Annotated in this window: 46 protein-coding genes and 2 tRNA genes (2 of these 48 running past the window's edge); 17 read left to right on the plus strand and 31 right to left on the minus strand. The window is 46.7% G+C overall.

Translation table 11 applies throughout. The features are described 5' to 3' along the window. Positions 1-71 carry the 3' end of a GTPase/DUF3482 domain-containing protein gene (locus DRW07_RS03175; RefSeq protein ID WP_165870382.1) on the plus strand. Its footprint begins 1,291 nt before the window's first position, so the window shows 71 of its 1,362 coding nt (coding positions 1,292-1,362); the start codon falls outside the window, past its left edge; it ends in the stop codon at positions 69-71. 4 nt (positions 72-75) lie between these two features. Here DRW07_RS03175 and nth read toward each other — a convergent pair whose 3' ends face one another. The 9 genes from nth to DRW07_RS03220 all read right to left on the minus strand — a co-directional run bounded on the left by nth (position 76) and on the right by DRW07_RS03220 (position 6,714). Next, positions 76-780 carry an endonuclease III gene (nth, locus tag DRW07_RS03180; RefSeq protein ID WP_124026426.1) on the minus strand — a complete coding sequence of 235 codons (705 nt, stop codon included), beginning with the start codon at positions 778-780 and terminating at the stop codon, positions 76-78. A gap of 21 nt (positions 781-801) precedes the next feature. Next, entirely contained in the window at positions 802-1,509 is a 708-nt protein-coding gene (locus DRW07_RS03185; RefSeq protein ID WP_124026427.1) for an electron transport complex subunit E, read from the minus strand. Further along, positions 1,510-2,139: an electron transport complex subunit RsxG gene (gene rsxG, locus DRW07_RS03190; protein ID WP_124026428.1), complete on the minus strand. Its 630-nt coding sequence runs from the start codon at positions 2,137-2,139 to the stop codon at positions 1,510-1,512. Next, a complete protein-coding gene (rsxD, locus tag DRW07_RS03195; RefSeq protein WP_124026837.1) occupies positions 2,139-3,227 on the minus strand; it encodes an electron transport complex subunit RsxD in 1,089 nt (362 codons plus the stop codon). Before rsxD ends, rsxG begins: the two co-directional genes overlap by 1 nt. Continuing rightward, complete coding sequence (rsxC, locus tag DRW07_RS03200) at positions 3,227-5,239, minus strand: electron transport complex subunit RsxC (protein ID WP_124026429.1); 2,013 nt, start codon at positions 5,237-5,239, stop codon at positions 3,227-3,229. The genes rsxD and rsxC overlap by 1 nt, the downstream gene beginning before the upstream one ends. 7 nt (positions 5,240-5,246) lie before the next feature. After that, on the minus strand, positions 5,247-5,816 hold the full coding sequence (rsxB, locus tag DRW07_RS03205) for an electron transport complex subunit RsxB (RefSeq protein WP_124026430.1): 570 nt from the start codon (positions 5,814-5,816) through the stop codon (positions 5,247-5,249). Further along, on the minus strand, positions 5,816-6,397 hold the full coding sequence (gene rsxA / locus DRW07_RS03210) for an electron transport complex subunit RsxA (RefSeq protein WP_124026431.1): 582 nt from the start codon (positions 6,395-6,397) through the stop codon (positions 5,816-5,818). Before rsxA ends, rsxB begins: the two co-directional genes overlap by 1 nt. 138 nt (positions 6,398-6,535) lie before the next feature. Continuing rightward, a tRNA-Asn gene (locus DRW07_RS03215) sits at positions 6,536-6,612 on the minus strand. Positions 6,613-6,637: 25 nt separating this feature from the next. After that, a tRNA-Asn gene (locus tag DRW07_RS03220) sits at positions 6,638-6,714 on the minus strand. A gap of 779 nt (positions 6,715-7,493) precedes the next feature. Here DRW07_RS03220 and DRW07_RS03225 point away from each other — a divergent pair. The 3 genes from DRW07_RS03225 (at position 7,494) to DRW07_RS03235 (ending at position 11,848) form a co-directional block, all read left to right on the plus strand. Beyond that, on the plus strand, positions 7,494-8,801 hold the full coding sequence (locus DRW07_RS03225; RefSeq protein ID WP_240630508.1) for an MATE family efflux transporter: 1,308 nt from the start codon (positions 7,494-7,496) through the stop codon (positions 8,799-8,801). Between the two features lie 2 nt (positions 8,802-8,803). Continuing rightward, on the plus strand, positions 8,804-10,819 hold the full coding sequence (gene uvrB, locus DRW07_RS03230; protein ID WP_124026432.1) for an excinuclease ABC subunit UvrB: 2,016 nt from the start codon (positions 8,804-8,806) through the stop codon (positions 10,817-10,819). 99 nt (positions 10,820-10,918) lie between these two features. Next, positions 10,919-11,848: a LysR family transcriptional regulator gene (locus tag DRW07_RS03235; RefSeq protein ID WP_124026433.1), complete on the plus strand. Its 930-nt coding sequence runs from the start codon at positions 10,919-10,921 to the stop codon at positions 11,846-11,848. Between the two features lie 12 nt (positions 11,849-11,860). On the opposite strand, the gene queC is transcribed toward DRW07_RS03235, so the two are convergent. Beyond that, positions 11,861-12,517 (minus strand): 7-cyano-7-deazaguanine synthase QueC, encoded by a 657-nt coding sequence (gene queC, locus DRW07_RS03240; RefSeq protein ID WP_124026434.1) that lies wholly within the window; start codon positions 12,515-12,517, stop codon positions 11,861-11,863. A 92-nt stretch (positions 12,518-12,609) separates the two neighbouring features. Here queC and queE point away from each other — a divergent pair, with 92 nt between their 5' ends. From queE to DRW07_RS03255, 3 genes are read left to right on the plus strand one after another with little or no spacing between them, the layout of a single operon-like run. Next, on the plus strand, positions 12,610-13,275 hold the full coding sequence (queE, locus tag DRW07_RS03245) for a 7-carboxy-7-deazaguanine synthase QueE (RefSeq protein ID WP_124026435.1): 666 nt from the start codon (positions 12,610-12,612) through the stop codon (positions 13,273-13,275). Between the two features lie 2 nt (positions 13,276-13,277). After that, positions 13,278-13,691 (plus strand): hypothetical protein, encoded by a 414-nt coding sequence (locus tag DRW07_RS03250; protein ID WP_124026436.1) that lies wholly within the window; start codon positions 13,278-13,280, stop codon positions 13,689-13,691. A gap of 13 nt (positions 13,692-13,704) precedes the next feature. After that, on the plus strand, positions 13,705-14,571 hold the full coding sequence (locus tag DRW07_RS03255; RefSeq protein ID WP_124026437.1) for a transporter substrate-binding domain-containing protein: 867 nt from the start codon (positions 13,705-13,707) through the stop codon (positions 14,569-14,571). 55 nt (positions 14,572-14,626) lie between these two features. Here the strand turns inward: DRW07_RS03255 and asnB are convergent, their stop codons facing one another. Together asnB and DRW07_RS03265 are read right to left on the minus strand one after the other, a co-directional pair. Beyond that, positions 14,627-16,297, minus strand: coding sequence for an asparagine synthase B (gene asnB / locus DRW07_RS03260; protein ID WP_124026438.1), 1,671 nt, complete (start codon positions 16,295-16,297; stop codon positions 14,627-14,629). A 214-nt stretch (positions 16,298-16,511) separates the two neighbouring features. Continuing rightward, the gene (locus tag DRW07_RS03265; RefSeq protein WP_124026439.1) at positions 16,512-18,170 is read right to left on the minus strand and encodes a M28 family metallopeptidase; all 1,659 of its coding nucleotides are present in this window, start codon (positions 18,168-18,170) and stop codon (positions 16,512-16,514) included. Between the two features lie 60 nt (positions 18,171-18,230). Between DRW07_RS03265 and DRW07_RS03270 the strand changes: the two genes are divergently transcribed. Next, positions 18,231-19,070: a DUF3025 domain-containing protein gene (locus tag DRW07_RS03270; RefSeq protein WP_124026440.1), complete on the plus strand. Its 840-nt coding sequence runs from the start codon at positions 18,231-18,233 to the stop codon at positions 19,068-19,070. Between the two features lie 19 nt (positions 19,071-19,089). Here DRW07_RS03270 and DRW07_RS03275 read toward each other — a convergent pair whose 3' ends face one another. Next, the gene (locus DRW07_RS03275) at positions 19,090-19,794 is read right to left on the minus strand and encodes a YIP1 family protein (protein ID WP_165870383.1); all 705 of its coding nucleotides are present in this window, start codon (positions 19,792-19,794) and stop codon (positions 19,090-19,092) included. Between the two features lie 185 nt (positions 19,795-19,979). Between DRW07_RS03275 and DRW07_RS03280 the strand changes: the two genes are divergently transcribed. Together DRW07_RS03280 and DRW07_RS03285 are read left to right on the plus strand one after the other, a co-directional pair. Next, complete coding sequence (locus DRW07_RS03280) at positions 19,980-20,759, plus strand: ATP-binding cassette domain-containing protein (RefSeq protein ID WP_124026442.1); 780 nt, start codon at positions 19,980-19,982, stop codon at positions 20,757-20,759. A gap of 2 nt (positions 20,760-20,761) precedes the next feature. After that, a complete protein-coding gene (locus DRW07_RS03285) occupies positions 20,762-21,955 on the plus strand; it encodes an ABC transporter permease (RefSeq protein WP_124026443.1) in 1,194 nt (397 codons plus the stop codon). A gap of 49 nt (positions 21,956-22,004) precedes the next feature. On the opposite strand, the gene DRW07_RS03290 is transcribed toward DRW07_RS03285, so the two are convergent. Genes DRW07_RS03290 through cysD form a run of 5 tightly spaced genes read right to left on the minus strand, consistent with a single transcriptional unit; the run spans position 22,005 to position 27,454 of the window. Beyond that, a complete protein-coding gene (locus DRW07_RS03290) occupies positions 22,005-23,729 on the minus strand; it encodes an SLC13 family permease (protein WP_124026444.1) in 1,725 nt (574 codons plus the stop codon). A gap of 12 nt (positions 23,730-23,741) precedes the next feature. Then, positions 23,742-25,157 (minus strand): sulfate adenylyltransferase subunit CysN, encoded by a 1,416-nt coding sequence (gene cysN / locus DRW07_RS03295; RefSeq protein ID WP_124026445.1) that lies wholly within the window; start codon positions 25,155-25,157, stop codon positions 23,742-23,744. Beyond that, positions 25,157-25,930: a 3'(2'),5'-bisphosphate nucleotidase CysQ gene (cysQ, locus tag DRW07_RS03300; protein WP_124026446.1), complete on the minus strand. Its 774-nt coding sequence runs from the start codon at positions 25,928-25,930 to the stop codon at positions 25,157-25,159. Before cysQ ends, cysN begins: the two co-directional genes overlap by 1 nt. 10 nt (positions 25,931-25,940) lie before the next feature. Beyond that, a complete protein-coding gene (gene cysC / locus DRW07_RS03305; RefSeq protein WP_124026447.1) occupies positions 25,941-26,540 on the minus strand; it encodes an adenylyl-sulfate kinase in 600 nt (199 codons plus the stop codon). Next, on the minus strand, positions 26,540-27,454 hold the full coding sequence (cysD, locus tag DRW07_RS03310) for a sulfate adenylyltransferase subunit CysD (RefSeq protein ID WP_124026448.1): 915 nt from the start codon (positions 27,452-27,454) through the stop codon (positions 26,540-26,542). The genes cysC and cysD overlap by 1 nt, the downstream gene beginning before the upstream one ends. Positions 27,455-27,689: 235 nt before the next feature. On the opposite strand from cysD, the gene DRW07_RS03315 reads away from it, so the two are divergent. Then, the gene (locus DRW07_RS03315) at positions 27,690-29,927 is read left to right on the plus strand and encodes an ATP-binding protein (RefSeq protein ID WP_124026449.1); all 2,238 of its coding nucleotides are present in this window, start codon (positions 27,690-27,692) and stop codon (positions 29,925-29,927) included. A gap of 84 nt (positions 29,928-30,011) precedes the next feature. On the opposite strand, the gene DRW07_RS03320 is transcribed toward DRW07_RS03315, so the two are convergent. The 8 genes from DRW07_RS03320 to DRW07_RS03355 all read right to left on the minus strand — a co-directional run bounded on the left by DRW07_RS03320 (position 30,012) and on the right by DRW07_RS03355 (position 38,265). Beyond that, on the minus strand, positions 30,012-30,707 hold the full coding sequence (locus tag DRW07_RS03320) for a DUF3379 family protein (protein WP_124026450.1): 696 nt from the start codon (positions 30,705-30,707) through the stop codon (positions 30,012-30,014). Beyond that, the gene (locus DRW07_RS03325; protein ID WP_124026451.1) at positions 30,700-31,254 is read right to left on the minus strand and encodes a sigma-70 family RNA polymerase sigma factor; all 555 of its coding nucleotides are present in this window, start codon (positions 31,252-31,254) and stop codon (positions 30,700-30,702) included. The genes DRW07_RS03320 and DRW07_RS03325 overlap by 8 nt, the downstream gene beginning before the upstream one ends. 62 nt (positions 31,255-31,316) lie before the next feature. Continuing rightward, positions 31,317-33,014 (minus strand): BatD family protein, encoded by a 1,698-nt coding sequence (locus tag DRW07_RS03330; protein WP_124026452.1) that lies wholly within the window; start codon positions 33,012-33,014, stop codon positions 31,317-31,319. Beyond that, positions 33,008-34,864 carry a vWA domain-containing protein gene (locus DRW07_RS03335; protein ID WP_124026453.1) on the minus strand — a complete coding sequence of 619 codons (1,857 nt, stop codon included), beginning with the start codon at positions 34,862-34,864 and terminating at the stop codon, positions 33,008-33,010. The genes DRW07_RS03330 and DRW07_RS03335 overlap by 7 nt, the downstream gene beginning before the upstream one ends. Position 34,865: 1 nt before the next feature. Next, complete coding sequence (locus tag DRW07_RS03340) at positions 34,866-35,852, minus strand: vWA domain-containing protein (RefSeq protein WP_124026454.1); 987 nt, start codon at positions 35,850-35,852, stop codon at positions 34,866-34,868. Further along, on the minus strand, positions 35,845-36,339 hold the full coding sequence (locus DRW07_RS03345; protein ID WP_124026455.1) for a DUF4381 domain-containing protein: 495 nt from the start codon (positions 36,337-36,339) through the stop codon (positions 35,845-35,847). The genes DRW07_RS03340 and DRW07_RS03345 overlap by 8 nt, the downstream gene beginning before the upstream one ends. After that, positions 36,336-37,301: a DUF58 domain-containing protein gene (locus DRW07_RS03350; protein WP_124026456.1), complete on the minus strand. Its 966-nt coding sequence runs from the start codon at positions 37,299-37,301 to the stop codon at positions 36,336-36,338. The genes DRW07_RS03345 and DRW07_RS03350 overlap by 4 nt, the downstream gene beginning before the upstream one ends. A 7-nt stretch (positions 37,302-37,308) precedes the next feature. Beyond that, positions 37,309-38,265, minus strand: coding sequence for an AAA family ATPase (locus DRW07_RS03355; protein WP_124026457.1), 957 nt, complete (start codon positions 38,263-38,265; stop codon positions 37,309-37,311). 192 nt (positions 38,266-38,457) lie between these two features. Between DRW07_RS03355 and fadI the strand changes: the two genes are divergently transcribed. Both fadI and fadJ read left to right on the plus strand, forming a co-directional pair. After that, positions 38,458-39,768, plus strand: coding sequence for an acetyl-CoA C-acyltransferase FadI (gene fadI / locus DRW07_RS03360; protein ID WP_124026458.1), 1,311 nt, complete (start codon positions 38,458-38,460; stop codon positions 39,766-39,768). Further along, positions 39,768-41,885 (plus strand): fatty acid oxidation complex subunit alpha FadJ, encoded by a 2,118-nt coding sequence (gene fadJ, locus DRW07_RS03365; RefSeq protein ID WP_124026459.1) that lies wholly within the window; start codon positions 39,768-39,770, stop codon positions 41,883-41,885. Before fadI ends, fadJ begins: the two co-directional genes overlap by 1 nt. Positions 41,886-42,321: 436 nt before the next feature. On the opposite strand, the gene DRW07_RS03375 is transcribed toward fadJ, so the two are convergent. The 3 genes from DRW07_RS03375 to DRW07_RS03385 form a co-directional block, all read right to left on the minus strand. Beyond that, the gene (locus tag DRW07_RS03375; RefSeq protein WP_124026461.1) at positions 42,322-42,534 is read right to left on the minus strand and encodes a hypothetical protein; all 213 of its coding nucleotides are present in this window, start codon (positions 42,532-42,534) and stop codon (positions 42,322-42,324) included. A gap of 94 nt (positions 42,535-42,628) precedes the next feature. Further along, a complete protein-coding gene (locus tag DRW07_RS03380; protein ID WP_124026462.1) occupies positions 42,629-47,098 on the minus strand; it encodes an EAL domain-containing protein in 4,470 nt (1,489 codons plus the stop codon). Between the two features lie 106 nt (positions 47,099-47,204). After that, on the minus strand, positions 47,205-49,928 hold the full coding sequence (locus DRW07_RS03385) for an insulinase family protein (RefSeq protein ID WP_124026463.1): 2,724 nt from the start codon (positions 49,926-49,928) through the stop codon (positions 47,205-47,207). 150 nt (positions 49,929-50,078) lie between these two features. Here DRW07_RS03385 and sixA point away from each other — a divergent pair, with 150 nt between their 5' ends. Then, positions 50,079-50,582 carry a phosphohistidine phosphatase SixA gene (gene sixA, locus DRW07_RS03390; protein ID WP_124026464.1) on the plus strand — a complete coding sequence of 168 codons (504 nt, stop codon included), beginning with the start codon at positions 50,079-50,081 and terminating at the stop codon, positions 50,580-50,582. A gap of 114 nt (positions 50,583-50,696) precedes the next feature. Continuing rightward, a complete protein-coding gene (locus tag DRW07_RS03395) occupies positions 50,697-50,894 on the plus strand; it encodes a hypothetical protein (protein WP_124026465.1) in 198 nt (65 codons plus the stop codon). On the opposite strand, the gene DRW07_RS03400 is transcribed toward DRW07_RS03395, so the two are convergent. Together DRW07_RS03400 and DRW07_RS03405 are read right to left on the minus strand one after the other, a co-directional pair. Next, a complete protein-coding gene (locus tag DRW07_RS03400) occupies positions 50,891-52,186 on the minus strand; it encodes an HlyC/CorC family transporter (RefSeq protein WP_124026466.1) in 1,296 nt (431 codons plus the stop codon). The genes DRW07_RS03395 and DRW07_RS03400 overlap by 4 nt on opposite strands. 81 nt (positions 52,187-52,267) lie before the next feature. Next, on the minus strand, positions 52,268-53,062 hold the full coding sequence (locus tag DRW07_RS03405; protein WP_124026467.1) for a cytochrome C assembly family protein: 795 nt from the start codon (positions 53,060-53,062) through the stop codon (positions 52,268-52,270). A gap of 170 nt (positions 53,063-53,232) precedes the next feature. On the opposite strand from DRW07_RS03405, the gene ffh reads away from it, so the two are divergent. Next, a complete protein-coding gene (gene ffh / locus DRW07_RS03410; protein ID WP_124026468.1) occupies positions 53,233-54,621 on the plus strand; it encodes a signal recognition particle protein in 1,389 nt (462 codons plus the stop codon). Between the two features lie 123 nt (positions 54,622-54,744). Then, positions 54,745-57,671, plus strand: the 5' portion of a protein-coding gene (locus DRW07_RS03415; RefSeq protein ID WP_124026469.1) for a S41 family peptidase. Its footprint extends 343 nt past the window's final position; only the first 2,927 of its 3,270 coding nucleotides appear in the window; the start codon lies at positions 54,745-54,747; its stop codon lies beyond the right edge, outside the window.

A 57,671-nucleotide genomic window follows, 5' to 3' on the forward strand; every position in this document is an offset into this window, starting at 1 on the left:
ACAAACTAATTAAACAAAAGCGCATCGACGAGTTGGATGAGGTGCTCAGTGCTTTGTTGACTGTAGATTAGCCTCTCACTTGCGTTTGGCTGACGTTTTTAGTTTTTTTTCTTGTTCTTTTAGTACTTGGTTGATAAAGCTTTTCCGGCCGTACTGTCGAGTAATGATGCACCTGTCTAACGAAAAACCTCTTGCAGGACAGTATTCACGTCCGTAAAAAATGATTTGTAAATGCAGATCGTTCCATTTTTCTTTCGGAAACAAGCGTTTTGCGTCACGTTCGGTTTGTTCCACGCTTTTTCCATTGGACAAGCCCCATCGGTACATGAGTCTATGAATATGTGTATCAACGGGAAAAGCCGGCACACCAAACGCTTGTGCCATCACTACCGATGCTGTTTTATGACCCACGCCAGGCATGGCTTCGAGTGCAGCAAAATCTTTAGGAACAAGGCCACCATGCTGCTTAATGATCATGTCAGAAAGGTGCCAGATACCCTTTGATTTCATTGGTGAGAGGCCACAGGGTTTAATGATCTCTTTAATTTCTTCAATGCTCATAAGCACCATATCAAACGGATTATCTGCTCGGGCAAATAATTTTGGGGTGATTTGATTGACGCGCTCATCCGTGCATTGTGCAGACAACAATACGGCAATTAAAAGTGTGTAAGGGTCTTTGTGATCTAACGGAACAGGCACCTCTGGATAGAGATCTTCAAGGATACGTATGATGGCTTGCACTTTTTCCTGTTTGGAAAGGGATTTCATATCTGTCATGGCAAGGAATATTCTTTATTGTTAGCTTTCAGCGGTGACTCTGGCCCGCTCAACTTTGGTGATACTTTCGGATTCAACGCGGGATTTGTAAACACTATCAATGTAATTTTTTAACGCAATGATCAGTCCCATACCAATAAATGCGCCTGGTGGTAAAATAGCCAGCAAAAACGGGTTGTCTGTCTGAAACACAACAATGGTCCAGTCACTGGCAATATCACCAAACAGTCTGTCAGCTCCGGCAAATAAAGTGCCTGCACCGAATATTTCGCGCATTCCTCCAAGTAACATAAGCACCAATGCAAAACCAAGCCCCATGACAAACCCGTCATAGGCAGCGAGATGTGGGGGCTGTTTTGATGCGTAGGCCTCAGCACGTCCGATAATGGCGCAGTTCGTTACTATCAGCGGAATAAAAATACCCAGTGCAAGGTATAGGTTGTAGGTAAATGCATTCATTAGCAACTCTATAACAGTAACATAAGCTGCGATAATCATGACAAAAACCGGTATGCGGATATCATTAGGAACCCATTGCCTTACGACAGACACAGTCACATTAGCACCGACAAGCACAAACAAGGTCGCCAGACCCAGGCCAAGACCATTGATAAAGGTAGCGGTGACGGCCAAAAGTGGGCACAACCCCAATAACTGAACCAAGGCGGGGTTGTTTTTCCACAGACCTTCGATGGATAGGGTCTGCAAGGTATCTTTCAGATTTGACATTTAGCTTGCTCCCTCACAATTACTGGCAGTCGTAGCAAGCTGATCCCAGTTTTTTTGCGCGTACTCAAGTGTATCGGCAACCGTATTAACCACTGCTCTTGGCGTAATGGTTGCGCCGGTAAACTGGTCAAACTGTCCTCCGTCTTTTTTTACTCGCCACAGCGCACGGTTAGACGGCGTGTAAGTTTGTTCGTTAAAGGACAGGATCCAATCAGACACGGAGAGTTCCACTTTGTCACCTAGTCCAGGTGTCTCTTTGTGCTGGAGCACGCGAACGCCTTTTACCTGCATAGCGGAATCCACACCGACAATCATATCTATATCACCGCTATAGCCATTTTTTGCTGTGGCTTCAATTGCCATCCCGTTAACTTCGCCGTTTAATCTGGAGCGATACACGCTCTGTTGGCCACCTAATTGTTCACTTTGTACCACAATGCAGTCAGTATACAGGGCGTTGTCGTGCATAGTAGTTGGAATAACCTCATTAAGGATTGCCAGCCGTTTGGCTAAGACCTGTTCAGCTATCCTATCTTTGGTTCCCTGAAAGGTCAGCGCGATGAGGCCTGTTGTCACAATAGCAAATGCTGCGAGAATACCGCCGTGCTTAAACAAAGGGCCTGTGTTCATTATTTCTGCTCCACGCTCTGTCTCTTAGCCCTGTGACCGTAGGTTCTGGGCTGAGTGTAGTAATCAATTAGGGGGACAGCCATATTGAGGATAAGGACGGAGAAGGCTAAGGCATCAGGATAGCCACCGAACACCCGTATAATGACAACCCAAAAGCCAATAGCCGCTCCAAAAATTATGCGGCCTTTTGGTGTTGTGGATGCAGAAACAGGGTCGGTTGCAATAAAAAACGCCCCTATCATGACTGCGCCATTTAACAAATGAAAAAGCGGCGAGCCGAATATATCACCGTTTGTCATGTGCAATATGAGGCTGGTAACAAATACGCCACCGAGTAGGCTCATGGGGATATGCCAGCTGATCACTCGTTGTTGTAGCAGGACTAATCCACCCGCTAAGTAAGCCAGACTGACCCAGCCCCAACCCGCACCGGCTGCGTCAAAAAAGCCTCCTGAAAAGGTGCTATGAGCAAGCGATTCGGAATAGGTGTTGCCCTGTGTAAGCGCCGTTTTAACATAGTCCAGCGGTGTGGCTGATGTCGTGCCATCCACTGTAAACCTAAGCTGTTCGATATCATGGCCTGACACTGTGAACCCTGTGAAAATAATGTGCAGCGCGTCTGCAAAATCAGGTTGGATCATGTTTTGACTTGTGGTGGGCGTCCACTGCGTCATGGCGGCTGGGAAGGAAATAAGCAGAACCACGTAACCCACCATTGCAGGGTTAAACAGGTTGAAGCCAAGGCCTCCGTACAATTGTTTGGCCACGATAATGGCAAAGGCACAGCCGATGAAGGTCATCCACCAAGGTAATAGCGGCGGTATACTTACGGCAATTAACCATCCGGTCAACACGGCACTATAATCAGTCAGCGCAAAATAGACCGGCTTTTTTCGTACCGTCAGTATTAGTGCCTCACTGGCCACGCAAATTGTAATAGCCAGTACAAGCTGAATCAGTACTCCCCAACCAAAAAACCAGGCTTGTGCTAGCAAGCCAGGTATAGCGGCATACATAACTAGGCGCATCACCGCGCCCGTATCCCGTGTAATACGTTGGTGGGGTGAACTTGAGACCCTCAGTTTCATCATTCTTCTGCGCCCTGTTCTTTTTGGCGGGCCTGCGCCCGTTGCCGCGCTTTGGCTTTTGCTTTTTCTACTGCGGCAGCGACTCTGGCTTTTTTGTCTTCTTGCACATTATCGTCTGGCTGTGCTTCTGCTTTTTTCTTTTTGTCTTCAGCAGGCTTTTCCTCAACAAAGTGTGATTCTTTGCTCTGTGCTTTTTTCGCTTTTGCTCGTGCAACCGCAGCGGCAACCTTGGCTTTTCGTGCTTCTTCTGTTGTTGCAGTATCTGCGGCAGGGGCGTCTGCATTGTGGGCAGTCTCGGTCTGCTGTGCTTTTTTCGCTTTGGCTCTTGCAACCGCGGCAGCCACCTTGGCTTTTCGTGCATCCTCTGTCGTCGCAGTATCTACAGCCGGGGTGTCTGTATGAGTGGCAACATCGGCCTGTTGTTGTGCTTTTTTGGCTTTTGCACGGGCAATAGCGGCTGCCGCAGCGGCTGATTTCGATTTTTGCTCAACCTGTGAGGCTGTATTATCGGCACTTGCGGTTTTGGCTTTTGCCGCGGCGAGCCTGGCTTCTGCTGCCTTGCGATGTCTTTCTTCCCGCTCTTGCTTCTCTGCGTCGAGGCGAGCTTTACGTGCTTCAAAGCGCGCTTTGGCTTTTTCTGCCTTATTCTTTTCGTCCCGTTCATTGCGAATAGCTGATTTTGCCTGACGGTAATACTGCACTAGTGGAATATCACTGGGGCATACGTAAGCGCACGCACCGCATTCAATACAGTCGAATAAGTTATAAGATTGTGCTTTGTCGTATTCTTTGGCTTTTGCATGCCAGTAAAGTTGCTGAGGTAGCAAGCTAGCAGGGCAGGCGTCGGCACACGCGCTACAACGAATGCAAGGGCGTTCATTGTCACCCTGCCTGAGTTCATTGGGCTCAGGGACCAGTAAACAGTTGGTAATTTTTACTACTGGCATGAGTGGGTTACCCACGGTGAAGCCCATCATAGGACCACCCATAATGATTGTGCTTTCTTCCTCTTGCGGGGCAAGTAACCCGGCATATTCGACCAAATGCGAAACCGGAGTACCCAGCATGGCCCACACATTCTTAGGCTGTTTTATGCCGCCCCCTGTCAGGGTTACCACCCGTTCAATCAGGGGTTTGCCATTGCAGACTGCATCGGCAACAGCGAAGCATGTACCCACGTTAAACATAACAGTGCCGATGTCTTCGGGCAGGCCGTCTCCGGGGACTTCTCGCCCTGTTAGCACTTGTATCAGTTGTTTTTCACCCCCGGCAGGATACACGGTAGGCACAGACACAATATGACAATCTGGTTTTTGATTGCAGGCAATCTGCATTGCCTCTATGGCCTCTGGTTTGTTGTCTTCAATGGCTACGACAACCGCTTTCGGCTGAATAATGTGCTGTAAAATATCCATGCCCTGACGAATTTGCCAAGCATATTCGCGCATAAGGCGATCATCTGACGTAATGTAGGGTTCACACTCAATCCCATTGATGATCAAGAACTCAATGGTTTTTCTGCTATTAGCTTTTATGTGCGTGGGAAAGCCCGCACCTCCCATGCCCGATATCCCAGCATCACAGAGAATTTCTATCAGCTTGAGTTTGTCCATAGACATGTAGTCAGCATGGGGCTGTAACTGGCACCACTCGTCCAAACCATCTGGCACCAGAGTAATGCTTGCTTCAGTTAGGCCACTAGGATGCGCTGATACGTGTTCGCCAATATGAGAAATCGTGCCAGACGTAGGGGCATGTACGGGAACAGCATAAGGGTGATAAGTTGTCGTCAGCGCCTGCCCCTTGAGTACGTGATCACCTTCACTCACAATGCAGTGTCCTTGATCACCAATATGCTGCTTTAACGGAATATAAAGTACATCCGCAAGAGGAGGGCGTTCAATGGCAACCTGATTAGAAAGCTGCTTGTTATCTTCAGGGTGCACGCCTCCAGGAAAGCGCCATAGGCGATTTGTCTTTAGTCTCTCTATGACATGGTTAAAGTCAGTCATACTACAACTATTGCACCACCTTTATTGCGATATCGCCTTTACCAGATTGCGGCAATTTCCAGTCCCAGGAGCCAGTCGTCTGGTCGACCGGCACCATGTCAATACAGTCAACAGGACAGGGATCAACACACAGGTCACAGCCTGTGCATTCATCACTGATAACGGTATGCATTTGCTTGGCTGCACCGACTATGGCATCTACTGGGCAGGCAACAATGCACTTAGTGCATCCAATGCACTCATCTTCTCTAATAAAGGCCACTTTTTTTACGTCTTCCTGTCCATGTGCAGCGTCTAAGGGTTTCGCCTCAACGCCCATCAAATCAGCCAGTTTTTTTATGGTGGCCTCACCACCTGGCGGACATTTGTTTATTTCATCGCCATTGGCAATGGCTTCAGCGTAAGGTTTACAGCCAGGGTAGCCACACTGGCCACATTGGGTTTGCGGTAAGACGGCGTCAATTTGCTCAACCAGAGGGTCGCCCTCAACCTTAAAGCGAACGCCAGCGAATCCAAGGATAGCCCCAAAAATTAAAGCGAGGATGCCCAGCGTGAGGAGTGCAGTTACTATGGTCATTAGCCTGATACCAGCCCACTAAATCCCATAAAGGCCAATGACATTAAACCGGCCGTAATCATGGCGATAGATGCTCCGCGAAACGCGACAGGTACGTCTGCAGCAGCAAGACGCTCACGCATGGCAGCAAAAAGAATAAGGACGAAAGAAAAACCCAGTGCAGCACCAAAGCCATATACAATGCTTTGCAGCAAGTTGTGTTGTTCTGTCAGGTTCAATAATGCCACCCCCAGTACTGCACAATTCGTGGTTATCAACGGCAAAAATATACCCAGTAGGCGATAAAGCGTTGGGCTAGTTTTGCGCACTACCATTTCAGTAAACTGAACCACAACAGCAATAACAAGAATGAAGCTCAACGTCCGCAAATAGGTAATTTCAAGAGGCGCGAGAATATAAGTGTTCACGATATAGCTGGATACTGACGCAAGCGTTAGCACAAAGGTTGTCGCAGCTGACATACCTATCGCAGTCTCTAATTTGCCAGACACCCCCATAAAAGGGCACAGGCCGAGAAACTTTACCAATACAAAATTGTTAACTAGTACTGTACTAATCAGCAGTAGAAAAAATTCGGTCATAGGGTGTGGAACTAAGATGCCGTAGTGTTTAAACAAGAAAATAAGTTGCTTTGTTAAGCCGTTGAATTATCGCTTTTTCGGGCGTGAAAGACAACTTTGTTTTGCGTGATAATGCGACGTACCTGAGGCGGGATTAAATGGCTCCCCCTCCCCGACTCGAACGGGGGACCTGCGGATTAACAGTCCGTCGCTCTAACCAACTGAGCTAAGGGGGAACAGCACTTAATAACGATGAAGAGTTGGCTCCCCCTCCCCGACTCGAACGGGGGACCTGCGGATTAACAGTCCGTCGCTCTAACCAACTGAGCTAAGGGGGACCTGACTTTCAACGGAGGCGAATATTAATGAGCAGGGCGCACTCTGTCAACACGAAATGTTGCTTTTTTTCATGCTACATCGCTTATTCCATAATTGAATAAGTATTTTAAAATTTAGCATAAGTCAGGCCTTGATCACTGTGGATCTAAACAGGTCTTTTTCCTTTTTTGACACAAAAGCGTTTTCGTTAAGGTTAGTCACTACTCACATAATAAATTGCAAAATCCCACCTAGATGGCGTCAATATTGGGTCGAGACCAGTTATCCACTAAAACTGTGGATAAGTGTGTTGATAGTATCGAAAATAGCGACGACATTTTTATGTTCATCATGTCAATAGGTATTATTAAAAAAAATGAAAAAATAAAAAAGTTCAACTAAAACAGTGTGATAAGATTTTTTGATAACAAAGCGTATTGACAGCAAATGGAAAAATAATATTACACACAGCCTTGTGTGTTATTTTTCAATGGCTTGTGTTTAAAGCGATTAAATTCTGTCCTCTAGGTGCCACTTTTAACAAATGACTAACATTTACGAGTGATAGATAGCAGCGCTGTTATTGACTTACAAAGCAAATTACTTGTCAGTTTTGTGTCAATTTACTGACAGGTATATGACACTTTTTTAGTCACATTTTCCTGTCACTTTATCGAAGAGATCTCGCCGCTTACAGTGGATGTGATATCCTTCTGCGGTTTTCATATTAATTGGATAACTTGTGAGTTCCACACAACCCGATTTAGCCAGCGGCGATATCAACCAAACACTGATTAGAATGACAGTTCCCATGATCTTGGGCATGATCATGTTGATGAGTTTTGGCCTCATAGATACCTTTTTTGTTAGTTTGTTAGGTACGGACGCGCTGGCCGCGATCAGTTTTACCTTCCCTGTGACGTTTACACTCATTAGCCTAAACATCGGGCTTGGGATTGGTGCATCCGCCGTTATTGGCAGGCTGCGCGGACAAAAAGAGTTTCACGAAGCAAATGAAACTGCCACCGCGTCGATTACTGTCGCTGTTTTATTGGTGGGGCTATTGGCGGTTGTAGGCATGCTTACCATAGAACCGGTTTTTTCTTTGTTAGGGGCTGATGAAACGCTTATGCCCTTAATTAAGCAATACATGCTGGTCTGGTATGCATCAGGTGTGTTGCTGGCCATTCCTATGGTGGGTAACTCGGTATTGCGGGCATCGGGCGACACCAAAACTCCCAGTATGATTATGGCGGTAGGCGGTGCGATTAACGCGGCACTGGACCCATTACTTATTTTTGGTTTTGGCCCGATACCAGCCATGGGTATTCAGGGGGCCGCGTGGGCGACACTGATTGCTTGGTTGATTGGTGCGGTATGGATCTTGCGCTTACTGGCCGTGAAGAGAAAGCTCATGCTGCCACGTTTATTAACACCCTCCGAACTTAAGCAATATAGCCAACGGGTGATGAAAATTGGCTTTCCGGCTGCTGGTGCAAATATGTTAACACCCATCGCAGGTGGCGTAATGACGGCGATCGTCGCTACCTACGGCGCAGAAGCCGTTGCGGCATGGGGGGTCGGAAATCGCCTGGAATCAATAGCCAGTATTGTGGTACTCGCATTATCCATGTCGCTCCCCCCTTTTATCAGTCACAACGTTGGCGCGAATCAAATCGAACGGGTTAAGACGGCCTACAGGAATGTCCTGACGTTTATCGTGCTGTGGCAGTTACTGGTGTTTGTAGGCATGTGGCTACTCTCACCGTTTATTGCTGAGGTGTTTGCCGAAGAACAAATTGTGTCGGCACAAATCGTCCTTTTTCTTTCTATCGTGCCATTGGGTTATGGCTTACAAGGGATCATTATTCTTACCAACTCGTCATTAAATGCGATGCATTTACCCATGGGCGCACTGTGGTTGAGTATATTGCGACTCTTTGTCTTTTATGTACCGATTGCCTATGTGTGCAGCCTGTATTTTGGTCTTAAAGGACTTTTTTGGGGCTGTGTACTGGCCAATTTATTGATGGCCTGCGTATCGTTAATATGGTTTAAACGGGCGTTGACACAAACTCACGCCTTACATCAACAACAGGAAGCCTAATCTTGTCGAGAGGATTTGAACTTTCATCCAAGTACAGCCCTGCGGGTGATCAGCCAAAAGCGATTGCGTCGCTCGTAGAGGGGCTGGAGTGTGGACTGGCGCAACAAACGCTGCTCGGTGTTACTGGTTCAGGTAAAACATTCACCATGGCCAATGTGATACAGCAGCTACAAAGGCCCACTTTGATCCTAGCGCACAATAAGACGTTAGCGGCTCAGCTATACGGCGAGATGAAAGAGTTTTTCCCCAATAATGCTGTGGAATACTTTGTCTCGTATTACGATTATTACCAGCCAGAAGCATACGTGCCAACCACAGATACCTTTATCGAGAAAGATGCGTCTATAAACGATCACATTGAGCAGATGCGCCTTTCTGCAACCAAAGCCCTGATGGAACGTAAAGATGTCGTCATTGTCGCCAGTGTGTCGGCGATTTATGGCTTAGGTGATCCCGAATCTTACATGAAAATGTTGTTGCATCTGCGCCAAGGGGATGTGATGGATCAGAGAGATATCCTGCGTCGACTGGCAGAGCTGCAATATAAACGCAACGACCTTGCCTTTGAACGTGGCAGTTTTAGAGTGCGTGGCGATGTCATCGATATCTTCCCTGCTGATTCAGAAAAGCAGGCAGTCAGAGTTGAGCTATTTGACAGTGAAATAGAAAAAATCAGTTTATTCGACCCGCTGACTGGTGAAGTTGAAAAGTCTGTTATCCGCACTACGGTATTCCCTAAAACACACTATGTGACGCCGAGAGAAAAAATTCTTGATGCAGTTGAAAGCATAAAAGAGGAACTCAAAGAGCGAAAAGAACACCTCAAGTCTGCCAATAAGTTGCTTGAAGAGCAGCGTATCAGTCAGCGCACCCAATTTGACATAGAAATGATGCTAGAACTTGGCTACTGCTCAGGTATCGAAAATTACTCCAGGTATTTGTCTGGCAGAGCACCGGGTGAGCCACCACCAACACTATTAGATTATTTTCCCGCAGAGGGTCTGTTATTCATTGATGAAAGTCACGTTACCGTGTCGCAAATTGGTGCCATGTATAAAGGTGACAGATCGCGCAAAGAAACCTTGGTGGAATATGGTTTCAGGCTACCCTCTGCCTTGGATAACCGCCCGCTCAAATTTGAAGAGTTTGAACATATTTCACCACAGACTATCTACGTATCGGCAACACCGGGCGACTATGAATTAAAGAAATCAAGTGGGGAAGTGGTGGAGCAGGTGGTCAGGCCCACAGGTTTGCTCGACCCCGTGATTGAAGTGCGTCCGGTGGCAACCCAGGTCGATGATGTGTTATCCGAAATATACGAAAGGGTAGCGGTGAATGAACGTGTGCTGATTACCACATTGACCAAACGCATGGCTGAAGACCTGAGCGACTACTTGAATGAGCACAATGTAAAAGTGCGCTATCTCCACTCTGACATCGACACCGTTGAGCGTATGGAAATCATCCGAGACTTGCGGATTGGTAAGTTTGATGTGCTGGTGGGGATCAACCTGCTCCGTGAGGGGCTGGACATGCCCGAAGTCTCGCTGGTGGCTATTCTGGATGCGGATAAAGAGGGTTTCTTGCGTGCGGAACGATCCCTGATTCAAACCATTGGACGTGCTGCCCGTCACATTAATGGCAAAGCCATTATGTACGCTGATAAAGTGACCAAGTCGATGCAAAAAGCCATTGATGAAACCGATCGACGCAGAGAAAAGCAAGTGCAGTTTAACACTGATAACAATTTGGTACCTCAGGCACTGAATAAGCCCATCACAGACATTATGGACTTGGGTGATAGTGCCCATCCTGCGTCAGGTAAGGTGAAACTGCGCAAAGTTGCCGAAAAGAAAAAGTCGATGGAAAAGGCGACGGCAACCGATCTTATGGCACAAATCAGTCAGCTCGAAAAACAAATGTTCGAACACGCCAAGGCGCTCGAATTTGAACAGGCAGCGGCATTGCGAGATGAGGTAGAGGCCATGCGTAAACAAGTCGTGGCGCTTTCATAATAAAAAGCAATTAAATCAAAATCATTGTATTTTTTACTGGGTGTGCCTATTATGGGTTGAGTATCAATAACTATACCTATAAATATAACTGGTGCTGCCATGTTGAACCGTTTACAAGAATCTGACATTAAGCTGTTGCGCGTGTTTTATGCCGTAGCCAGCTGCAATGGCTTTACTGCTGCTGAGCCTGTGTTGCGTATGCAACGTCCTAACATCAGTGCCGCTATCAAAAAGCTTGAGGAGCGTCTCGACCTCGTACTGTGTCACCGGGGCCGGGGTGGTTTTCAGATGACTAAGGAAGGCGAAGTGGTTTTTCAGGAAACCAAGCGTATCTTCAACGCCTTCGATAACTTTGTGTTTAATCTTAAAAGTTTGCACGATGATTATTCAGGTCATATTACCTTGGTCATGATGGCTGGGCTTCCATTATCGATGCAACTGGCTGTCAGCCGTGCGGTAAAAAGTACCATGAAGAAGTTTGATGATATTCACGTGAATATCCAAACGCGACTGTACAATGAAGTTGAGCATGTCGCCTTATCGGGTGAATGTCATCTCGTGTTAGCAACGTATGATATGGTGAAGCCCGAATCGGTTACGTTCCATCCAGTCGGTTACAACTGCAAAGGCCGGTTGTACTGTGCGCCTTCGCATCCTCTAGCCAAATACAAAGATGTGGAAGCGTTACCTGATGACGTCAATATTTCAGACTATCCTGCGATAGGCCTGTCTGGTTTGTCATCGGCTAATTACATCGATAACGACACGCGTCTCTCTATTCAAACCTTTTCCGATTCTTATGATGCTGCAATGTCTGCGATGATGACGGGCGAATATGTGGGTCTATTGCCAGACTACATGGCCAAAGAGCAGGGTGTCAGTTTAGGGCTGGTACCCATAGCACAAGGCAACCTGTTCAATTTTGAGCATGAGCTATTTGTGATGAACGGCAAAAATACCCGTCTTAATCCGGTGTTAAGGCATTGTATTAAAGAGCTGGCTTACTTTATCTGCGAAAGCCAGCGCTAATCTGGGGGCTACTTATTCGTACTCGAGCGGATCGGTAGCGCCATTCAAAGCGAATGCTTCAAGTCGTTCCTGGCAAGCGCCACATTTACCGCAGGCTTTTTCTCTGCCGTTGTAGCATGTCCATGTATTGCCATAATCCAGTCCCATCGCAAGACCATCTGCGAGAATTTCACCTTTAGTATTGTTTAGATAAGGACTCACAATCTGCACAGGTTCGTAGTTAGCGATTTGACTGACCGCGTTCATGCGTTCAACAAATTCTGGACGGCAGTCCGGATAAATCGCGTGATCACCAGAGTGCGCACCATAATAAACGGCATTCGCTTCGATACTGACAGCATGACCAATGGCCAGTGACAGCAGAATCATGTTTCTGTTGGGAACCACCGTTTGTTTCATACTGGGTTCTTCGTAATGACCTTCAGGTACATCTATGTTGTCTGTCAGTGATGAACCTGCCAATAGTTGGTTAATGGCTGATATGTCCACAACCGTATGGGGAATTGACAGTGTGCGACATACGTTGGCGGCATAATCGAGTTCTTTTTTGTGGCGCTGACCATAATTGAACGATAACGCTGTTGCATGGATACCGCGTTGAAGTGCTTTGTGAAGGACAGTGTATGAGTCCATCCCACCCGAGTAGATAATGACCGCTTTTTCACTCATAGTTAATGATATAGTAATGAATATGCACGCATTTTAAGTGATCCCTGATAAAATCCCAAATGCGATTATAGTTAACCAATTTCGGGTATTGAATGTTACCGATCAATGAAATGTTTGAAACCATTCAGGGGGAGGGGGTATACACCGGAATGCCCGCTGTCTTTATCCGCTTACAGGGGTGTCCTGTAGGTTGTCCTTGGTGTGATACAAAGCACACTTGGGAAGTTTCCGCTGAAAATCAGGTTTCTTATGAAGACGTCATAGTGAAAACCACCGATTTGCCGACTTATTTTAGCGCATCGGAAACTGAACTTATGGGTATCATGAAGGCACAGGGCTACAGCGCCAGGCATGTGGTCATAACAGGGGGAGAGCCCTGTATGTATGACCTCAAAGTACTGACAAAAATCTTGCACGACCAAGGTTATTCTGTACAAATAGAAACGAGTGGTACTTTTGAAGCCAAGTGTGATGAGCGAACTTGGGTAACCTTATCACCTAAGGTCAATATGAAAGGCGGCTACGAGGTCCTGAAGCAGGTCATCGAGAGAGCAGACGAAATTAAACACCCGGTGGCGATGGAAAAACACATCGATGAACTGGATGCGCTGTTGGCCCAACGGTCTACAGCCATCAAAGAGGTGTGTTTGCAGCCTATCAGTCAACAAAAACGTGCGACGGATTTAGCCATTCGAACTTGTATCGCCAGAAACTGGCGACTATCGTTACAAACACACAAATATTTGGGGATTGCGTAATTATGGTGGAAAAAGAGCATAAGGAAAATATCACGGCATTCTTTGAGCAAATGGTGCAGTACCTGATAGCCAAAGACACGGAGGCATTGGCGGCTCTTTATCACATCCCTACCGTTTTTGTTGATGAAGGTGAGAAAAAGATTTGCGCTAATAGAGAGGAAATTTGTGCAAAGCTGGCGGCAATCATGCGTTCTTCCTCGTTTTGCGCCACGTCACACTTTGAGTTCTTCGTCTCCCACTCTGTTAAGTTATCTGAGGCCTTGTATTTTATTCAGGTGGTGTGGGACTGGAAAGACAGCGCGGGTAATCTGGTAGTCAATCGCATGACCTCCTATACGCTTCAGCAGAGTAGTAATGGCCATTTTGATATAGTGGTGTCAGTCGCTGATGGCTCGAACCTTGACGTAAAAAGCTAAGAAAATGAAGCCTATGTTGAAGTTTGTAACGTTCTTCTTTGTTGCGCTAGCAGTGCTTTTGCCGCAACAGTGGGCTAGTGCTGCTGTCTGGTCTATTACCTATCCCCGTCCTTTGAGTGCGGAAGACAAACGCCACGAATATCCGCTTGCGGTATTGACGTTAGCGCTTGAAAAAACCGGTGTTCGCTATCAGCTTATGCCGTCTGATAGGATTATTCTGCAGGCCAAGTCCATACGGCAACTCGCCGAAAATCGAGAAATTGATGTGATATGGAGCATGACAAATAAGCAGCGGGAAGAGGTATTGCTGCCAATTCGCATCCCCATTGCTAAGGGCTTGATTGGCTGGCGTGTGTCTTTGATCAACAAAGATGACAGCGCGCGTTTTTCGGCGATTGATAGCTTAGCGCAATTGCAACAGTTTTCGCCCATTCAAGGAGCAGATTGGCCTGATACCAAAATCTTGCAGGCCAATGGATTCAGTGTCTATACGGTAACTGAATATACCGACGCCAATGAAGCGCTTATTCTGCGTCAGGGTGACTTTTTCCCGCGCTCTGTTATGGAAGTGACAAAGGAATTGGAAGCGTTAGGACGAGGCAGTGACCTTATGCTGGAACCCGATCTTGTCCTTCAGTATCCTGCAGCAATGTATTTTTTCGTGAACAAAAGTAACCATACGCTGGCCAAGTTAATTCAAACAGGCTTACAAAAAGCGGTCGATTCAGGAGAATATGACAAACTGTTTCAGGAGACGTTCGAGCCTGTGATTGATGATCTAAACCTGAGACAAAGGCGCCGATTCAAACTTAATAACCCGCTGATGCCAGAAGATAGCCCTGTTGATGACACGGCTTTGTGGTTTGATATCGAAAAATAGGTGCAAATTGAACGAATATCGCCGACAGCACGTCGGCGACATTCAGACTGGGGTATTAAGCGTCGCTTTTGTGAACGTCTTTCATTGAGCGTCCAGAGGGGTCTGCGTTGGATTTGAAGCTTTCATCCCACTCCAGTGCTTCGACCGTAGAACAGGCAATAGACTTGCCGCCGGGCACACACTTAGCCGCACTTTCCTGTGGGAAATAACCCTCAAAAATAGTGCGGTAGAAGTACCCTTCTTTGGTGTCAGGCGTGTTAACCGGAAAGCGGAATTCAGCCGTAGCAAGTTGCTGATCGGTCACTTGGGTTTCCACAAAATCGCGAATAGAGTCTATCCAAGAGTAACCCACACCGTCACCAAACTGCTCCTTTTGACGCCACAGTACAGATTCTGGCAGGGTATCACCATCATCAAATGCCTTGCGCAGGATCCACTTTTCCATACGCCCGTCTACGCACATTTTGTCTTGAGGGTTTAAGCGCATGGCCACGTCAATAAAGTTTTTATCCAAGAATGGCACACGGGCTTCAACACCCCAGGCTGATGTTGCCTTGTTGGCGCGTGCACAATCAAACATATGCAGGCGATCTAGCTTACGCACCGTCTCCTCGTGAAACTCCTTGGCGTTAGGCGCTTTGTGGAAATACAAATAGCCGCCAAATATTTCATCTGAACCTTCACCAGACAGCACCATTTTAATGCCCATGGCCTTGATTTTTCTGGTCATCAAATACATGGGCGTTGCAGCGCGTATCGTTGTGGTGTCGTACGTTTCTAGGTGATAGATGACATCTCTGATGGCATCCAGACCTTCTTGGATCGTAAAGTGAATCTCATGGTGTACCGTGCCAATCATTTCAGCGACCTCTTTGGCTGCTTTTAAATCAGGAGCACCTTCAAGACCAACGGCAAAGGAGTGCAGTCGCGGCCACCAAGCGTCGGATTGATCGTTGTCTTCTACGCGTTTTGCCACGTATTTCGCAGCAACCGCAGACACCAAAGAAGAGTCTAGTCCGCCAGACAAGAGTACCGCGTAGGGTACGTCTGACATTAGGTGCGACTTGACCGCTTTTTCAAATGCCTCTTTTAATTCTTCTAGGTTCGTTTCGTTGTCTTTGACAGCGTCATAGTGCATCCAATCTCTTTGGTAATACTTTTTAAGCTCGCCTGTTTTGCTCCACAACACATGGCCAGGAGGAAACTCGCTGATGGTCTTACAGATTGGTGCTAGCGCCTTCATCTCTGAGGCAACGTAGAAATTACCGTGCTCGTCGAAGCCTGTGTAAAGTGGAATGATACCCATATGGTCACGGGCAATAAGGTATGCGTCTTCCGCTTCATCATATAAAACAAAGGCAAACATGCCCTCTAACTGGTCGACAAACTCGGTACCATGGGCCTGATACAAAGGTAAAATGACTTCACAGTCTGAGCGCGTTCTGAAGGGGTAGTCGTTTGCCAGCCCGTCAGCCAGTTGCTTATGGTTGTATATTTCACCGTTAACCGCGAGGACCTGTTTACCCGAATCGGACACGAGCGGCTGTGCGCCGGTATCCACATCGACGATGGCTAGACGTTCATGACATAAGATCGCATTATTATTATTCCAAATACCCGACCAGTCTGGGCCGCGGTGACGCAGCAATTTAGTTAATTCAAGTGCCTGAGTTCTTAACTCGGTGGCGTCTGTTTTCAGGTCAAGAATACTGAAAATACCACACATAAATGCGTTCTCTCTTTAATTGCTAATTATTGAATAATGGGTTTGATTTACGCTGTAAACCAGCGCTCAAACTCGTGTCTTTTCTGTCGGGGTATTAACCAGAGGGTGAGGATTATTTGTTTTATTGTTTCTCACTGGCTTGAGAGTGCCAGCATAGTAAAAAAAATCAAGTGTAAAAATGAAAAACCGCCTCATTTGAGACGGTTTTCAATGATTAGCGAGAAAATTCGCTGGTTTCACTCCAGGTGGGCCAGCCTTCGGCGTTGGCTACTCTTATACCGACATCAAACAATAACTGCGTGTCCTGCGCAATGCCGCGTAAATCCCAGCTGTCGCGATATTCATCACAAACCTGGTGATAACAGCCAGTGACTATCACATTCATGCGTTTCCTGTACTGGGCCGTTTCTTCGTCGATAGGATCGTTACCGCCTTTGGCATACAAGGCAGGTATCCCTTGCTTAGCAAAACTAAAGTGGTCAGAACGATAGTAATAGCCTGCCTCAGGGCGATCTTCCTGCGTGAGGTAACGTCCCTGACGTTTAGCGGCGGCTTCTAAGTCAACTTCCAGTGACGACTTGCCCATACCTACAACGCTGACATCTTTGGTCTGACCCAAAATATTGAGTGCGTCCATGTTGATATTGGCTAGCGTCTTGTCAATCGGGATCACAGGGTTCTCTGCGTAGTATTTTGAACCCAATAACCCTTGTTCTTCTGCGGTTACAATGAGAAATGTCACTGAGCGCTCAGGCACAGGTTGAAGTTGACCATAGGCCTTAGCCATAACAATTGACGCTGCCGTACCGGTGGCATTGTCATGTGCGCCGTTGTATATCTGATCGCCTTCTAAAGAATCGTCTTTGCCCAAGTGATCCCAGTGTGCTGTATAAATGATATGCTCATCGGGCTTCTTAGTACCAGGCAGGGTCGCAATAAAGTTATAGCTCTTAGATTTCTTAAAGCTGTTTTTTACTGTCACAGAGGCAGAGATATCCATGGGATTGTGATAAGGGCCTTTAAGCGCTTTGGCCTTTTCTTCATAAAAATCCAGTCCGGCGTCGGCAAACACTTTCTGAGCGGCCTCCACAGACAACCAACCCTCTACGGCAACGCGACTGGCGCCCTGATCACTGCTCACTAATCCGTATTGGGGGCCACTCCAACTGTTGGCAACCACTGACCAGCCATAAGATGCAGGTGCCGTTTCATGTACGATGAGTGCACCGGCTGCACCTTGGCGGCTTGCTTCTTCGTATTTATAACTCCAGCGTCCGTAATAGGTCATGGTTGAACCTTGGAATTTACCGCTATCTGGGTCTTCAAAGCCTGGATCGTTGACTAAAATAACCACGGTTTTGCCTTCTACATCGAGGCCTTCATAGTCATTCCAGTCGTATTCAGGTGCATTCACACCATAACCCACAAAGACGAGCTGCGAAGCGTCCAAAGATATGCTTTCTTGCTCGCGTTTAGAGCCTGCAACCATATCTTCTTTATAGACAAAGGTGTTGTCGCCAATCGTCATGGTCATATTGGGATCGGCAGTAATTTCCATAAGCGCAACTTCTTGAAGGAAGCTGTCGCCATTACCCGGCTTAAAACCCGCTTCAACGAAATGCTTTTCTAAAAACGCCAGGGTTTTTTCTTCTCCAATGGTGGTAGGCAGTCTGCCTTCAAACTCATCAGAAGATAAGGTTTTAATGGGCGCTCGTAACGCATCAGCTGTGATTGAGCTGTATGCTGCTTCAAAGGTATCTTTGACCTCGGGCTGAGCCTCTGTCTGTGTTGATTGTGTGGGTTCCGGTGCTTTAGAGCACCCGCTCAACAGTAATAATGGTGTTAACACCAAAGGCGTAAGGATATGTCGCATTTTCCATCTCATTTTATTTATAATCGCCGCCAAGTATAGAGCAACACATTTAGGTGTCTAGTGGTTGATCAGTGGCAGCCAGCACTTCTGAGTAAGATTCCGTGCCAATTAACAGCAGATTTTATCAGTCAGGTCGGTATGGAATCGTGTACCGCGTTCCCAAGTGCCATTCAGTTAAATCAAATGTTGGTGGCGTCTCAGCCCGATACCGATTACCAGTTTATTGTGCAGGATCACCGTTGCGAAAATGATTACTACGAAAATATCATTGCCAAGAAGAGACGCATTCCCACTCGGACAGACAATTGGCACGATCTGCTAAATGCGCTTATATGGATGCAATTTCCACAGTCAAAAGCCCTGATTAGCCAGTTACACGCAAAAGACATCGATAATTATGGGTTACACCCGCGAAGTGCCAGACGGAATCGATTAACGCATTTTGATGAATGCGGCATTGTTCTTGTGTGTGCAAAGTCACAGGTGGATAAAATAAATCCAATGCTATTGGCATTGGCTACTCACGATTGGCACAGCGCGTTTACGTTGCACAAAGCGCTATGGCATAAACGAGTATTTCCGGTGCTATTTGGCCATGCCATGCTGGAAATGTTTCTTTCACCGTTTATTGGAATGACAGCAAAATGGTTGGCGATCGTGGTTGATGATGAAGTGTTTGAGGTGAATGATTGCGAAAAAAGACGTCAGATAGATACTGCATTGAAACAAAAAATACAGGTATTTGATGGTTTTGCAGACAAAGATATATTAAGACCATTGCCTGTGCTTGGTGTACCCCACTGGTGCGACAATCAAAACGAGACGTTTTATGCAAACTCGGCGTATTTCAGGCCGCAAAGAAAAGGGGTAGTGCTGACGAAGCAATACCCCTTGTCTTGAAGATACATGAAAAACGTATTTAGAACAGGGTAAACACGGCCCACAAGCCATAAATAATGATCATAGGGGCAATGGCGATGGCTAGCGATTTCTTAGTATCAAAAGACGTCCAGCAGCTGATTCCTACCGTCATGAGATACGTGCTCCAGATGATGTCTAAACGCACAGAGCTAAGAAAACCAAACCAAGTAGAACCCATATCTACACTAAACAAGTAGGCAAGTGACAGCGGGCCTAAAACAGTAGGCAATATTTCGTGATTCGAAGACATCAAAATTATAACCAGCGCAATGAGGGCATTGAGGATGGCTGGCATTTGCGTCCACCAGATAAAGCCGTACCAATCGGTAAAACCCTGGGTATTACTTTCATCGCGCTTTGTCATCGCGTTGAGATAAACCGCAAAGATGGCATTAACAATAATGGGTGCTAAAAAGGCCATGACACCACCGCCGATCATAGCCGCGGTTTGGCTCATGGCATTGCGATAGGCGTTTTGTTCAGCGGGGCTAACATCGGCCATGGTTTCTGCCACCATGAGCTCTACGTACCAGTCAAAATCGATGAAATTAAAATACACATATACTGAAACGAAGCTCAGCCCTGTAACCAGTAAAAAAGGCAGCCACGACCAGTTATTCGTTTTTGCCAATGCATTAAACACCCCATTGGGTTTTAAAAAGATATTATTGAGGGCCTGAAAGGGGTTGCTTACTTCTTGCATACACATTCCTTATAGTAAAGCACTTACAGTACAAAGCGATATGTGCCACATAATACCCGCTGAATGCCCCATGACTAGTCTTATTTGTAACATTTAATTTAAATTTGCCTGTGCAAAGTCACTTTTTTAAGTAGGATGAGCATTGAAACCATAATCATTGACTCACTCAATAACAGGAACAACCTATGATTGAAGTAAAGGGATTAAAAAAGTCATTTGAAGTCGAAAATCCCAAGAAGCTGTCCGAACAGGAGAAAAAAGACCCCCGTTTAAAAGGGCGCTATTTCCATTCGGTAGAATCTGTCTCATTTACCTGTGACAAAGGCACAGTGTTGGGCTTATTGGGACCAAACGGTGCAGGTAAAACCACTACCTTACGTATGCTGAGTACAGCACTTAAACCAGAACAGGGCAGTTTGGTGATCGACGGTGAGGATGTATTGAAAAAACCCGTAGAGGCGCGCAAGCGGATCGGATTTTTGTCCGGTTCTACAGGGCTCTATGGCAGACTAACTGGCCGCGAAAATATTGCCTATTTTGGTCAGCTTCACGGCATGGATAAAAACGCCATCAAACAACGTATTGATGAATTGGCCGAACTGCTGGATCTACACACTTTTTTAGACCGTCGTTCAGAAAACTTTTCGACGGGTATGAAACAGAAAACAGCCATTGCCAGAGCGGTAGTACACAACCCTGCCGTGGTTATTCTTGACGAGCCGACTACAGGGCTGGATATCATGGCAGCGCAGACCGTATTGGACTTTATCCGTCATCTGAAAACCTTGTCTACGCCAGTTGTGTTCTCTACCCATCACTTAGACGAAGTGGCAGAGCTGTGTGACAAGGTGTGTGTTATCCACCAGGGTAACAGCGTATTTGAAGACGATTTGGCGGCATTTAGCGCGCTAGGCGAGGGTGTGCTTAGTCATTCATTCCTTAAAACCATCAAGCAGGAGGCATAGCAATGTGGGTTGTATTCAGAAAAGAAATTAAAGAACTGCTCAGAGACAGAAAAACACTGTTTTTTATGATTGCACTGCCTATTTTGTTTTTTCCTCTCATTATTGGGGGCGTTGCCTACTTTTCTAGCAAGGCCATTGATGAAGCCCAAAGCAAGGTGCTCAAGTTTTCTGTCGTAGGCGCCCAATACGCACCCGCTTTAGTACAAGAGCTGACCAACTCAGAATTTTTTGAAGCCATCGACATGAAAGCAGACACCGATGCTGCAGAATGGGTAAGAGGTGAAAACGTCGACTTTGTGCTTGAAGTACCCAGCAACTACAGCGACGATCTTCTACAAGAGGGGCAGGCAACATTTAAAGTGTATTTTAATGATGCGGGCCTGAATATGGTGAAGCGCCGACTCAATGAAATTATCGGCACCTATGAAGAACAAAGCCAACAGAATGCGTTTGCGACTTTAGGCTTAACCGAGCTTCAACAGTCTGCCTTACTTGACCCGTTCGTACTGGAAACGGTCAATGTGGCCGACGACAGAGAAAATTGGGGTGAAAAAATTGGTGGTTTAGTGCCTTACCTTATCTTCATATTGTGTTTGCAGGGCGCTATGTTGCCCGCGTCTGATTTAGGCGCAGGGGAAAAAGAAAGGGGAACGTTAGAAACTCTGCTCATCTCACCTATTGAACGCAATAAGCTGGTATTTGGTAAGTTTTTCACCATCGCTATGGCGGGGGTCACATCGGCTATGATCACCGTGGTGAGTATGGCGGCCTGGGGACTGGTGCTAAGCCAAGGTATGGCCATTGAAATGGTTGCGACTTTTATGGCGGCTATCGGTGCGATAGATTTTGTTCTCATGTTCCTGATGTTGGTGCCCGTCGTGGCAATATTTGCATCTTTGCTCCTGAGTTTATCGATTTATGCGCGCAGCTTTAAAGAAGCGCAGGGCTATATGACGCCGCTGGTGTTTCTGGTAATTGTGCCTGTTGTGTTGGCGATGCTGCCTGGTGTTGAACTAAAGGGCGGCTGGGCCTGGGTACCACTTACCAATGTTGCGCTTGCCATTAAAGAATTAATTAAAGGGACGATGGATTATATCGCGTTAATTCCAATCTTTGCTTCAACCGCATTTATTGCGGCTGTATCACTGGCATTCAGTGTGTATTGGTTTGGACGGGAAAAAGTGTTGTTCAGATAAATAAAAAAGACCAAAGGGGGGCAGAGTAACGCGTTACTCTGCCCCTTTTTTATAGGTAAACCCAGTTTAAAAGGGACAGCACTATACTGCTGTACACGATAGAAATGGGTAAGCCAAATTTTAGGAAATGCACAAAGCGATACTGTGCTGCATTGAAGGCCAAAAGATTTGTCTGATAGCCATAAGGCGAAATAAAACTGGCACTGGCAGAGAAGGCCACGGCTAGTGCAAAAGGCAGTATCGGGGCTCCTAGTATTTCTGCTAGCCCATAAGCAAACGGAAACATCAATGCGGCGGCTGCATTATTAGTGACGAACTCAGTTAACAGTAAGGTGACGATGTACACCACCACGAGTGCAACGAACCAGTTGGTACCGCTTAAATAAGGTGTTAACGCTGAGGTGATAAGGGCTATGACGCCAGCATTCTCAAGGGCGGTTGCCAAGCTCAGTGCGCCAACGATGACAACAATCAGGTTGAGTGGAATATTGCGCTTCATCTCTGCGTTACTGGTCACTTTTGCACCCACTAACAGTGCACACAGAAATAGCAGGCCGACTGGGAGACTCAATATGTCGGTGGCGGCTAGGCCAACAACGGCAAGAAAGCCTCCCAACGTCAGCCAGTCCTGCGATTGTTTTAGCGGTTGAGCGACTCGCTGTTCGGATAAGATAAAGAAATTTTTAGTAAGATTATGGCGAGAAGTAAAATCTGGGCCTGTGGCCAATAATAGAAAATCCCCCGCTTGCAAAGGGATTTCCCCAAGCTTGCCTGATAATTGTGCGCCATCACGTCTGATGGCCACTACTGCAGCATCAAATAAAGCTCTAAAACCGAGTGCTTTTAGCGTTTGACCAATAATCTGTGCTCGGTTGGACACGACCACTTCGGTAAGGTTTTCACGCATTAAACCATCAGATTCAGCAAAAATGGTGAGTCCATCAATATGCGACAGGTTATCAATTTTTTGCACATTACCACTGAATATCAGTTTGTCATGGGCTTCAATCACAAACTCAGGCGTGATGGGCGCAATAATTTTGCCGTCTCTGACCACTTCCACTAAAAATAACTCGGGAAGGTTTCGTAAATGGTTGGCTTCTACGCTTTTGCCCACCAATTCACAATCTTCGCCAACCTCAGCTTCAAGCAGGTAAGTACGGAAGTTATCCTGATGTTTTTGAATATTGGGCAAAAGGGGCGTCATAAAAAACATGAGCACACCGCAACTCAGGCCAGCTACTAATCCAAACAGGGTGAAATCCCAGAACTTAAAGCCCGGGTGACCATGCTCAATTAAAAAACTGTCTACGATAAGGTTAGTAGAGGTACCTATCAAGGTTACCGTACCACCAAGAATAGCGGCATACGACAAGGGAATAAGTAACTTGGAGGCAGGGTGATACTGATTTTGCTTTATTGGCCCAATCAGGCTCGCAACAATCGCCGTGTTATTGAGTAGGGCTGATGAAAAAAAAGTCAGTCCGAATAAGCGCCAGTAAGACTGCTTAAATTTGGCCGTAACCAGTTTGCGGCCAAGCCGCTTTATCAAGGACGTCTTGTCTACAGCGTTACTCACTAGTAACAAGAGCACCAGAGTGATCAGGCCTTTGTTGGTCAGATTGTGGAGGATGTCGTCAAAAGTAAGCTGCTGGAAGGTAAGTAATACCAATACACTCAGCGCAAACACTGTTGATGGGCGTTGATTGCTAAAAATTAACGCAAAAATAGTGCTGGCAAACACTGCCAGCACGCCGAGTTGTTGATATTCCATGTGCCTCGCAGACTACAACTTAGTAATGTCGATTGCATTCCAATGAGGGAAATGTTTGCGCACTAATGCATTGAATTCAACCTCAAATTCAGAAAACTCAGGTGATTCATGCTGTGCATTGTCGCTTAATGCGTCAATAATCATACCCGCACCTACCGTGCCATTGGTGAGCCTATCGATAACAATAAACGCGCCGGTATGGCGGTTTCTTGTATAGGGGTCACAGGCAACAGGCTGGGTAAGCTTTAAATCGACCACAGCAATTTCATTCAAATTAAGGTGCAGAGCTTGTTGGTGCTCAAGCGTGTTCACATCAATTTGGTGGTCGATATGTGCAATGGAACCTGTGGTCATCTTAGTCGCAAACTTAAAGAAGTACTGCTTATTCGGCATAAGCGGCTCTTCCGACATCCACACCAAATGCGTTTTAAACTGAGATGAATGTAGCGGCAGATTGTCTGATTTCACAATCATATCGCCACGTGAAATATCGATTTCATCTTCAAGCGTTAGCGTCACTGCTTGCGGGACATGTGCATAGTCTTGCTCACCATCAAAGGTCACAATAGACTTAACGATAGATGACTTGCCCGAGGGAAGGGTAGTGACTGCATCACCGGGTTTAATGTCGCCCGATACCACAGTGCCCGCGAAACCTCTAAAATCCAGGTTGGGGCGATTGACATACTGTACAGGGAAGCGGAAGTCTTCAACATTCTGGTCGTCACCAATCTCGATGGTTTCAAGCACCTGCATGAGGGGTTTTCCGTCGTACCATGGCGTTTTGTCACTCAGGTTTACCACATTGTCGCCTTCCAAAGCGGAAATAGGGACAAACTGAATATCCGGAATATTCAGGGCTTCTGAGAAAGCAAGGTAGTCTTTTTGAATTTGCTCGTAAACGTCCTGACTGTAATCCATCAGATCCATTTTGTTAATCGCCACGATAACGTGCTTAATCCCCAATAACGAGACAAGAAACGAGTGACGTTTTGTTTGGGTTTTCACGCCACCGCGGGCATCCACAAGAATAATGGCTAAATCACATGTCGATGCACCCGTTACCATGTTTCGGGTGTATTGCTCGTGTCCGGGGGTGTCGGCAATGATAAACTTGCGCTTATCGGTCGAGAAGTAACGGTATGCAACGTCAATAGTAATGCCTTGCTCACGCTCTGACTGCAAGCCATCAACCAATAGCGCCAAGTCGACTTTCTCACCGGTCGTCCCGACCTTTTTGCTGTCTTTGGTAATGGCGGCAAGTTGGTCTTCATAAATCATTTTTGAATCGTGAAGCAAGCGTCCAATCAGCGTACTTTTACCATCGTCTACACTACCGCAAGTCAAAAACCGCAGTAGATCTTTATTTTCATGCTGGTCAAGATAAGAAAGGATGTCTTTTTCAATTAGACTGTTATCAGGTGTCATTATTTAGCACTCACCAGGAAGAAGGGGTTTAAAACGGATTCTTTTTGATTGTATGTCAGTGGCACAGGATCGCTGTCAAATGGATTATCAGGATCAAGCACGGTTACATTGGCGCCTGCCGCTAGCGCAACGGCATGGGCTGCACCGGTATCCCATTCAGACGTGGGGCCTAATCGCGGATATAAATGCGCTTCGCCAGATGCCACCAGGCATAGCTTCAGTGAGCTGCCCATCGCAACCAGTTCTACATCGCCGTTCAATTCGTCCAAAAAGGCTTTTATTTCTGGGCTTTGGTGAGAGCGGCTTCCCACAACTTTCCAGGTATCGCCTGCTTGATGCGGCGCTGCGCTGATAGCCTTAATACCGGAGTCATCCTCAACAAATGCACCGTCTTCCAGACTGCCCCAGTAGGTTCTGGACAATGCAGGTGCATATACTACGCCCAACACAGGTTGCCCGTGTTTGATTAACGCAATATTAACCGTAAATTCGCCGTTTTTCTTAATGAACTCTTTGGTGCCATCCAGTGGATCAACCAACCAATATTCATCCCATTGCTGACGGGTTTCCCAATCGATACTGGCAGACTCTTCTGACAACACAGGCAGTGTTGAAATGGCAGCCAACCCGTCAACAATAATATTGTGCGCTGCCAGATCGGCTTCGGTCAGCGGACTACTGTCAGATTTGTCATAAATAGCAAAGTCTTTGGCGTAGATGTCCATAATCGCTTTGCCTGCCTCATGGGCGATAAGCTTAATTTGTTCAATCATATTATTCGCCTTACCCCAGTAATCCATTATCTACCAAGAGGGCATAAAGGCGCTCTGCAGTCTCTTCTGCCGATTCGTCTTTCCACTCAAGATGAACCTCGGGCGCTTCAGGGGCTTCATAATTGGAATCAATACCCGTGAAATCTTTAATATCTCCGGCTCGGGCTTTTTTGTACAAGCCCTTAGGGTCGCGTTGCTCACAGATATCAATGGGTGTATCGACAAATATTTCAACGAATTCGCCTTGCTCAACCAGATTACGGCAATAGCTTCGGTCAGCTTTAAAAGGCGAGATAAAGGCTGTCAGTACTATCAGCCCTGCATCGACAAAGAGTTTGGAAACCTCACTGATACGGCGGATATTCTCAACCCTGTCTTTGTCGGCAAAGCCTAAGTCGCCACACAACCCATGACGAACGTTATCGCCATCCAGCAGATACGTATGCTTGCCTTCAGCTGCCAGTTTCTGCTCTAACAGCCCTGCCAGTGTCGATTTACCTGAACCACTCAATCCGGTTAGCCAAAGTACTTTAGGTGCTTGATCCAGTGCCGCTGCACGGCTGGATTTGGTGGTTTTATGCTCGTGCCACACTACATTTGTTGTCGCCATTAGAAATACCCTTCCATTTTCTTTTTCTCCATTGAGCCTGAGCTGTCATGGTCAATAACTCGCCCCTGGCGCTCGGAAGTTTTGGTTAGCAGCATCTCCTGAATAACATCTGGCAGGGTGTCTGCAGTTGATTCAACAGCGCCCGTTAGAGGGTAGCAGCCAAGTGTCCTGAATCGTACGGAACGCATCTCAGGGGTTTCGCCCTCTTCAAGTGGCATACGGTCGTCGTCAACCATAATTAACACACCATCCCGTTCTACAACAGGGCGCGGTTTGGCCATATACAAAGAAGGAATTTCGATATTCTCTAAATAGATGTACTGCCAAATATCCAGCTCTGTCCAGTTGGACATCGGGAAGACGCGAATGCTTTCGCCTTGGTTAATTTGCGAGTTGTAAATATCCCACAACTCTGGACGCTGGTTTTTAGGGTCCCAACGGTGATTTTTATCGCGGAAAGAATAAACGCGTTCTTTTGCCCGCGATTTTTCTTCGTCTCTTCGGGCTCCCCCAAATGCAGCATCAAATTGATAGTGGTTCAGTGCCTGTTTAAGGGCCTGTGTTTTCATGATGTCAGTGTGTTTAGCACTGCCATGTGTAAAAGGGCCCACGTTTTGGTCGACGCCTTCCTGGTTGATGTGCACGAGTAAATCTACGTTGTACTCTTTGGCAATGCGATCACGAAACTCAATCATTTCGCGGAACTTCCAGGTAGTGTCTACGTGCAATAACGGAAACGGAATTTTACCCGGTGCAAAGGCTTTCCTAGCGAGGTGCAAAAGTACAGATGAGTCTTTACCCACTGAGTAAAGCATGACGGGGTTGTCAAACTCGGCGGCGACTTCACGAAAAATATGAATACTCTCAGCTTCAAGCTGTTTTAAGTGAGTAATGGAAGGTATTCCAGTTGTCATGGATCGGTCCAGTTGTGAGTTATATGCAAAAAAATTATATGTATAGAACACTAACACATTTCTTGCCGTGGCCTCTATTCAATTTAGCTATTTTAAATAAGCGTTTTATAGCCAACTGTTGACAAAGGTTAGAAAAATGTAAATGGGTCGATACATGATGAGTTTGGCTAATTCTTTACTTTGTATATAAGATAATAAAGAGGAATCGTTCCTTTGCGTGACTGGTGGTACCGGAATGTCGAATAAAAACACGAAAAAAACTCGACAAATCAATGATTTATTGGGCGCTATTTGCCTTTTTTTCTGTCTGCTTAGTGGTCTCGGTAATGCGCTTGCTTCCAATCACAGTTATAGCATCATTCTTGTTAACTCATTCAATGAATCCGATTTTGAAGTTCGGTTAATGTACCGGCTTATGAATGGTATCGCTGATGATGAGACGACAATGGTGTTAACCGTGCCGCCTTATTATGCTGATGTTGTTGCTAACCTTGGTGATGACGTTAAAAAAACAATGTTGGACAGTTTCACGTATCAGGTAGCCAGTCTTGTTCAAAATCAAGACGATGTTAGCTTCAAACGGATTATTGCCATTGGTCGCCATGCCAGCGTATTTATGGATCATAATCCAACGCTGCTACCTCAAGCTGAGCGCTTTTTTCTACATATAGACTGGGAGCCGAAAACCGGCCAGCGAGTCCCTTCTGATTACGATCCTGTTTTGTCATTTAGGCAGATCACTCAAACCTTCCCAGATAAAACAGACATCAACTTTGTTTATGGATCCAGAGACCTGTCTGTTGACAAAGCACTGGTCCAGCATTTTCTGGACAATGCACCGGCTGGAATAAACGTGAATTACTACAACCCTATGGCTGAGCCAGAGGAAACACTCAAGGCACTTAAAATCAGTCAGCCCGGCACACCCATTATCTACATTAATTACAAGTTTTTTGAACGAAATTGGGAGGATGTGCACACCTGGCTTGTACAGCAGACGACGCATCCAATTTTTACCATATTTTCACATAACGTAAACCGATATGCCGGCGGCGCTGTGGTGGTGCCTGAAAAGCTTGCTGATAAGGCTATAGATATTGCGAAAGGCGGCGAGGTGCCTTTACAAGAAAACACAGTCGTAAGCACACAGTACAACGCGCAGCAGTTATCAATGTGGGGGATTGATGAGTATTCACTCCCTTCTAATGCTGAGGTGGTCAATCGAAAGCCAGCTGTATTTTCTTATGAGTCGGTATTGCTCATGGTCAGCATTTTTTTTGCAGTCATTGCCATGTTATCTGCCTATACAATTTTCAAAGTACGCTCGCATTCGAAGAAACTTGAACATGCGGTGGCTTTGGCCGACCAGGCCAATCAGGCGAAAAGTGACTTTTTAGCGAATATGAGCCACGAAGTCAGAACGCCGATGAATGGCGTGTTAGGCACGCTGCAGGTGCTTGAGCGGTCTGCTCTTGACTTCGAAAACCGCAAGCTTGTGGGAAAAGCAATATACTCTGCAACAACCCTACTGACAATAATCAACGACATTCTCGACTATTCAAAAATTGAAGCCAATAAGCTGTCACTTGAAAAATACCCTTTTTCGCTTTTGGAAGTGATTGAGTCGGTTGTTTCTGATTTGTCAGGCAGTGCAGACAGCAAAGGAATTAGATTGACATCAGAGGTTGCAGAGGGCTTTTCTGACGGCTGGTTGGGGGACAGAGTGAGGATACGTCAGATTGTCTTAAACCTGGTGTCTAACGCGGTTAAATTTACGGAAAAGGGGGCGGTCACTATTGCGGTAGACTCGTGTGATGAGGACGCGTTTCAAGGGGTTGTGATACAGGTCGCCGATACGGGTATAGGGATGAGCGAGGACGCACAGGCGCGTATTGTTGAGCGTTTTGTGCAGGCGGATAGCTCAACAACTAGAAGGTTTGGCGGAACCGGGTTAGGTATGTCTATTACCCTGAATCTTGTTAGGTTGATGGAGGGGACGATTGATATAGATAGTACAGAGAATAAAGGCACCTGCATCAAGGTGGCTTTGCCACTCGATAAAACGTCACTCGATACCAGTGAAGCCAGAGGCGAAGACGTTGATCCACCTAACTTAAGTGGCTGTAACATTCTGGTGGCAGAAGATAATGCCATAAACCAGGCCATTTTGGAGTCTATGTTAACACCAACCTGTGCCATCGTTGATTTCGTTGAGAATGGTAAGTTAGCGATTGAGGCCGTTGAGAAAAAACATTACAACCTTGTGCTGATGGACATACACATGCCTGAGATGGATGGCATTGAGGCGTTTAAGCTCATTAAGCAAAAACACCCCTCCCTTCCAATCATCGCCCTGACCGCAGAAATGATGGAAAAGGAAGTCGAGCGTTATCTCAAGCTGGGCTTCGAAGAACACATTGGCAAGCCACTTAATATCAATACCCTTTATCAGTCGTTAGGCCGATATCAGTAAGGGCATAAGCTCTTTTTTGTATTGCAACTAATTGGCTTGCTGAACCAGTAACGGAAACCGGTCAAGGGGCGTCAGGAGCAAACGCTAAATCAAGCTCTCTCTGACTTTTCCACTAATGGCATGTAAATCACTGTCTTTGTCACCCACGAGCATCACACTGGCGCGTTGTGTACTGAAACCCTTACCGACATAGCGATCGTCTGAGAAGCGATAGGGCAGAGTAGCGTCAGCCTCGTGCGGCATAACAAAGAGGGAAACCGGTCCCTGTTCGGTATCAACGATAAGGTGTAAAGCTTTATAGTTATCCAATTGACAGTAATTGGCCACGTATACGTTGCCTATGTGTTGAGTTAGCTCCGCGCCCATAGATTCTAGCTTAGCATTCACCAATTCCAGTGAAACCGGACTCGCGGCAAACTGCATTTCAATTTCAGCATGGTCCATATGTGCAAGCGCGGCATGGCCCAAATCAATTTTAGAGGGCGTCCAAAGGGCAAACGTCAATCCAACTGCAAACGCGACAGAAGCCGCCATGGCAATGTGCCAGCGCGCCCGTTGTTTTTGCTGTGCGTGGTCTCTCAAGGCACTTTGCCAGATTAACTTATCGGCTAAATTATCAGGAACGGGAATGTTGGCTGCTGTCTTTAGCTGTTCATTGAGCGCGCGAGTCTCAGACAAAAACTGTTGCTTGTTCGGATCAGATTTGGCCGCCGAGCCAATGTCGTGGCTGGTGTCATCAGGGTTGGCGTACACACGCCGTCTAAATTCTAACTCATCCATTCATCTGCCCTCGTACTGCTGGTTTCTCTAATGCGTCCTTTAACTGGCTCCTTGCTCTAAATAATCGGGTATTCACTGTATTTTTATTCAATGAGAGTTGTTCTGCGATTTCTTCACCACTGTAACCAAAAATTATTTGCAACATGAGTGGCTCGCGATATTCCAGTTCAAGATTGGCCATGTGGCGCTGCACTTCTTCTTGCATATATGTCTGTTCCAGCGTTGCTGCCGAATCTTCCACATGCACGTCATCAATATCGACAAGGTCAAACTGCTTGCGCTCAAAGCGCCGTGCGTTTTCCCGGCGTAAAATCGTAATAAGCCAGGATTTGGCCGCTTTTTCATCATTGAGTGAATCCAATGACTTCCAGGCCCGCAAAAAGGTTTCTTGTACGACGTCTTCGGCAATGGCTTTATTACCAATTAGCCAATAGGCGTATCGGTAAATATCCGCATGAAGTGCCCTAACGAGGGCTTCGTAACGCTGTTGTTTTTTCATCATGTCAGTTAAGACCGATGGGTCAGCGTTTTGCTTTCGTTTAAACATACATTTTTTTTCAGGCTTCCTTAATTATCAACCGTAACCGGAAGCCGTTCGAGATGCAATCGCTAGGCGGCAGGATAGAGAGACGGCAGGGTACCATCTTCTTGCGTAGTGCGCGTAGCTAACTTTTTCTCCAGTGTCGTGATGGCTTGTGCAAAATTATCGGGTGTCCATGTGCTGGTCGATGGAGAAAACTTACTCGCAGTAAGCGCCGCATAATGCATTTTGATTTCATGCGCTTCAGGATGCGCGAGGGCATCATGTAAAGAGCTAAAACTTTGACCGAGCGTGTCGTTTAGCCACTGCCATAGCAAAGGTTGAAGTTGTGCTGTGTCGGCCTGCTTCAACGCAGCGAGTAACGCTTTTTTATCTGCCCGTTGCGTTTGATTACGTCGCTGCTTTACCGGTGCCTGCTGTGGGGCAGTACGTCCTGTCCACCACGCTGCCAGTGTGATCAGCCACAGTAGCGCAAACACACCACTAAGTACCTGCCAAATCAAGATAGACGGTGACGCTTGAGAGGTGTCTACCAATGGCTGGGTTTCTTCTGGTTCAGGCAATGAAGGTGAAAGAGTGGTTACGGGCGCTGCCTGCGAAGTTTGCAAGCCAACCGCTGGATTAACTTGCACCGTCTTCGCCGGGATACTGGCGACTTCTATTTGTTGGGTCTCTACATTAAACCAAGGCACCTCAACACCGGGTAATACCATGCTACCTTCTTGGGTAGGAATAATCGCTGTCGACTCAATGCGCTGTGCCAAAATTCGGCCTTCTTGCTGCGCTGACTTTGTTTCAGCCTGGTCTTGATAGGTTTTTACCGATGGAGGGTAGATTTGCGGAATCTCAGGCAACTGCTCTTCGGTCTGGCCCTCGACGGTTAGCGTGAGTGTACGGGTAATCGGCTCACCGACGACAAATTCCTTATTATCCGGCCAGGATTCTGTTATCTCCACGTATTTACTCGGAAGCCATGCACCATCGATCGAGGATGGAATGGGTTTAACATCTAGTGTTAGCAATGGCCCGCGACGGGTAATGTTCCGGGTGCGATTAAAAAAGCCAAAGCTCTGCCTTGTGTTGGTCGCCAATACCTCCCCACTGAAAATTGGAGCTTGAATGGTAAACTGGCCAGATTGTTCCGGTATGAGAACGAACGTGCGTTCGATAATTTGAAAGCGCTTTCCGTTAACTATATCGCTATATTGTTTATCATCTCCAACCTGCTCGATGCGGCCGTTTTCCATTTCAGGTGACTGCAGGCTGCCCCGTTCAATATTTGTCGCCATATAGAGCTTCACAGTGTAGGTTACGTGCTGTTGGACATAAACACGGTTACGATCAAGTTCGGCGGTGACAAAGAAGTCTCTTTGTTCCTGAGTGCTCGTTGTGGGAACAGGTAGCACCCTGATATCTATTGGCTGGGTGCGTTCTCCCATGATCTCAATAGAGGGGATTGTAAAAGTGCCTTCTTGCTTTGGGAACAAAATCGTTCGCCACGTAGTAGTGCGCGTGGTGTCAAAATTGATCATCTGTGTTTGACTGCTCACTGAGGTGTTGCCAACTACAAAATCTTTGAGCAGGCTATCACTTTGAAACGCTTCTCTGTCTACGTCGCCTGTTGCTTTGACAATCAGCGTAATGGCTTCATCCAGTAAAACGGGGTTTTTGTCGACGGTTGCGGTCACCTCTAATGCTATGACACGCGACGTGAAAAGCAGGCATAAAACTAACCCAATTAAGCCATTAAAATACGTTCTCACCATGTTTTCTCCCGACTGGCTGGCATTCGCTGACGATTTCTCTGCTGTGCTTCTAATAGCATCTTTCGCTGTAGCAAAAAGGCTGGATCATTCGGTATTCGCCTGAGCAGGGCGTCCATTTGCTGCTGTTTTTCCCGCTCTTCATCAGTCATTTCAGCGTCAACCTGTTGCATAGACTGCTCCTCTTCCCCTCCTTGCTCAGGCTGCGCCTGCTCAGCTGTGTCTTGTTCCGTCTGTTCCTGCGACTGTTCTTCGCCTTGTTCATTCTCTTGCTGAGACTGAGCTTGTTGCTCTGCATCCTGCTGCTGTTGTTGATTCTGCCCACTTTGCTGTTGGCTATCTTGCTGTTGCTGACCGCTTTGTTGTTGATTGTCCTGTTGCTCAGACTCGCCGCTTTCTGACTGTTGTTGCTGATCACTTTGCTGGGAGTCATCTTGCTGCTGGTTTTGGCCGTCCTGCGATTGCTGCTCTTGTTGTTGTTTCAGCTGTTCCAGTAATTTTTTATTTTCTTCAGCCTGAGGGAAGTCTGGTTGACGGCGCAGGGCTTCTTCGTAGGCCTCTATGGCTTCTTGAAGTTGTTGCATCTGTGCCAGTGTATTTCCCCGGTTATACCAACTCTGGGCTGAGTCCGACTGTGAAAAAGCCTCAAGTGCAGCCTCGTACTCTCCTTCTTTGTATAGGGCTGAACCTCTCCACATGCTGTCTTCAAACGTGTTAGCCGCATCGGCATATTGCTCTTTTTTGTAGGCGTCCAAGCCTTGCTGATCGGCATTTTTAAACCAGTTTCTCCAGCTCGATTCTGCAATAGCGGGTGATGGGGTAAGTGTGGGTAACAATAGACCAAGCAACACCACGGCTAACATGCCTTTTCTAAACAGGTAGAGAACTAGCGGTAGCATGACTACCACCAGATAAGGGCCCAGTTCAAACCACTGATCACCGGCTAATAGCATGCTTTCTTCCGGGCTTTTTTCTACGTCTTGAAGGCGTTTTTCCGCGATAAGCTGTTGAATATCTGAATCATCAGCGCTAATTGTGGTAGCAATGCCCCCAGTTTGTTTGGCCAAAGGCAATAAACGGCTGGTGCTTAGTCGTGGAATAACGATATTGCCTCTTGGATCTTTGAGTAATTCTCCAGAAATTTGCTTGATAGGCGCGCCTTGCTCGGTGCCTACGGCAAGAATGTTCACTGTAAGTTGTGTTGAAGATAACCAGGTTCTTATTTCTGCCACGTCAGCAGGCTCTATGCCATCGGTTATCCAATAGACGGCACCATTAGGATAGCCGGCTTGTGTCAGTAACTCCGATGCCTGCATTAATCCACTTAGCGCATCGCTACCTGCTGACGGCATAATTTCCGGTCGAAGACTGGGAAGCAAAGTTTCTAAGGTGGCAATGTCTTCTGTGAGTGGACTGATGACAAAAGCATCACCTGCATAGGCGACTAGCCCAATTTCGCCTTCATTCACCGCTTGTACCAAGTCAATGGCTTTAAACTTGGCGCGAGTGAGTCTGTCTGGGGTGATATCAGTTGCACGCATAGACAACGACATATCCATTACAACAACATGGCCCTGATTTACACTAAAAACAGGTTGCGGTAAACGCTCAAAAGTAGGTCCTGCACCCGCGGTGATACCCAGTAAACCAGCGAGCGCGGTAGCAATAACAAGGGCATTTTTATGTGCGAGTTTAGTTGCTGCGGGCAGCATAATATTCATTAAATGGGGGGCGATTACATGCTGCCAGCCAGATTCCTGTCTGGCATATTTAGTCATGGCCCATATAAGAATGGCTAAAGGGAAGAGTAACCAGAACCATTCAGGGCGTAAAAAGTGAAAGTCGCTCCACATGTTAATTTCCTCGACGCCAGTGCAGTTGAGTCAGGCCGGTCAGCAGCAAACACCCCAGCGCAGCTAATAACGGATACATATACAAACTGCGTTGAGGCCTGAAGGTCTGACCGCTCCCTTCAACCGGCTCTAATTCATCCAAAAGGGCATAGATTTGTTCTAATTCTTGAGTATCTCTCGCCCTGAAATATTGCCCACCTGTGCTTTCCGCTAAATCCGTCAACAGGCCTTCATCTAAATCTCTTGATGGATTAACCCGTCGGCTTCCGAACAAGCCATCAACCTGCATGGCATCAGCGCCTACCCCTATGGTATAGATTTTCACGTCGCGTTCTACAGCCAGTATTTTGGCGTCCAAAGGCTGAATATTACCTGCTGTGTTTTGTCCGTCGGTGAGCAAAACCAGTACGTTGTTAGAATCACCTTTTTCTTCAAAACGTTTCACTGCTAGGCCAATGGCATCGCCAATTGCTGTCTTTTCACCGACTAAGCCGATGACAGATTCATCGAGTAATGTTGATACCGTTTTTCTGTCGTAGGTCATAGGCGCCTGCAAATAAGCGGTATCGGCAAATAAAATCAGCCCAAGGCGGTCGCCGGTTCTACGTTCGATAAAATCAGTGAGTACCGATTTGACCATGGTCAGACGATTCGCGGGACGGCCATTCACCGTCATATCTTCAATTTGCATACTGCCGGATAAATCGACCGCTATCATCATTTCACGTCCCTCATTGGGCAGAGTGATGGGATCATCCAGCCACTGAGGACGTGCTGCCGCTAATAATAAGCCTATCCAGGTTAGCCACAATAAAATCAAACTCAACGTTTTCGGGCTTTCAGGGTTCAGATTGCTGGCGTTTAATGAACGCACACTAAAGGGCACGGTTAATGCCAGCTGCTGTGTTTTTTTTCGGGGGGTCAGCAAGCGAAAAAGAAAAGGCAAAGGGAGCAAACACAGCCACCACCATTGATTAAATTCAAACAAGCGCTTTCTCCTTATTTGAATACGCCTGAACCCGTTTTACATTGACATGTGACAACCAGTATTCGGCTATTTGTTTAGCATCAAGCGTTGATTCTTCAGCGATGTAGTGCGCGAGCGCTAGCTCTCCCAACTGTGACTTTACAGTTTCGCTCTGCTTGGATGGTTTTAATGTATCCATGAGAAAGTCGGCCCATTGTTCTCCATGCAAGCTGGTTACGCCCTGTGACCGGGCGTATACCATAGCAACCCGTTTTAGGAGCGCATTGCATGCTTGTGCGTTGCCGCTATCACCCGGCGATAACTCTGCCAAGGCGCTAAGCGCACGCTTGCGAGCTCGGTGGCGCCTCACATAACGAATCAGGCTAATGACGGCTATTGTAACGGTTAATACAACAAGCACGGCAAGCACCCACCACCCCCATGCCAGTGGCCATATGCTGACTTCTGTTGGGGTGGCGATATCATTTAATTGCGCTAACGGATTCACACCTTTCCTCCGCGCATTGCAATAAGTTGATCAGTCAAAGGTAGGCCTGCGCTTAAGCGCATTACACCGGCCACATTGGGTGACAGCACAGCCTGTAATCTCGCGTTGTAGTCAGCCCGCTGTTGGGCGTATTGTTTGGTCACTGATTTATCTGACAGGTTGAGTGCCTGTTTCTGCTCACCGTCAAACAAGGTCACGGTGCCGGCCGCTGTTTCTGTGGGTAGCGCAACTTCCAATGGATCACTGATGTGAACCGCCTGAACCTCGCAATGGCGACGCAACTCGCCAATATGCTGGATAGCAGCGTCAGTCAATGCCGTAAAGTCTGAAATCAAATACACCAAGCTACCCGGTTTAGCCAGTCTCCTCAATCGCATACACGCTTGTTCGAAACTGACAGCTAATTGGTCCTGTGTCGATGTTTGCTGTGGTTTGTCGTGCATAGTCACTAAGCCGTGAGTAAGAGAAAGCACGGCCCGTTTGCGCGATTTGGGTTTTATCTCCTGATGCGCGTGATTGTCAAACAATAGCGCACCTACTTTGTCGCCGCGCTTTACACCTGCCCATGCGATAAGGCTCGACAGATGAGCGGCTTGCACAGACTTTAGTACCCATTGTGTACCAAAGCGCATGCTTGAACGAAAATCACAAAAAACAAATACAGGTCGTTCCCGCTCCTCGCGATACACTTTAGTGTGGGTTTTGCCGGTTCGCGCAGTCACTCGCCAGTCTATTGCACGAATATCATCACCAGCTTGGTAGTGCCGCGCTTCGTCAAACTCCATTCCCCGGCCTTTCACCTTTGACAGGTAACCACCAGATAGCTGTGCACGAACCTGCTTTTTAGGTTTCAGATCAAGCAAATGTGCATACGACTGATACATCAGCAATTCTTGCGTACTGAGTGTGTAGCCATTGGCACCGAAGGTATCTAACGACGCGGTCATAGTTGATACTGTCATAGACGTCTTAAGGTACAGGTACCACTTCTAGCAATTGTTTTAAGACATCATTGACGCCTTTTCCTTCCGCCTCAGCTTGATAGGACAGTATAATCCTGTGTCTGAGAACGTTGTAAAATACTGCCTGTACATCGTCGGGGCCAACATAGTCTTTACCCTGTAACCAAGCATGTGCTCTGGCGCAGCGCTCTAATGCTAGTGATGCGCGAGGGCTAGCCCCGTATTCGATGATGCTGGCAAGGTCGGCGTTATAGCGCGCCGGTTGCCGCGTTGCCATAATCAATTGCACAATGTAGGTTTCTAAGGGTTCAGCCATATGCAGTGACAGGGCTTCCTGACGGGCATGATTAATTTGTGCTTCAGATAATCGTTGCGGTTTGTCGGCCTTTACATGGCGAGCCTCATTACGATTTAAGCGCAGAATGTGTTTTTCCGTTTCGGCATCCGGATAGTCTAGCTCCAACTTCATCAAAAAACGGTCCAGTTGCGCTTCTGGAAGCGGGTAGGTGCCTTCCTGTTCCAGCGGGTTTTGTGTAGCCATAACCAAAAATAATTCAGGCAGTGGATACGTTTTATTGCCGACGGTTATCTGGCGTTCAGCCATGGCTTCTAATAACGCAGACTGCACTTTTGCTGGTGCACGGTTAATTTCATCGGCCAGCACCAGATTGTGGAACAAGGGGCCTGACTGAAAGATAAACTCACCGGTTTCAGGACGATAAATATCGGTACCCGTTAAATCTGCTGGCAACAGGTCAGGGGTAAACTGCACGCGATGGAAATCGCCTTCAATGCCTTGAGACAAAGCATTAATTGCGCGGGTCTTTGCCAGTCCTGGTGGCCCTTCCACTAGAAGGTGCCCATCAGCAATCAAGGCTACAAGCAGGTTGGTTGTTAACGAAGTTTGCCCAATTACCTGGCTGTTGAGGTAATCCTGCAATTGAGAAAAGTGTTCTGCCGCCATTTTTTGTTCTATTCCTGTTCGTATTCGCTTATCCAAGACAGTGCAAAAGATATAAGGTTCCACAACATATCTTTCAAGCGTCTACTTTACTATGCTTTGTTAACTCGTATTTGCTATTTGCGCTCGAGTTTGTAAGAATCAGGACATTTTACAGGTCAGACCACTTGAGATGGTCACAAATTTAGGTGAATTATGGCTGCAAAACAATCAGTAACAACCCGAGATGGTGACAGGATCGCTATCGTTGCCGGTTTAAGAACGCCGTTCGCAAAGATGGCTACCTACTTTCACGGCGTGCCTGCGGTAGATTTGGGCAAAATGGTCGTTAACGAGCTACTCATTAGAAACGGTGTGAGTCCGGAATGGGTTGATCAGGTCGTGTATGGTCAAGTGGTACAAATGCCGGAAGCGCCGAACATTGCAAGGGAAATTGTATTAGGCACGGGTATGTCTGTAGGTACAGATGCTTACAGTGTGTCGCGCGCCTGTGCTACCAGTTTCCAGTCAACGGTGAATATCGCCGAGTCGATGATGGCGGGGACCGTAGAGGTTGGGGTGGCCGGTGGTGCCGATTCTACTTCTGTGTCGCCGATTGGCGTGTCTAAAAAGTTGGCGCGCGCTTTGGTTGACCTGCAAAAAACCAAAACCTTGGGTCAAAAGCTTAACGTACTCAAGCAACTCTCGCTCAAAGACTTGTTGCCCGTTCCTCCTGCAGTGGCAGAGTATTCAACTGGGTTGTCTATGGGCCAAACAGCAGAGCAGATGGCCAAGTCTCACGGTATTACACGTCAGGCTCAGGACGAACTTGCCCATCGTTCACACTCTCTCGCGGCACAAAGCTGGCAGGATGGTAAGTTGGCTGGTGAAGTGATGACTGCCTATGCTGAACCGTATAAAGGTGCGCTTGAGCAAGACAATAATATTCGCTTTGATTCCAAGCTTGAAGGTTACGCCAAGCTACGTCCTGTTTTCGATAAGAAGCACGGGTCTGTCACCGCAGCGAATGCAACGCCACTTACTGATGGTGCATCCGCAGTGCTGATGATGACAGAAAGCAAAGCTAAAGCCTTGGGCTACACACCGCTGGGTTATATTAAGAGTTATGCCTTCTCAGCGATTGATGTATGGGAAGACATGCTAATGGGGCCGTCTTACGCCACGCCAATAGCGCTGGATCGCGCAGGAATGACGTTAAATGATCTCACGCTCATAGAAATGCATGAAGCATTTGCTGCACAAACATTAGCGAATGTGAAAATGTTTGCCAGCGACAAGTTTGCCAAAGAAAAACTGGGGCGTGACAAAGCTACGGGCGAAATCGATATGGATAAGTTCAATGTTATGGGCAGTTCCATTGCCTATGGTCACCCCTTTGCGGCCACGGGCACGCGCATGATCACACAAATGCTGAATGAATTGCAGCGACGCGGCGGTGGAACCGGCTTATTGACGGCCTGTGCAGCAGGTGGTTTGGGTGCAGCTATGATAGTGGAGACGGAATAATGACTGATACTTTTACGCTCACGCGCCAGGACAATGGCGTGGCCATTTTGACCATGGATGTACCCAATGAGTCAATGAACACGTTGAAAATCGAGTTTGGTGAGCAAGTTAACGCCATGCTTGATGAAATAGAGAACGACCGCGATATTAAAGGCGTTGTGCTTATCAGCGGTAAGTCCAATTCGTTTGTGGCTGGTGCCGATATTTCAATGCTCGACAGTTGTGAAACAGCAGACGATGCTGAAACCATAGCCAAAGGTGGGCAGGACGTATTTGATCGCATCGAAAATATGCGTGCAACTTTTGTTGCTGCAATCCATGGGCCAGCCCTGGGTGGTGGGTTAGAGCTAGCGCTGGCCTGCCACTATCGCGTGTGTACCGATGACAATGCCACACAATTAGGGCTACCAGAGGTACAGTTGGGGTTACTGCCGGGCAGCGGTGGCACACAGCGTTTACCCAAACTCATTGGGATCCAGCCAGCTATGACCATGATGCTTACTGGTGCGTCTAAACGGGCCAAGCAAGCCAAAAAGCTGGGCATTGTCGACGATATGGTGCCACATAGTGTGTTGCTGGAGGTCGCTACTAAATATGCGCTGAAGGGCAAACCACAACGCAGCAAGCCACAAAAAGGCCTGATGAATAAGGCGCTAGAACAGACAGGCTTTGGGCGCGATATGCTGTTCAAAAAAGCAAAAGAGCAAACCCTGGCGAAAACCAAAGGGAATTACCCAGCGCCCATCAAAATCATTGATGTGATTGAAGCGGGTATTTCTGGCGGCATCAAAGCAGGTCTCCGTGCCGAAGCTAAAGCTTTTGGTGAGCTGGTGGTTACGCCTGAGTCGGCTGAATTGCGCCAAATTTTCTTCGCCACTACACAGATGAAAAAAGAACACGGTGTGGCCGATGTTGAGCCCAAGAAGGTGAAAAAAGTCGGCGTATTGGGCGGCGGTTTAATGGGGGGCGGCATTGCCTATGTCACCTCAACCAAAGCGGGTGTGCCAGCCCGTATCAAAGACATTCGCCCTGAAGGGATCGCCAATGCGATGAAGTACAGCTATGACCTGTTAAATAAAAAGGTCAAAAAGCGCTTTATGCTCAAATCTCAAATGCAGAAGCAAATGGCATTGTTAACCGGTACGCTGGATTACAGTGGTATGCAAGATGTAGACATGGTCATTGAAGCGGTATTTGAAGACGTTGGACTGAAGCAGCAAATGGTCGCTGACATTGAAGCTAACTGTAATGAAGGCACTATCTTCGCTTCTAATACGTCTTCCATTCCCATTGAACAAATTGCAGCTAATGCGGCAAGGCCTGAAAATGTTATTGGTTTACACTACTTCTCGCCGGTAGACAAAATGCCATTGGCTGAGGTAATTGCTACGGATAAAACGTCTGATGAAACTATTTCAACAACCGTAGCCTTTGCCAAGAAGCAAGGTAAAACACCTGTGGTGGTTAAAGATGGCGCGGGCTTCTATGTAAACCGCATTCTTGCTCCATACATGAACGAGGCGGCCAACCTGATATTAAGCGGGGAACCTATCGATCATATCGACAAGTCACTGGTCAAGTTTGGTTTCCCAGTTGGACCTGTGAAGTTGCTTGATGAAGTAGGTATCGATGTAGGGACTAAAATTATCCCTATTCTCATGGATCAGTTTGGCGATCGTTTTGAAGCCCCCGCAGCCTTTGACAAAGTGCTCAATGATGGCAGAAAAGGCAAAAAGAACGGTAAAGGCTTCTATGCATATGAAGGTAAAAAGCCGGGCAAAGAAGTGGATGAAAGTATCTACACGCTATTATCTATTTCACCCGCAAAGCGCTTGTCTGGTGCTGAGGTTTCTGAACGCTGTGTGCTTATGATGCTCAACGAAGCAGCGCGCTGTCTTGATGAAGGTGTTATTCGCAACGCAAGGGACGGCGACATTGGCGCTATTTTTGGCATCGGCTTCCCACCCTTCCGGGGTGGCCCATTCCGTTACATGGACGCCCTTGGTATAAACAATGTGGTGGAAAAGTTAAACCACTATGCCAGCAGCGTCGACAAGAAGTTTTCTCCGGCAGAATGCTTGCTCAAGATGGCAGAGGAAGGGAAAACCTTTTATTAACACCTTGTAAACAAAGTGTAAAAAACCAGGCTTAGCCTGGTTTTTTTGTTTGAGAGTGTCAAAAGTCTTTGTTTTTTGTCTTGTAAAAGCGCAAAATACGCGCGAAAACTTAAGCTTTGTTGGTTGTTTAACCAGGCTTAAAAAAGTGTCGAAATCATGTTGTAGCGGTAGTGAAGGGGGTTTTGATGCTAACTGCGTTCTTGTTTGTATTGTGTTTTATCGTTTTTGCAGTTTTTTACTGCGTAAATGCCATGAAATCAGGGCTTAATCCGAAAGTATGGTTGCTGTTGGGATTGTGCTTAGGTCCTTTTATTCTGCCGATGTTTGTGATTCAGCGCCATATTCAATGGCGTAAAAGTGTTGGGTTTAACAACGTCTATATTACGGTATAGGTGTTGAAGAGAGGCATCCTGCCTCTCTCACGTAAACCTGACTTTTATTGAGGCAAGCGAATTACGCCACCGCGCTTCCAGCCTTTTTTAGCTTCCAATTCTTGACTAGGTAGTCTAATTACACCACCGCGCTTCCAGCCTTTCTTTATTGCTGTTTGTTGTGCTTGGTTGTCCTGAGCTTTGGCCTGGACACCGTCTTCTGTAACAGCTACTGGATTAGTAGTTAGCGCTAGTGCAACTGCGTATGCTTTTAACATCTCAGTATTTCCTCTTGATAAGTGAACAAAACAAACTGACCGACAAAATCCTGTCAATCACACTTACCGTTGCGAGATGTGTGCCAACTTTATTTTATGTTTCTGAGCGGGTGAGGAAAGAATGGATATCAGCGTTTTCGTTTAACAGCTTTTCAAAGCGATCACTGCTTAGCGGCTTGCTATAAAGGTAACCCTGAAGCAACTCACAGTCATATCGGCGCAATATTGCCAGTTGCTCTTCGTGTTCAACCCCCTCTGCAACCACGTTAAGGCCAAGGTTATGGGCAATATTAATAATGGCTGCCGCCATGTGTCTGTCTACACTGGAATGCGCAATATCGTCGATAAAGGCCTTGTCTATTTTCAGAGTATTCAACGGAAATTGTTTTAGATAGGCCAGAGATGAATAACCGGTACCAAAGTCATCCAGAGCGAGATGAATGCCTCTTTCGCGCAGGCGCTGCATCATCATCAAACCCTGTTCCGGGTTTTCCATCAGTGTCCCTTCGGTAATTTCGCACTCGAGATGCAAGGCTGAAATACCAACCTTCGTCAATATTTTGCTGATCCTGTCATCTAAATCGGGTAGCTCGAACTGCTTCGCCGAAATATTGACGGCTACGCGACCACTGAATAAGCCTGCGTCAACCCAACGTTTAGTGTCTTTCAGGGCCTTTTCCAGTACCACTTCACCAATTTGGACTATCTGACCGGTTTGCTCCGCAAGGGGAATAAACTGCGCAGGGCTTACAATGCCTTTTTGTGGGTGAATAAAGCGTACCAGCGCTTCCATACTCACAAGCTTGCCTGACGCAATGTCGACTTTGGGTTGGTAATACACCGAGAAGAGGTCGTCCTTGAGGCCGTGACGAATCAGGTTCTCTATTTGCAGTTGTCTGACAGCATTTTGATTCATCTCTGAACTGAAGAACTTGTAAGCGTTACCGCCAGAGTTCTTTGCAAAGTACATGGCGGTATCGGCGTTTTTCAATAACTCTTGTGGGTTGTCACCGTCGTTAGGGTAAAATGCAATGCCAATACTGGCACTTAATACAAACTCCTGCTTATTGATAATAAAGGGGCGAGACAAGTTGTCCAGGATGTTCTGTGCATAGTGCGTAATCACGTGAACGTCTGGGTTGTCTTCCATTAGAATGCTGAATTCATCCCCCCCTAAACGGTAACAGGTTGCCGACTTGCCGGTAATACGTTGCAAGCGCTTGGCAATTTGCTTGATCAGTACATCGCCAGTTTGGTGTCCTAAAGAGTCATTAATTTTCTTGAAGTTATCCATATCCAAACAGAGCAGGGCATGGGACTCACCTCGTCGCACTAGATTTTGCTGACTGGCCTGGAATACAGAGCGGTTGGGCAGGTCAGTAAGCGGATCGGAGTGCGCCAGCTTGATAAGTTCTTTTTCGGTATTTTTACGTTCGGTGATATCTGAGAATACGCCAACATAATGGCTTACTTTTCCGTCATCATCATGAACGGCATCTATATTGAGTTCCATCTCATAACGTTCGCCATCAACGCGTCTGGATTCCAGTTCGCCCGACCAGTTGCCTTTTTGACGCAATGTCTTTTTGATTTCTTCTGTAAAGGCCGCAGAGTATTGGTGGAAATACATGAATGACGCTAAGGCCTGATCCCTGGATTCGCCAGTCAATTTGCTGTACGCCTTATTCACAGAGATAAATCTGAATACTGTGTCAGTGATAAATACCCCTTCAGAGATATTTTCAATAGAACGCTCAAACAACCTCATTTGCTCTTCAGCTTCTTTGAGGTGCTGAATGTTTTTAAGTGTGCCTGTCATCCTGAGCGGTTGATTATTGTGATCTCTTGCAACCACTTTTCCTCTGTCGAGGATCCATACCCACTTGTTTTTGAAGGTTTTGGCCCGGTATGAAATTTCATAGTACTCGGTTTTGTCTTCAAGGTGAGCTTTCAGGTTTGCCTGCACGCGATTTAAGTCATTGGGATGAATGTTTCCGTCATAGGCGCTGTTAGTGCGAATATCATCCTGAGGGAAATCGAGTGTGCCCCAGGTGTTAGAGCGGTAAACCTGTCCACGATACACGTCCCAGTCCCACAACTCATCGCCACTGCTCCATAGGGTGAGTTTCAAGCGCTCCTCAGATTCCCGAATGGTTCTCTGGGTTTGCCTGCGCTGCTGATATTGGCGAATGGCATAAAATACAAACAGTAATATGGCAATAAGATAAAGAAAAATAGCGGGCTTAGAGAACCAGGGTGGTGGAGAGATAACAATGCCAAGGCGCTGCGATTCAGACCAGTCTTTGCCCGGTTCTCGTGCTTGTACCAATAGGTTGTAATTTCCCCAAGGCTCATTGTGAAATAATGCTCGGCGACTGAGATCTTGCTCTTCGTATCGCCAGTTTTTGTCAGAGCCCTCCAGCTTGTATCGATACGCCACGTTTTGTGGGTCCATGGAGTTGACCAGAGCAAACTTAAAACTAAACCGCTTATCGTTATTGGTCAGAACCAGTTTGTCGGTCAAATGGATAGGCTTGGTTAATAATGTACCCTTGGTGTTTAAGTCCATTTCAGCAGAGTTCAACTTAAATTCTCTGATAAGCGGTGGGCGGGTAACCAAGTCCTTGTTGATATTTGTGATCATGGTGTCAGGGTCAATAATGTGATATCCGAGTTCACCGCCAAATACCACGTGTCCGTCGGCGGTAATCAGCGACGAAGTTTCAAAGATATCATTGTGGTAAAGCTGACTCGGCTTTATTTCTGCCACCACAGAGAAACTGTCTAAATCAAACTGGCTAATGTAGTTGGCGTGGGCATACCAAATAGTATTGCCAGTCGCAACAGAAGCGCGACCCGGGCCTCTTTTTTGTTCTACTCTTTGGCTTTTAAGCTGCTGCAGTGTTGCTTTGTCGAACTGGATAATACCTTTGTTGTAGGTAGAAACCCAATAGGACCCGTTGTAGTCATGTACCGCTAAGATAGTGCCTCTGAGGGATTGAAAATCCGTATTGGAGGGCAAAAATTGACGACTGTTTGTGTCGTAAATAAAGGCTCCGTCATGGGTTGAAAGCCAGATACGCCCCTGTTTATCAGCGTGCACAACCCGTGCTTGCTCCAGAGAGGTATCAAAGGTGTGTTCCTGCCACATAGAGGGGTCTTTCATATTGACGGATATTAGGCGGTTATCCGTGGTTGAAAACCACAATGTGTTGTTGAACTGAAAAAGATTGTAGATAGGTGTATTGGGTAAAAAAGTGTCTATACCTTTGATTTGCTTGTCGTGATACTCAACGTGTTTTAGGCCATTGGTCGTTGCAATCCAGATTTTGTCTTCATCGTCTATGGCGATATCCCAAAAATCATTATCTTCTTCGTGTTGAAAGTAGTAATAGGTGCCTGACGTTTTGTCATACAAACCCAATTCGCCGTTTTGATTGGCTGACCAGATATTGCCCGCCTTATCTTCCGCTAAGCCCCACACATCTATTGCAACGGAACCGTTTGTGCTTTGTTCACTCGTGGCGAAGCCTTTACCGATAACCGGAAAGTTACTTTGATAATTGGTTTGCCAGCGGATACCAGAAATAGTGCTGATCCAACGTGTATTATTGTTGTCTTCCAAAATGGAGTAAATTTCATCATCGGCAGATAACTTGTGTCGTGAAAGCACCTTTAACGTTTGTTTGTTGTCTGAGTAACTCATTTCGACAATTTCGTTTTCTACTGCGACCAGGATTTTTCCATCAGAAGGCTCTATGCTCCTTACTACACGCCCTTCAAAATAGGTTTCTGTTTCAAAGTAGCCGTCTTTTTCAATAATTCTTAACAGTCCTGCATCGGTACCCAGTAAGTATTCGCCATTGATCACGGTCACGCTTTGCAGGGCTTTTGCTTCGATTTTTAACGACCAGGGATTAAACGCCTGAAGGGAGAAAAGCTCTTTGTTTCTCTTATCATAGATAAATGCTCCCTCGTCTAAACTGCCTATCCACAGACGACTGGGCTCATCGTAAAGGGTAATAATACTGTTGGGGAAATTGACTCTGCTATTATAAGGCTTTAATACCCTTTCTGTTTTATCCAACACGTAAAGGTTGTCAATACTGGCCACGATCAGAGAACCATCGGTGCCTTCTGTAATGTCCCACATTTGGATACGGTCATCAGTGCCATCAACGGGGATCGTTTTGAAGGTTTCGGTTAATGGGTCAAATACTCCCATGCCCTGCATGGTCGCCACCCAAATCGTATTATCGCTGTCGATAAAGATGTCTCTTACAATATTGCCGGGAAGGCCAGAATCAGTGTTGAACACGTCAATTTGATAGCCATCAAATCGCATAAGAGCTTCAGAGGTTGCGAACCAAAGAAATCCAAGTTGGTCTTCGTTGATATCCAAAACAAAAGATTGAGGAACACCGAAACTGGCGTCTAGGCGCATATAGAGTTGCGTTGAGGGCGCAGAAGCCCCCAATTCGGGATTTAACCCCGATTCATTATTATTTGCTAGGCTTGAAAAACTGAAAACCGCAAGCCAAAAAAAACTCAAAAAAGTGCGCACAAAAACACCATCGACAGTACACGTCTCATAGTCTAAATCATTTTTATTCTCAGCTTCCGTGCTGCATCCCCCAATATGCCCAATTCAAGCCCATTCGACAAGGAATTTAGTCGAAAAAGGGGGCATTTGATTTAAATAATTCAATGTTTGAGACAGAAATTCCGCTATCTGGTGAAAAACTGGCTAATTGGCCTTCGCTATACAGTACGAGCTCACCAAATGTATTTCTGGCGAGCAGTGAATTTGCGCAGTCCACAAGGTCGTTAAACTGCATGTTTTCAATACAATTTATCAAGTCATCATGGCGCTGATTTCGCGGGTCGTTTAAACCAAGATTTAGCCATAAGCGCTGTGATTGCATGGCCAAGGTATGATCAGGTTCACTAATTTGTTTGAGCAAATTAGCCTGAATACTGGGCCAATAACCGCGGTAAAAGCTTAGCTCGTTGATTTGCTCACGTAAAAACTGAATTATTGCTTGAAATAACGTTTCACAATCGTGAGTTGGGCTTTGGGCATAGAACGCCAAGCCAGGATGTTGATTGTGCGGCACGTATCCTGAGCCTACAATATAGCCAAGCTGCTGTTCGGTGCGCAACGCATTGAAAAACGGTCCGGCGAGAAGTTGCTCTATGATCATGCAAAATGCGGTATCCAGTGTGCCGCAGCTTGGCGCCTGCAAGTACAATACGACTGCGGCGTCATCATGTTCACTGGGAACCGCGTGGAATGCGGTTTTGCCTGGCGTCAGTTTGAGTATTTGACGAGAAAGATGATGCTGGGTAAAGCGGTGCTGATGCTGTGTTAACACCTTTTGCCAATCACTAGCGTGTTCTTGCAGCCAGTTACCGTGCAGGAATGACTCTGCATACAGGTTGTCTTTTGCCTGAGCAATAAGAGTACAGAAGTCTCCATAATCGACAGTCTTTAGTGCCTCCAGCATCTCTACAGGCGCAAAACTATAGCGTTGAACGATAACGCCCAAACGGGAAAACAGTCGGTTGATGGGCTTGTTTAACAACGCGTTTTGCATACTTTGTATTTGAGCTCGTCGGGCAGCCTCAAAATGATGAGGGCCTATGTCAGTATTAAGTAAGTTGTCTAAGGCCTGCGCGGCCAGTGCCATCAACGACGATGAAAATCCGCTGCAATGCATGGAAAAGCCAGCCTGATGACCATAAATGCGAAAGTGCAGGCCGGCAATGCCAGCTCGGTAGAATTTTTCCAGCAAGAGGTTGCTGATGGCGTGTAGCCATATGCGTTTATACGCACTGTGTTTTGCGCTATCGGTTAACAGTGGACTGTCAAAAGCAACATAGATATCGCCTTTAACGCTATTAAAACGTTGTTCCTGGCTAAACCATAATTTGTAGTGTTTTGTTTGCGTAATCAGCTGTGGCACTGCCCATTCGGGATGCCGTTTAAGCAAATTATTTTCGCCCTGAATGTACGGGTTCTGGTCTGCGAGTTGTATATCTTCAAAAACACGAGGCGAGCGCCAGCGCTGAATGTCCTGATTCGAGACCGCAGCGTTTTTATATTCTGCGTCGTAGTATTTGCAGGCAACTTCTGTCTGAACATTGGGCGAAATGTGTTTGAGACGCAAGTTGTCAACAACAAAGTAGGAAAGGGCCAGTGCAATAGTTTCTGCATTGAGCTGTGGGGCTGGTACGTGCTTTTCCCAACTACTTTCAGCCAGTTCACAAATGGTATCCAGAGTGGGAGCTGACTGGTTGTAATCTCTTGCCAGTTTGTCCAGGGTACGTTTCTCTTCCCAACGCCAGTCTTCCTGATTATGTTGCACCAGTGATAAGGTATAAAACACAGCCTCTACAATGGTATTGATGTGTGCTTCACCCGATACACTCAATTGAATACTCACATTAAAGTCTTTAAACCCCGAGCCTTCTATACCACTGCCCGCAATTAAATTGGTTGCCCAGCCCTGATTTTTTAAGTAGGCCAATAAACTATTTTGCCCTTCATCTCCCAAAATATGACTAAGGTACGCCAGTGCAGGCTTTATGCGATGAATATCGGTTTGCAAGGCGAAAGTGATGATAAGGCGCCGGGCATTTTGCAGGGGTTTAATGCTGATTTTTCGCTGAAGCTGGTCAGCAAGATAGAGCGGCGGTAAAACAAGGTCGTCACTGTTATCATCAGGAAACAGTGACAACAACTGTTTAAAGGTGCTTATCGTCTTACTGTCGATTTCAGGCGCACAGAATACAACTCGAATTTGTCCAGAGGTATAGCGGCTGGTATGCAGTTCGCGCAACATGGCCTGCAGTTTCTCTGTCGAGTGCTGAGAATAGATATTGGCATTACCAACGGAAAACTTGCTGAATGGATGTGCCGGATTGCTGGTTTCTTTGTGGATTTGATACAAGCGTCTAAGGTCATCTTTTTTCTTAAATGCAAACTCTGCATCGATGGACTGTATTTCTTTTTCGATGGATGCTTTTTTTAGTAATGGGTGAGCCATTGCATCAAAGAACGCGGGCAGAGCAATTGGGCTGTGTTGAGGCAAGCAGGAAAAGTGGAAGTTTGCATGTTCACCGGCTGTCCAGGCATTCACGTTACCGCCGCAGCGCTTAATCAGGTCGATGACTTCATTGCTATTGGGTAATCGCCGGCTACCCATAAAGAGCATGTGTTCGAGCAAATGAGCAAGGCCATGGCAATCATCCGGATCATAAAAATGTCCGGCTTTGACTGAAAATGACAACAACGCATGGGAAAGCCGATGGTCTTCGGCCAGGTAAAAGAGGGCACCATTATCTGCACAGTGCTCGGTAAACGTTAAATGTGTGTCTTGTAATATACCCACAGACAATATGCCTCAAGTACAAAGTTAATTCACGACATAAAAAATGAGCAACTATTTAAGTTGGCACTATGCGCTTGCGAAGAGCTTTGCTATTGTTAATAGATTATCAGTTTATGCACAGTTTTACTGTCTGGTCAAAGTAGTTCTATTATGGGCGACCAAATAACCATTTTTATAATGCGTCATGGTACTGCTGAAAATTATGCGCAGAATGATGCTGCACGCCAGCTGGTGGAACATGGCAAAGCGCAGGTTGTCGAGACGGCCGCCTGGTATAACAGTGTGTTTTCTACACCATCAATAGATTTGGCTCTGGTAAGTCCGTATGTTCGGGCTCAGCAGACCTTCGATGTGTTCAATGAACAGGTTTCAGTAGCAACCGTTGAAACGTTTGATGATATTACACCCGAGGGCAACCCTTACGCTGTTCACGACTATCTTGATGTGCGTGCTGCCAGCATGCTTGCACAAAATAATGACAACGATGACATGAAAATACTGCTTGTCAGTCATATGCCTTTTGTCAGTTTTTTGCTTGAGGCTTTGTGTCCTGAGGCGGGAAACACACTGTTCAATACGGCCGCGATGGCTGTGATCAAATACCAACCTAGCGCCGCTAGAGGGCAGTTACTCCACCATTTTCAGGGAACATGAACGTCACAAACGGTGTCTGCAAATAACTCCTCAAGTTTTTTTGCGTTTCGTCCGATAAGACTACTGAGAGGCGATGCGCGCTGCGCATGAAGATAAACGAGAGTGGCAGAAGAGATGGGGTCAAAGACACTTCCAGAACAACTCAAATCATCACTGCAGTACCATATGGAACAGGACGATGTGCGCAGCGATAATGATATGGTTGAATTGTTCGACAAACTAACGTCGTTGTCAGAGAAAGTGCAGGCGGCAAAACAAAAGGCGCTGCGCAACAGACAGCGTGAAGCCGCGTTAATGCCCGCTAAACGCTAGTCATCACTGGCTTTATCGTTTTCACTTCTATAAAAATGGGGTTGTACCCGAACCGTTTTAATCATGTTTTCTGAACTTTCGACTATCTCAATGGGATAGCCAGCCAGTCTAACACTCACTCTGTTTTCCGGAATATCCTGAAGGTATTCTACAATCAAACCATTTAGTGTTTTCGGGCCCTCTGTTGGCAGATTCCAGTCGAGCTCCTTGTTGAGTTCCCTGACGTTGGCACTGCCGTCTACCAGAACCGATCCATCTTGTTGAACACTGACTTCTTTGCTGTAAGTCGGCAAGGTACTGGTGGTAAATTCGCCGATGATTTCTTCCAGAATGTCTTCCAGTGTCACTAACCCCTGAATATCGCCGTATTCATCAACCACCAATCCAATGCGCTCTTTCTGCGCCTGAAACTGATGCATAAGATTGTGCAGTTGCGTGGTTTCGGGAGTGAAATAAATTTCTCTTACCGCGCGCAGCAAGGTGGCCTTGCTAAACTGATCTTTTGACAGCAAACGCAGGGCATCGCGAACATGGACAAAGCCAACAGCATCATCAATGCTGTCGCGATACAACAAAACGCGGGTGTGCTGTGAATTTACCAATTGCCGCTGTATATCCTTCCATTCGTCATTAACGTCAATGGCGACAATTTCATTGCGCGGGATCATGATGTCTTCAGCCGTGACGTTTTCCAAATCGAGAATACTGATCAGCATGTCTCTGTGACGGGTTGGGATCATACTACCGGATTCGAATACCGTGGTTCGCAACTCCTCCCGGTTAAGAGTGTTGTTGTCTGCGTCTTTAGGGCTCACGTTTATAATGGCCAAAAGCCCATTGGTAATGCCATTAATGCAAAACACGAAAGGGTACATCAGAAGCATAAGCGGCCGAAGTAGCAGTGAACTGGGGTAAGCCACTTTTTCCGGATACAACGCCGCCAGTGTTTTAGGCGTTACTTCTGCGAAAATCAGAATAATGAACGTCAGTCCAATGGTGACAACGATAGGCCCCCAGAAATCACCGAATAAACGCATACTGATTTCACCCGCTACCAGTGTAGCGGCAATGTTAACCAGGTTGTTGCCTATTAGAATAAGACCGATAAGCCTGTCTGGCCTGTCAAGCAAAGCCTGTACGCGCGTGGCAGCAGCATGATTTTCATTGACAAGATGTTTCAGCTTATACCGGTTGATTGACATCATGCCGGTTTCAGAGCTAGAGAAGTAGGCGGAGCAAAGTATTAACGCACCTAACACCAAAAACAGTGTACTGGTTGAAATAGCGTCCAACTAAATGGTTCCTTTATTGTGTAGAACTGACACTGTAGTGCGCGAAAAGAATGGATTCAAGTGGAATTTAAACGATTACGTCTACAGTAAGACCTCTCGCACCAGTCGGCTGCCAAAATAAGCAAGCGTTAACAGTGCCAAAGCAACAGATGTAAGGCCAATAACTTGGCGGTTACGCCAACCCCAGCGGCGCTGCCCGAATAACAACACTAAATAGACGACCAATGCCAGAACAGACAACACCGTTTTATGGGCGTATTGCGCTGAAAGCATATTGTCTATGAACACAAAGCCTGACAGCAGTGAAATGAACAGCAGCACCGAGCCCACGGTAGTTAACTTGAACAAAATGGACTCCACCAACATTAGCGGCGGTAAGGGCGAGTTGATTAATGACGCACCTTTGTGTTTGAGCTGATAGGTAATAAACGACATTTGAAGCGCATACAAAAACGCGATACTCAGACTGCCATAAGCCATCAATGAGAGGGTAACGTGCACAATCAGGCCGGGTTTGAGCTCAAAATGCATGGCGTATTCAACAGGTACCATACCAGCTGCAATTACGGTTAATGCAGAAAAAACATAAGCACCGGGCAAAAGCAAACCATTGGGCAAAAAGCGCGCACTGACGATCATAGTGATGGTAATCAGCCAGGATACTAGTGACAGCACATTGGTAATGCTCATATTCTGCCCGTCGGCAATAAAGATAACCTGCGTCAGGAATAACAGGTGTGCAATACCACCCAGCATGGCTAATGCATATTCAGGTGCGGCTAATGGCGAGCGTGTGACGACTCTGCGTAGGATCAACGCCGCCGCAGTCAGGTATAACACTGCCGTTAATGCAACCAGAATGCCTTGTAAATCCATATATCGCGATTACTTAATGAAAATGAAACTCACTTGCCATTGTGACTGTTTCAGACCATAAAATCCAACCGTGATTGACGAAGTTACGTCAAAACTTATGCAATTAATACAGCAAAATAATCTGCTCGCTTGTATAATGCCCGCAAAGTTTGTAACCGTAATGACCGTTTATGTTTGAAAATCTTTCTGACCGTTTAGGCGCCACACTCAAAAATATTAGTGGTCGTGGCCGTCTTACTGAAGACAACATCAAAGACACACTCCGCGAAGTTCGCATGGCGCTGCTTGAAGCGGACGTTGCGCTACCTGTAGTGAAAGACTTTGTTGCTCAGGTGAAAGAACGTGCGCTCGGGGCAGAAGTGAGTAAAAGCCTGAAGCCCGGGCAGATGTTCATAAAGATTGTGCAAAGCGAACTTGAATCCGTCATGGGCGAAGCGAATGAGCGACTGAATCTTGCCGCTCAGCCGCCCGCAGTAGTGCTAATGGCGGGCTTGCAGGGTGCAGGTAAAACCACCAGTGTGGGTAAGCTGGCAAAGTACCTCACAGAACGCGAAAAGAAAAAAGTCATGGTGGTGAGTGCTGATGTTTACCGTCCAGCGGCTATCAAACAGCTCGAAACCTTGGCTGAAGAAGTCGGCGTTAGCTGTCATCCGTCGAACGTGTTACAGCAACCTGTGGCCATTGTTGAGTCTGCTATCGACGCAGCCAAAACCCAATTTTTTGACGTACTGTTAGTGGATACCGCCGGTCGTTTGCATGTAGACAACGACATGATGGATGAAATAAAGGCATTGCATCAGGCGGTAAATCCTGTGGAAACTCTGTTTGTGGTGGACGCTATGACAGGTCAGGATGCTGCCAATACGGCCAAAGCCTTCGGCGAAGCCTTGCCACTGACTGGTGTGATTCTTACCAAAGCTGATGGTGATGCCCGAGGCGGTGCTGCGCTGTCTGTGCGTCACATAACCGGTAAGCCTATTAAGTTTATTGGTATGGGCGAAAAGGTAGATGCACTGGAACCTTTCCACCCAGAAAGGATGGCATCGCGTATTTTAGGAATGGGTGATGTACTCAGTCTGATAGAGGAAGTTGAGCGCAAGGTCGACAAGAGCAAAGCCCAGAAACTTGCCAAAAAAGTGCAAAAAGGCAAAGGGTTTGACTTGCAGGATTTCAAAGAGCAACTTGAACAAATGCGCAACATGGGTGGCATGATGTCACTGATGGATAAGCTACCTGGCATGGGTAACATGCAGGCGCAAATCAAAGACAAGGCTAACGACAAACAGTTCAATCAAATGGAAGCCATCATTAACAGTATGACGCCAGCTGAACGTTCTCGACCAGAGATCATCAAAGGGTCGAGAAAGCGCAGGATTGCAGCGGGTTCAGGTACCCAGATTCAAGACGTAAACCGTCTATTGAAGCAGTTTACGCAAATGCAGAAAATGATGAAAAAAATGTCCGGTGGCGGCATGAAAAAAATGATGCGCCAGATGAAAGGCATGATGCCACCTGGCGGTGGTATGGGTGGTCCTGGAGGAATGTTTCCACCCAGGTAAAATCTTCTGATTATCTCTCCTCGTCGGCAGTTTAGCGCAATAAGTTGAAGCGCGTATAGTTCGGCTGTAATGTAAAAAGGTTTTATCTATAAAAACCATAATACACGACAATAAAGGACAGATATGAGGGTTAAAAATCCATTACTTATTGCATGTCTGCTGCTGGTAACAACGGCAGTGGCGCATGCAAAAGAAAACAGTGAATGGTTCTTACACAGCGCCATTTCACCTGACGGTAACCAAGTCGCATTTTCCTACAAGGGCGACATCTATGTAGTGTCATCCAAAGGTGGCACCGCGCGTCCCCTAACCATCCACAGTGCGTGGGAAGGTCACCCGGTATGGTCTGACGATGGCAAATCTATTGCCTTTGCTAGTGATCGCACCGGTAACCTTGACGTCTATGTGATGTCAGCGATGGGCGGCAAAGCGCGCAGGCTTACTTTCCACTCTTCGCAAGATTATCCGCAGGCATTTTTCAATAAAGACAGCGAAGTTGTCTTCACGTCAGCACGAGCCGATGCCTCCGAAGCCTCTATTCATCCCACCAGCCGAATGGCAGAAACTTATGCGGTGGGCAGTAATGGTGGCACGCCGCGTATGATCACTACGATCGCAACCTCGGAAGCAGACATCAGCCCTAACGGCAAATTACTGGCTTATCGCAATGAAAAAGCCTATGAAAATCCGTTTAGAAAGCACGATGTATCCGCGTTTGCCAGAGACATATTTGTGATGGATTTGGAGACCGGTGAACACAAGCAGATCACGAATTTTGAAGGTGGTGATCACACGCCAGTCTTCGAAGACAACAACACGCTGTATTACACGTCAGAAGAAAGTGGCAGTTTCAACGTGTGGAAAATGGACCTAGACGGCTCTGACAAAAAGCAAATTACACAGTTTGAGCAACATCCGGTTCGCTCTTTGTCAATCAGCAAAAAAGGCAAATTGGCGTTTGTTCATCACGGCAATATCTATGTGCAGGACGGCAGAAAGCCCACCCACCTCGATATCGATATTCTGAATGACAGCCAGGAAAACGAAATAGAAAACGTGCGTTTGAACAATCGTATGTCCGAATTTGCAGTGTCTCCGAATGGCAAGGAAGTGGCGTTTGTGGCGCGTGGCGAAGTCTTTGTTACCAGCAAAGAGTTCAATACCACGGTAAGGATCACAAATACACCTGAAAGAGAGCGTTCAGTGTCGTTTCACAAAGACGGCAGAACCTTACTTTATACCGCTGAACGCAACGGACGTTGGGGCTTGTATGAAACCTCTATCGCAAATGAAGACGAACCCTACTTCTTTGCGGCAACGGCCTTTGAAGAAGTGCCTGTTTTAGTAACAGATACCGACAGTTTTCAGCCGGTCTATTCTCCGGACGGTAAAAAAATTGCCTTCTTGTCTTCACGGGATGAAATTCGTGTTATCGACAGAGAAACTAAAGAAGTCAATGTCGCGCTGGGTAAGCAATACAACTACAGCTATTCAGACGGAGACATTACCTTTTCCTGGTCGGGCGACAGTCACTGGCTGACCGCTGACTTTGCACCGCGTAGCAGAATCTTCATCAGAAACATTGGGGTTTTCCCTGCAGATGGTTCGGCAGAGCCGGTAGACATCAGCCTATCTGGTTATAACGACTTTGCGCCTGGCTGGAGTGCCAAAGACGATGTCGTATTGTGGTCGAGCACGCGTTATGGTCAGCGCGACCATGGTTCATGGGGCAGAGAAGCCGATGTCATGGCAGCATTCCTGACCCAAGATGCCTACGACAAATTCCGTCTGTCAAAAGAAGAATACGCGCTTAAAAAAGAGCTAGAGAAAAAAGCCAAATCTGATAAAAAAGATGAGGAAAAGTCTGGTGATGAGTCGGACGATAAGTCAGAAAACGAAGACGCTGCAAAAGAAGAGGAAACCAAAGCACCGCTGAATATTGAGTGGGACAATCTTGATGAACGTACGGTACGACTCACTATGCACTCTTCAGCGTTGGGACAGTTCTTCTTAACAGAAGATGCTAGCGAGTTATATTACTTGTCACAGTTCGAGAAAGGCTTCGATTTGTGGCAACACAATATTCGCGAGAAAAGCACTACGCTCGTAGCGAAGCTCAATGCCCGCCGAGCCTCTATTGAATTATCGCCTGATGGCAAAGAAATTTATGTGCTTGCTGATGGCAGATTGCAAAGTGGAAAGCTTGGCGACAAGATAAAACTTAAGCCAATTTCGTCAAACCCTGTAATGGCACTCAATGCTGCCGAGGAACGTCAGTACATCTTTGACTATGGTTGGCGAAAAATTAAGGACAAGTTCTATAAAGACGATTTCCACGGTATTGACTGGGACTTTATGGGCGAGTCTTATGGTCGTAAATTGCCTTCTATCGGGCACAACCGCGACCTGGCTAATCTGATTGCTGAAATGACAGGTGAGCTCAATGCTAGTCATATTGGTTCTTCATACCGCCCCTCGTCAGAGCCTGGTGATGATGCTACTGGCCAGTTAGGTTTGTTATTTGATATGACAGATACCAGCGGAGCACTTACTGTGAAAGAAGTGCTGGGCAAAGGGCCATTCGGCAACGCCTCTAGCCAGGTAGCACCAGGTGTGAAACTCACCAGTATTAACGGTGTAACACTTGATGGCAGTGTGAACCTGTTTGAACAATTAAACCACACAACAGGCAAGCGCGTGCGTGTAGGATTTGTTGACACAGACGGCAATGCGTTTGAAGAAGTGGTCAAGCCCATTTCTAATGGTGCTCAAAACCGCCTGCTTTATCAGCGCTGGGTCGATTCCAGAGAAGCCTATGTGGAGAAAATTTCCAACGGACGTCTTGGCTATGTTCATATTCCGGCGATGAATGATCCGTCTTTCAGAACCGTTTACTCCAATTTATTCGGCAAGCACTTCAATAAAGAAGCCGTGGTGGTTGATACACGTTGGAACGGCGGCGGCTGGTTACACAATGACTTGGCTAAACTGTTCTCGGGCAAAGAGTACTTCACCTTGCACGTGAGAGGCCGTGAGTATGCCGGAGACCC

This window comes from Paralteromonas sediminis, assembly GCF_003820355.1.
Classification (GTDB): domain Bacteria; phylum Pseudomonadota; class Gammaproteobacteria; order Enterobacterales; family Alteromonadaceae; genus Alteromonas_F; species Alteromonas_F sediminis.

Coding starts and splice junctions, on each gene's coding strand:
- asnB (WP_124026438.1), bottom strand. CDS start 16,297: ATGTGTGGTATTTTCAGTATTCTTGACCTGAAAACAGACGCCACCGAG.
- cysC (WP_124026447.1), bottom strand. CDS start 26,540: ATGGCGACAACAAATGTAGTGTGGCACGAGCATAAAACCACCAAATCC.
- DRW07_RS03185 (WP_124026427.1), bottom strand. CDS start 1,509: ATGTCAAATCTGAAAGATACCTTGCAGACCCTATCCATCGAAGGTCTG.
- DRW07_RS03330 (WP_124026452.1), bottom strand. CDS start 33,014: ATGGTGAGAACGTATTTTAATGGCTTAATTGGGTTAGTTTTATGCCTG.
- DRW07_RS03315 (WP_124026449.1), top strand. CDS start 27,690: ATGTCGAATAAAAACACGAAAAAAACTCGACAAATCAATGATTTATTG.
- DRW07_RS03275 (WP_165870383.1), bottom strand. CDS start 19,794: ATGCAAGAAGTAAGCAACCCCTTTCAGGCCCTCAATAATATCTTTTTA.
- ffh (WP_124026468.1), top strand. CDS start 53,233: ATGTTTGAAAATCTTTCTGACCGTTTAGGCGCCACACTCAAAAATATT.
- queC (WP_124026434.1), bottom strand. CDS start 12,517: ATGAGTGAAAAAGCGGTCATTATCTACTCGGGTGGGATGGACTCATAC.
- DRW07_RS03355 (WP_124026457.1), bottom strand. CDS start 38,265: ATGGCGGCAGAACACTTTTCTCAATTGCAGGATTACCTCAACAGCCAG.
- DRW07_RS03285 (WP_124026443.1), top strand. CDS start 20,762: ATGTGGGTTGTATTCAGAAAAGAAATTAAAGAACTGCTCAGAGACAGA.
- DRW07_RS03250 (WP_124026436.1), top strand. CDS start 13,278: ATGGTGGAAAAAGAGCATAAGGAAAATATCACGGCATTCTTTGAGCAA.
- DRW07_RS03225 (WP_240630508.1), top strand. CDS start 7,494: ATGACAGTTCCCATGATCTTGGGCATGATCATGTTGATGAGTTTTGGC.
- DRW07_RS03335 (WP_124026453.1), bottom strand. CDS start 34,864: ATGTGGAGCGACTTTCACTTTTTACGCCCTGAATGGTTCTGGTTACTC.
- queE (WP_124026435.1), top strand. CDS start 12,610: ATGTTACCGATCAATGAAATGTTTGAAACCATTCAGGGGGAGGGGGTA.
- DRW07_RS03235 (WP_124026433.1), top strand. CDS start 10,919: ATGTTGAACCGTTTACAAGAATCTGACATTAAGCTGTTGCGCGTGTTT.
- DRW07_RS03320 (WP_124026450.1), bottom strand. CDS start 30,707: ATGGATGAGTTAGAATTTAGACGGCGTGTGTACGCCAACCCTGATGAC.
- sixA (WP_124026464.1), top strand. CDS start 50,079: ATGGGCGACCAAATAACCATTTTTATAATGCGTCATGGTACTGCTGAA.
- DRW07_RS03325 (WP_124026451.1), bottom strand. CDS start 31,254: ATGTTTAAACGAAAGCAAAACGCTGACCCATCGGTCTTAACTGACATG.
- nth (WP_124026426.1), bottom strand. CDS start 780: ATGACAGATATGAAATCCCTTTCCAAACAGGAAAAAGTGCAAGCCATC.
- rsxC (WP_124026429.1), bottom strand. CDS start 5,239: ATGACTGACTTTAACCATGTCATAGAGAGACTAAAGACAAATCGCCTA.
- cysQ (WP_124026446.1), bottom strand. CDS start 25,930: ATGATTGAACAAATTAAGCTTATCGCCCATGAGGCAGGCAAAGCGATT.
- fadI (WP_124026458.1), top strand. CDS start 38,458: ATGGCTGCAAAACAATCAGTAACAACCCGAGATGGTGACAGGATCGCT.
- DRW07_RS03255 (WP_124026437.1), top strand. CDS start 13,705: ATGTTGAAGTTTGTAACGTTCTTCTTTGTTGCGCTAGCAGTGCTTTTG.
- cysN (WP_124026445.1), bottom strand. CDS start 25,157: ATGACACCTGATAACAGTCTAATTGAAAAAGACATCCTTTCTTATCTT.
- rsxB (WP_124026430.1), bottom strand. CDS start 5,816: ATGACCATAGTAACTGCACTCCTCACGCTGGGCATCCTCGCTTTAATT.
- rsxD (WP_124026837.1), bottom strand. CDS start 3,227: ATGAAACTGAGGGTCTCAAGTTCACCCCACCAACGTATTACACGGGAT.
- DRW07_RS03395 (WP_124026465.1), top strand. CDS start 50,697: ATGGGGTCAAAGACACTTCCAGAACAACTCAAATCATCACTGCAGTAC.
- DRW07_RS03280 (WP_124026442.1), top strand. CDS start 19,980: ATGATTGAAGTAAAGGGATTAAAAAAGTCATTTGAAGTCGAAAATCCC.
- cysD (WP_124026448.1), bottom strand. CDS start 27,454: ATGACAACTGGAATACCTTCCATTACTCACTTAAAACAGCTTGAAGCT.
- rsxA (WP_124026431.1), bottom strand. CDS start 6,397: ATGACCGAATTTTTTCTACTGCTGATTAGTACAGTACTAGTTAACAAT.
- rsxG (WP_124026428.1), bottom strand. CDS start 2,139: ATGAACACAGGCCCTTTGTTTAAGCACGGCGGTATTCTCGCAGCATTT.
- DRW07_RS03290 (WP_124026444.1), bottom strand. CDS start 23,729: ATGGAATATCAACAACTCGGCGTGCTGGCAGTGTTTGCCAGCACTATT.
- DRW07_RS03350 (WP_124026456.1), bottom strand. CDS start 37,301: ATGACAGTATCAACTATGACCGCGTCGTTAGATACCTTCGGTGCCAAT.
- DRW07_RS03405 (WP_124026467.1), bottom strand. CDS start 53,062: ATGGATTTACAAGGCATTCTGGTTGCATTAACGGCAGTGTTATACCTG.
- DRW07_RS03375 (WP_124026461.1), bottom strand. CDS start 42,534: ATGTTAAAAGCATACGCAGTTGCACTAGCGCTAACTACTAATCCAGTA.
- fadJ (WP_124026459.1), top strand. CDS start 39,768: ATGACTGATACTTTTACGCTCACGCGCCAGGACAATGGCGTGGCCATT.
- DRW07_RS03265 (WP_124026439.1), bottom strand. CDS start 18,170: ATGCGACATATCCTTACGCCTTTGGTGTTAACACCATTATTACTGTTG.